Here is a 53,424-nt window from a genome sequence, read left to right as displayed (position 1 = left end):
CAGCAGAACAGCGTAGCCACCGACAGCAGGCAAATTATCTGGACGAACACCTGGCAGCGTATTTCGCCAAACGTGGTCGCCATATCACTCATTTGTCCGGCATACATAGCGCGAGCCCTCATTGTCGGTATAACACCGTGAACGAACTGCAGGTACACACAGCTGCATGATGGAGTATAGGTTCTGATTGAGAATCTACACGGTTGAACGATTTTGAGCTCCTCATCAGGTTGGCTGCGCGACTTTCCCCTTGAGGCCTGGACGCTTTCTCCTGATAGCGCCCGACCGTCGGCGCCATCCCCCCACAAAATTTATTGGTGTGCAGCAACAATTTTTCTTGTTGGACACTCCCGGTCTCCAGACAGCAAAGTTGCCGCCACTGACGCTCGACCTTCCGGGTCAACAATAAAAAAACCGAGCCGACTGCACGCCACTTCCAAGCTGTGAGCCCTTTGCCCACATCCTGCTGTTATGGCGCCGCAGCGCGCACTAAAGGACCTCTGTGCCATGCAAACAGTTGTGAACCTATGGCCGCTGATCGGCGTGCTTGTCATCGTGGTCGGCTTTGTATTGCGCTTCAATCCGCTGTTGGTGGTCACCGCCGCCGCCATCGCCACCGGGCTTGCCGCCCAGTTCCCGCTGGAAAAAATTCTCGCCACCATGGGCGATGGTTTCCTTCAGACTCGTGCCCTGCAATTGATTCTTTTATTGCCGCTGGCGGTGATTGGCCTGTTGGAGCGCCATGGCCTGCGCCTGCACGCGCAGAACTGGATCGCGCGCTTTGAGCGGGCAACGGTCGGGCGCTTGTTGATCATTTATCTGTTTGTGCGTGAGTCCACGGCGGCCATGGGGCTGACCAGCCTGGGTGGGCATCCGCAAATGGTGCGGCCACTGTTGGCGCCGATGGCCGAAGGTGCAGCGGAAAAGCGCTACGGCAAGCTGCCAGACAAGCTGCGCCACAAGGTCTTGGCCATGTGTGCGGCCACCGATAACGTCGGGCTGTTTTTTGGTGAGGATATTTTTGTCGCCTTCGGTGCAATTGCGTTGATGCACACCTTCCTGTTGGGCTCGGGGATTGATGTGGAGCCGCTGCACATCGCGGTGTGGGGCATTCCGACGGCGATTTGTGCGTTCATCATTCATGCGATCCGGCTGCATCGCTTTGATCGACGATTGACCCGCGAAATGAGTCCGGCCAACACTTCCGTGGAGGCTGCTCAATGATCATTTCCATTCAATACCTTTATTGGCTCGCCGGTGTTCTGTTGCTGATCACTGCGGGCATGATCCTGCTCGATCGCACCCATCCCAAACGCTGGTCCAGCGCGCTGTTCTGGTTGTTGTTCGCCATTCCGTTCCTGGTGGGGGAGCGTCTGCCCTCGGTGGCCATCGGCATCGGTGTGGTGGTGATGGCGTTGATCGCCGGCTTGGGTGGCGTTGGTCGCGGCCAGCACGCCGAATTGCACGTCAAGGCGTCCCGCGCCAGCGCCGGGCGCCTGGGCCACAAGTTGTTTATCCCGGCCTTGGCGATTCCGTTGACCACGGTGATTGGCTCGGTATTGCTCAAGCACACCGAAATCAGCGGTGTACCGTTGCTGGACCCGAAGAACACCACCTTCGTCTCCCTCGGCATCGGCTGCCTGATTGCTCTGGGCCTGGCCTGCTGGCTGACTCGCGATACGCCGGTACAAGCCCTGCGCGAATCCCGTCGCCTGACTGAAGCCCTGGGCTGGGCCATGGTGTTGCCGCAGATGCTGGCGATGCTTGGATTGTTGTTCAACGAGGCCGGGGTGGGCACGGCAGTCGCCCACGTCACCACCACCTACATCAACCTGGACTACAAGCTGGTGGCGGTGATGGTCTATGTACTGGGCATGGCCCTGTTTACGGTGATCATGGGCAATGGTTTTGCGGCTTTCCCTGTGATGACTGGCGGCGTCGGCGTGCCGGTGCTGGTAGGGATTTATGGCGGCAACCCTGCGGTGATGGCGGCGATCGGTATGTTTTCCGGTTACTGCGGCACGTTGATGACGCCGATGGCGGCCAACTTCAATATCGTGCCAGCGGCGTTGCTGGAGTTGCCCGACAAGAACGCGGTGATCAAGGCGCAGATCCCCACGGCGCTGATGATGCTGGTGGTCAATATCGTGCTGCTTTACCTGTTGATGTGAGGTCACTATGCAAACTGTACTGCTGACGGGGTTCGAGCCCTTTGATAACGACCTGGTGAACCCGTCATGGGAGGCTGCGCGCCAGTTGGATGGCGTGCAACTGGGCGAGGGTGCACGCATTGTCGCGCATTGCCTGCCCTGTGCATTTGCCACGGCGGGTGAACACCTGGCCCGATTGATCAGTGAGTTGAACCCGGCAATGGTGATTGCCACCGGCCTGGCGCCCGGGCGCAGCGAGATGTCTATCGAGCGTGTAGCGATCAATATCAATGACGCACGCATCCCCGACAACCTCGGGCAGCAACCGGTTGATACGCCAGTGGTAGCCGGTGGCCCGGCTGCATACTTCTCGACATTGCCGATCAAGGCCATGGTCAAGGCGCTGCGTGACGCGGGGGTGGCGGCTGCCGTTTCGCAAACGGCGGGCACGTTCGTGTGCAATCAGGTGTTCTACCTTTTGCAGCACCGGCTGGTCGAGGCCGGGGTGCGCAGTGGGTTTATCCATGTGCCGAGCGCGCCGCCGGCCGACCAGCCGCCTTTGGTTGAGGCCTTGCGACTGGCGGTCTCGACGGCCTGGCTAACCGAAACGGATGTGCGGGAAACAGGCGGGCAGGTGAGCTGACGGTCGGGCTGTGAATGGAGTCATTCGTGGGGCAACTTCGACTATAGTTCACAGGTGTATCCACCTTGGAAAACCATCATGATCAAGTACCCGAAGTTCGTATCTGTCGTGTTGTCCCTCGCGCTGTTTGCGGGTAGCGGTCTTGCCTTGGCCGATCCCGGTAATGGCAAGGGGCAGGGTAATAACCAAGGGGGGCAGGGCCAGGGTAACAAGGGCGGTCAGGGGCAGGGCAATAACAAAGGCAATAACCCCGCAGGGCAGGCCTACGACAAGCCCAAGGGCAAGGGCGGCTCAGGTGGTCCCGGCCCCAGCGTTGACCGAGGGAGCGTATTGAATGTGCTCGGCGGTTATCGCGATTACTGGAGCCCAGGGCCTGCATTGCCGCCGGGGATCCAGAAGAACCTGGCGCGCGGCAAGCCGCTGCCACCCGGTATCGCCAAGAAACTCGATGGTCGCCTGCTGGGGCGGCTGCCTCACTACGACGGTTATGAATGGCAGCAAGTGGGAACCGATTTGATTCTGGTCGCCATCGCCAGCGGCATCATCTACGAAGTACTCAATGGCGCCTTTGATTGAGCGGAAAAACCCTCACGTCTCCTGCGCGGGGAAAAACAATTCAAAGCACGTCACGCCGTCTTCACTGCTGATGCCATACCGACCGTTATGCAGCTGCATGATGGTCGCCACAATCGACAATCCCAGTCCATTGGACTGGGATGAACATTCACGGGATTCATCCACCCGGTAAAAGCGTTCGAACAGCCTGGTCAAATGCTCCGCGGCAATGGTTGCACCCTGGTTGCTGACCTTGATGCAAGTGCCCTCGACCGTCGGGATGGCCTGGATATTCAGTTCGGTGTTCGGCGCGCCATACTTGATGGCATTGGCACACAGGTTCGCCAGGGCACGGCGCAGCAGCATCGGCTCCGCCCAGATCACACCTTTGCCCACGCCAACGATGTGCATACCCACATCACCGGCCAAGCCCTCGAAATAATCGGCGATGCGCTCCACTTCATCCGCTGCGTCCAGCGCCTGGCGCTGACGCAGGGCGCTGGCCGGGCCGGTGCGGGCCAGGAACAGCATGTTGTCGAGCATCCGTGCCAGGCGTTCAAGCTCTTCAACGTTTGAGGCCAGCAGTTGCTGATAGTCTTCAATAGTGCGGCTCTGTTGCAGCGCGACCTGGGTTTCACCGAGCAAGTTATTGATGGGGGTGCGCAGTTCATGGGCCATATCGGTGGACACCTGGCCCAGTTGAATAAAACCTTTGGCCAGCCGTTCAAGCATGGTGTTGAAGGCTTCAATCATCGGCAGCAGTTCCTTGGGCGCGCCTTGGCTGCCCAGGCGCTCGGCCAGGTTGTTCACGCCGATGCCCTGTGCATGTCCGGCCAGGCGCCGCAAGGGCACCAGCCCACGGTGTACCAGCACATAACCAACCAAGGCGAGAATGACCGCCGCGATGCTGGCCAGGATAAAAACACTCAAGCGATAACTGGCAAGCATGGCTGTGCGTTCAGCCATCAGGCGCCCGACGGTGACTTGCAGGCTCCCCAGGTCACCGGTGTCGATGAAAGCCGCCACGGTGGCGAAGGGCACGCCATCTACGCCGGGCAAATGGTGTACGTCGGCGAGTCCAAGGGCGTGGTCTTTTGCCACGGCCGGCACGGCCGGTATTTGAATGTTGCCCGGGTTGACCAGCAATAACGGAGTCTGCCCAGGTGCAGCGATGCTCAGTACCGACTCACTGTTGCCCAGCATGTTCTGGAACAGCTGGGGCTTGGTCTTGATCAGCTCGCGGGTATTGCCGTCATTGAGCACGTTGCGCAGTTGGTTGGCGCGCGAGATCAGCGCGGCGTCGTCACGCTTGATCAGCTCACGCTCCAGCTCGTGGTAGAGCGTCACGCCCAGGGTGGCCAGCAGGGCGAAGGCGAGCAGGGCAAAGATCAATGCCAGGCGCAGGGTCAGGGAATAATGGCGATCGCGCTTCATGGTTGGGTATCGAAGCGGTAGCCAATGCCGCGCACGCTGTGGATCAGTTTGAGCTGGAACGGGTCATCGATCTTCAGGCGCAGGCGGCGTACGGCAACATCGACCACATTGGTGTCGCTGTCGAAGTTCATGTCCCATACGCGTGAAGCGATCAGCGAGCGCGACAGCACCTGGTCCTGGTGGGTGGCAAACAGGTGCAGCAACGCGAATTCCTTGTTGGTCAGGGTAATGCGCGTACCGGCGCGGGTCACGCGGCGCTTGAGCACGTCAATGTGCAGGTCGGCGATGTGCAGCTGTTCTTCTTCGCGGCTCGGGCCACGTCGGTTGAGGGTGCGCAGGCGTGCAACCAGTTCGGCGAAGGAGAAGGGTTTGATCAGGTAGTCGTCGGCACCCAGTTCAAGGCCTTTGATGCGGTCGGCGATGTCATCGCGAGCGGTGAGGAACAGCACCGGTGTATCGGCCTCTTTGCGCAGGCGACGCAGCACTTCCCAACCATCCATTTTCGGCATCATCACGTCCAGCACGATCACGTCGAATGGTGTTTCCAGGGCCAAGTGCAAACCCTCTACGCCGTCGCGCGCCAGGCTCACCGAGTGGCCCAGCTCCTGCAAGCCATTGAGCAGGTAATTGCCGGCCTTGGGTTCGTCTTCGACTACGAGGATGTTCATGGAAAGTGTCCTGCTTCAATAAGTGGCGCAAGTGTAGCCCGATCAATTGTCACTGGCGCAACCGACGCCCTGAACTTGGTAATCGAGTAGGTGTTCGCGGCCCTGATGGTCCAGGTAGCGCAAGTGCGCCGGGACAATCCCGCATTGGCCAGAGATGTCGGTGCTCGATAGCACCTTGTCGACATCCAGGTGTAGGAAGAAGCCGGTTTTGCCGTGGATGACATCGCTGGCAGACGTTACGTCGGCAGCGAAGGCAGTACCGGTGGCGAGCAAGGCGGCAAAGCCCAGGGCGAACAGTTTCATGGCGGTCTCTCTCGTGGCTGGGGGCTGCCGGGTTGGCAGTGAGTTCACAGTAACCAGGCGACCCCAACAGCCAACCAACAGGATCATGACAAGTTCGTCATTCTTGGTTCGAGCCTGGCGCGTGGGCAATGAGTGTCCGGTCGAGCAGGCTCTACGTTTACAAGCGCCGAGGTGATCCGTAGATTGCAGGGGTCCAGCTCATGAGGAAGCCGCGCAGTGTCCATCTCAACTTCATCCGTGTTCAACCGACGTTACCGCGCTTTCCTGTTCGATATGGATGGGACCCTGCTCAACTCCATCGCTGCGGCCGAGCGTGTATGGAGCATCTGGGCCGAGCGCCATGGTCTGGATGTGGAAGCGTTTCTGCCTACCATTCATGGCGCGCGCGCGATTGATACGATCACCCGCCAGGCGTTGCCGGGTGTCGATCCAGAAGTTGAAGCCCAGTGGATTACCGACGCGGAGCTCAACGATGTCGACGGCGTTGTAGCGATTCCCGGCGCAGTGGCGTTTTTGAAAGGCTTGCCCGCGGATCAATGGGCACTGGTCACGTCTGCCCCCAAGGCGCTGGCGTTACGTCGACTGCAAGCGGCAGGCATTCCCGTGCCGGCCGTGTGGGTGACGGCCGAAGATGTGGCCAACGGTAAACCCGACCCTGCGTGCTATTTATTGGGCGCGAAACGCCTGGGGGTGTCGGTTGAGGACAGCCTGGTGTTCGAAGACGCCGCGGTGGGCATTCGAGCGGGTGAAGCAGCGGGGGCGGATGTTGTGGTTGTCACCTCGGCACACTTGGAGCCCATGGTGACTGCACACGCTTGCATCAACGACTACGGCGATTTATGCACCGAGCATGGCGCTGATGGCTTGTTGTCTTTGCGCAAGCTGGCGCCGTGATACGCAGCAGGTCCTCAGCGTGTGGTTTTCTGATGGGCACGAAGCGCTGCGCGCTGGCATAGCTTGCGCAAGATAACTTTTTGGATGGGTTTGAGGCAGAACACCAGCAGGTAGCCGCAGAGAAGGAGCGCCAGGTCCAGCCAGGAATGGGCGTCGGGATCGGCGCCCTCGACTTCGACTCTCACCCCATACCCAAGCGCCAGGAAGGCCACCCCGATCAGCAGGGCGATCATCCAGGATCTGGAAACAAGAGGTGGCGTCGCGACTGGCCTCATCGACGTATTCCTGAATGCACACGGATGGCAGGATAAAGTGTCAGAAATTGGGCTGCGAATACTTCAACAAGTTCCAGATGCCCAGACAGTTTCATCTTGCAGCGAAGGGGCATGCTCAAAGCGCACTGGTCAGGCTGGAAGACGCGAGCAGGCCGATTGGGTTTTCGCCAGCCATTACAGTGAACGAAAGGGCTGGCTACTGGAGGCGTTTCAAGGCGTCTGGTTTTTGTCGGGTGCAGTCAGGCCGGCCTGGATGCGCTGGTAAATCTCCTCGCGATGCACGGCAACGTCCTTGGGTGCGTTGATGCCGATTCGTACTTGCTGGCCGCTAACGCCCAGAATGGTGATCGTAATGTCATCACCGATGTTTATGCTTTCACCAACTTTGCGGGTGAGTATAAGCATGGACTTCTCCTTGATTACTTTTAAGGACACATGTGTCAGACAGGGCAGGTGTCGGATGTGTGTAGCTTACTGCGAAGCGCTTCCCTGTGGCTGCCTCTTTTAGGACGCATAGAGGCGACATTAATTCCCATGGCGGCATCATACAGGTCGCGATACATCATTCGCATTGTTTAAGCCAACGTTTATGACGGCCAGAATAGACAGTGAATGGTAAAGTCGCCTCTTTATCCTCAAAGGAGCAGGGCAGTGCGTAAAGTAGCGATGGCAATTGTGGTGTTGGCGTTGGCCGGATGCGGTGAAGGTAAATCGGTCGATGCGCCCAAGGCCAAGCCTGCCGTGACCGAAAGCCTGCCACAAACTGGCGCGATTGCCGCTCAGGAATGGGATGTGCGCGTCGGCCCGCCAGACCACAAGCTGCAGGCGATCACCGACCTGACCGCCTGGTTGCTGGAGCATGGTTTCAATTTTTATATCGTGAAGGTCGACGGCAAGGATGAGGTGCTGTTGGGTCCGTTCGCAACCAAGGCCGAGGCCGAGGCCAAACAAGCCTTGCTCAACGAAAAGATGGCCCGCGCGAAGAAAACCGACACCGTGTCTGAAATTATCGAACACAACGCCGCGCAGTGACGTGCCAAGTGGGCGGCAACCCCGCCCACGTTCAACCGCAGGCCTTGAGATTCACCGGGCCGACAAACTCGTTGCCCCGTCCCATCACGCAAGCCACGGTCTGGTTGCGCTGGCGCTCCCAGGTTTGCACCGGGTAAGTCTTGTTCCAGGCTTCATACAGCTGTCGATCCTGCTTCGACAGGCGCAGGCCGTATTGCTTGCTCATATAAAAATACGTGCGTGCGATCATGCCGCGAATGGACGGGCGTGGCATGACCTTCTTGGCCTTGAAATCCACTTGGGTCAGGCACGAGCCGTACTGCCCACTTTGCACGGGCAGCCAGCCAAAGCTGAAGTTGTTACGGTCGCCATTCACTTCGCCGATGCTCGGCACCAGATTGTGCAGGTCCGCCTCGGCGCGCTTGAACACATCGTCGTGGCGCGTGCAGTTCTTTCGCCCGCCGTTTTGCCAGCATTGGCGCTGATGCCCGATTTGCCAGGCCGGCACGATGTGTTCCCACTCGATGCGCGCGGCGCGATTGGCGTTTTTGCGCGGGATGTAACCGCAGGCTTTCAAATTCACGCGGTTACCGGTGTATTTGCAGCCGCAATAGAATTCGGTCGATTGGGGTGCGTAAAGCTTCCAGGCGATTTTCTTGGCTTCGCTAAAGGTGCGAGGGGCTTGGGCGTTGGCGGTTACGCTTAAAAACAGACAGCACACAGCAATAAAACGGGCACTCACAATCAATCTTCCTTCGGCACAACCCAAAAAATCTGCACGCCACCGTCATCCCGATAGGCGAGGGTGACGTTGTCGTTTTCTGCAATTTCTTCCAGTAGACGTTGCCACACGTCTTCCGGCTCATCGGGTAAACGGAAGAGCAAGGCTGTCTTGGCTTTCTGTGCGTTGGTCGAATTGATGATCTTTTGCACGCGAATAGCCAGGCGCTGATAGGCGTCAGGCGCTGCAGGTGCTGCGGAAGAGGGCTTTGCCACGGAGCATTCCTTAATTTGCTGTACGCACATACAGTATTTAACTGTAGGCGATTTCGCAACTGCTTAAATTTCAAGAAGTTCGTCTGACAGCGATTCGGGAAGTTTGTTGAGAAGGGGAGCAATTGTGGGAGCGAGCAAGCTCGCTCCCACAGGTCGATCAGCAGTAATCAGTATTCCCAGAACATGCGTTGCAGCTCTTTGCTGTCCTGGGTCTTGGTCAGGGCTACCATGGCCAGGATGCGAGCTTTCTGCGGGTTCAGGTCCAGAGCCGCAACCCAGTCGTATTTGTCGTCTGGTTGTTCAGCGTTACGCAGAACCATACCGCCGGCGTTGACGTGGGAGGAGCGAATGATCTGTACGCCTTGCTTGCGCAATTCGACCAGCGCGGGAACGACTTTCGAGGATACCGAACCGTTACCGGTACCGGCGTGGATGATGGCCTTGGCGCCAGCTTGGGCCAGTGCTTTGTAGGCAGTGTCGCTCACGTTGCCATAGCCGTAGGCAATTTCAACGTCAGGCAGGCTCTTGATGGTCTTGATGTCGAATTCCGAATCCATGGTGTGACGCTTGGCCGGCAGGCGGAACCAGTAGGATTTGCCTTCAACGACCATGCCCAGCGGGCCCCACGGGCTCTTGAATGCCTCGGTCTTGATGTTGATCATCTTGCTGACGTCGCGACCCGATTGGATTTCGTCGTTCATGGTCACCAGCACGCCTTTGCCCCGCGCATCCTTGCTACCTGCGACAGCGACTGCGTTATACAGGTTGAGCATACCGTCAGCCGACATGGCGGTACCTGGACGCATGGAGCCGACCACGACGATAGGCTTGTCGGTTTTTTCTACCAGGTTCAGGAAGTAGGCAGTTTCTTCAAGGGTGTCGGTGCCGTGAGTGATCACGATGCCATCCACGTCTTTGCTGTCAGCCAGTTCTGCGACGCGGCGACCCAGTTGCAGCAGGTTTTCGTTGTTGATGCTTTCCGAAGCAATTTGCATCACTTGTTCGCCGCGTACGTTGGCGATCTGGCTAAGCTCAGGAACGCCGGCGATCAGTTGTTCGATGCCGACTTTGGCTGCCTGGTACGTAGCACTGTTGGCTGCACTGGCGCCGGCGCCAGCAATGGTGCCGCCTGTGGCAAGGATCACTACGTTGGACAGTTTGGTTTTGTTTTCGACTTCTTTTGCCTGTGCGGCAAGGGGGAACAGCAGCAGCAGGGCCATGGCGCCCGGGACAAAGTTCTTCAATGCAGATTTCATTATTTTTCTCTCTGGTTTTTGATGAGTGCTGTAGCCGGTTCATCTAGAACACCCGGGCGGTTCTGAACGCCGCGAGGTGCAGGGGAAAAGCAGGATTTGTACCAGGCCGAGTGTGTGGTTCTTCTTAAATTAACGTATTGATTTAAAACAACTTATGAGATTTTTTAAACTTGTTTTGAGTGAGTGGCGTCCGGCTTTCCGAACGGTTGAGGGGTAGTGTGTTCGGTTGTCCGACAGCCCTGTCACAAAATTCGAGTGCGATTAGCGTCAACACCTGTCGTTTTAGAGAGTGCGAGAAAAAGGTGGCCTTAAACGTTTCAGTCCCCAAGGTTGGTTGGACCAGGCCGAGGGCATGGGATTGAAAGGCCAGTTTCTACCGTTGACAAATCCCGACAAGGTTCTCATAGTTTGCTCAACGCAAACGTTTGCGAGATGTTTCACGAGCGCTCCAGGAGTATCGTGACAGCTCGCATCAGCCGCCCGGGTGGGAGGGCCGCCGAAGAGGTCTTCGGTGCAAGCGTTGCTCACAATAATCATAAGATCGGAGTGAACCCATGAAGCTGCCATTCGCTGGACGTCTTCTTGCTGTCGCTGTGCTTGCCGCATCCGCTGCTTTGCCTCTCTCTTCTGCACTTGCTGATGACGCTGCCAAAACACCTACTGTTGGTTTGGTCATGAAGTCCCTGGCCAATGAGTTCTTCGTCACCATGACCGACGGTGCCAAGGACTACCAGAAAGCGCACCCGGCAGAGTTCAAGCTGATCTCCAACGGGATCAAGAACGAAACAGACACCAGTGCGCAGATCGCCATCGTCAACGAGATGATCAACTCCAAGGTAGACGCGCTTGTCATTGCTCCCGCCGACTCCAAGGCACTCGCCAGTGTGCTGAAGAAGGCTTCTGATGCCGGTATCAAGGTCGTTAACATCGACAATCGCCTGGACCCGGAGGTACTCAAAAGCAAAAACCTCGATATCCCGTTCGTAGGTCCGGACAACCGCAAAGGCTCCAAGCTGGTGGGCGACTACCTGGCCAAGCAACTGGCCGCGGGTGACAAGGTTGGCATCATCGAAGGCGTACCCACCACGACTAACGCCCAGCAGCGCACCGCAGGCTTCAAGGATGCGATGGACGCAGCAGGCATGAAGATTGTTTCCACCCAATCCGGCAACTGGGAAATCGACCAGGGCAACAAGATTGCTGCAGCGATGCTGAGCGAAACGCCGGATATCAAGGCGCTGCTGGCCGGTAACGACAACATGGCCCTGGGCGCTGTCTCCGCCGTGCGTGCGGCAGGCAAGGCGGGCAAGGTATTGGTGGTGGGCTACGACAACATTGATGCGATCAAGCCAATGCTCAAGGATGGTCGTGTGTTGGCCACCGCTGACCAGGCTGCCGCGCAACAAGCGGTATTCGGTATCCAGAACGCACTGAAGCTGGTCAAGGGTGAGAAGGTCGATGCCAAAGATGGCGTGATCGAAACCCCGGTCGAACTCGTCATCAAGCAGTAATCCCGGCAGTACCCAACAGCGCTCGCTCGTCCTGAGCGGGCGCCTGGAGATTTTCCTATGTCATCTTCCGCCCCGAACGCTGTCCTCTCGGTCAGCGGTATCGGCAAGACCTATGCCCAGCCGGTTCTGTCCGACATCACCCTGACGCTCAATCGCGGGGAAGTGCTCGCGCTGACCGGTGAGAACGGCGCAGGCAAAAGTACCTTGTCGAAGATCATCGGCGGCCTGGTCACACCGACTACCGGGCACATGCAGTTCAACGGTCAGGAGTACTGCCCCGCCAGCCGCACCCAGGCCGAAGCCTTGGGCGTGCGCATGGTCATGCAGGAACTCAACCTGCTGCCGACCCTGACGGTGGCTGAAAACCTGTTTCTGGATAACCTGCCGAGCAACTGTGGCTGGATCAGCCGCAAGCAACTGCGCAAAGCCGCGATCGAGGCCATGGCTCAAGTTGGCCTGGATGCGATCGACCCCGACACCTTGGTTGGCAGCCTGGGCATTGGCCACCAGCAAATGGTCGAGATTGCGCGCAACCTGATCGGCGACTGCCACGTACTGATTCTCGACGAACCCACGGCCATGCTCACCGCCCGTGAAGTCGAGATGCTGTTTGAGCAAATTACCCGTCTGCAGGCCCGGGGCGTGGCGATCATTTATATTTCACACCGGCTGGAAGAACTGGCCCGTGTCGCCCAGCGCATTGCGGTACTGCGCGACGGCAAGCTGGTCTGTGTCGAGCCGATGGCCAATTACAACAGTGAGCAACTGGTGACCTTGATGGTCGGTCGCGAGCTGGGCGAACACATCGACCTGGGCCCGCGCACCATCGGCGAACCGGCCCTGACGGTGAAGGGCCTGAGCCGTTCGGACAAGGTTCGCGACGTGTCCTTTGAAGTGCGCGCCGGTGAGATCTACGGTATTTCCGGACTGATCGGCGCCGGCCGTACTGAGTTGCTGCGCCTGATCTTCGGTGCCGACCAGGCCGACAGCGGCACCGTGGCCCTGGGATCGCCGGCCAGGGTGGTCAGTATTCGCTCGCCAGTGGATGCGGTTGGTCATGGTATCGCCCTGATCACCGAGGACCGCAAGGGCGAGGGCCTGCTGCTGACCCAATCGATCAGCGCCAATATCGCCCTGGGCAACATGCCGGAAATTTCCGGTGGTGGCGTCGTCAATAGCCGCAACGAAACCGCCCTGGCCAAACGCCAGATCGACGCCATGCGTATCCGCAGTTCCAGCCCGGGGCAATTGGTGTCCGAGCTGTCGGGTGGCAACCAGCAAAAAGTAGTGATTGGCCGCTGGCTGGAGCGCGATTGCGCGGTGATGCTGTTCGATGAGCCCACCCGAGGCATCGACGTCGGCGCCAAGTTCGACATCTATGCGTTGCTTGGCGAACTGACTCGCCAGGGCAAAGCCTTGGTGGTGGTGTCCAGCGACCTGCGTGAACTGATGCTGATCTGTGATCGCATCGGGGTGTTGTCCGCGGGGCGCCTGATCGAGACCTTCGAGCGTGACAGCTGGACCCAGGACGAATTGCTCGCCGCCGCCTTTGCCGGCTATCAGAAACGTGATGCGCTGCTCAATGAGGCAGCGCCTAGGAATACCCCATGAAAACAAGCATTTCCCCCGGTAAAACTGGCGGCAACTTCTATGGCCTGGGTACTTACCTGGGGCTGGCGGGTGCCTTGCTGGCGATGATTGCGCTGTTCTCGGTACTCAGCGACCACTTCCTGTCCTACGACACCTTCAGCACCCTGGCCAACCAGATTCCGGACCTGATGGTGCTGGCGGTGGGCATGACCTTCATCCTGATCATCGGCGGTATCGACCTGTCGGTAGGTTCGGTGCTGGCATTGGCGGCATCGGCGGTCAGCGTGGCAATCCTGGGCTGGGGCTGGAGCGTGTTACCGGCTGCGCTACTGGGCATGGGCTGCGCTGCATTGGCCGGGACCATCACCGGCTCCATCACCGTGGCCTGGCGTATCCCGTCATTTATCGTGTCTTTGGGTGTGCTGGAGATGGCCCGGGGCGTGGCCTATCAAATGACGGGCTCGCGCACCGCTTATATCGGTGACTCGTTTGCCTGGCTGTCCAACCCGATTGCTTTCGGTATTTCCCCGTCGTTCATCATTGCGCTGCTGGTGATCATTGCGGCTCAGTTGGTGCTGACCCGCACTGTCTTCGGGCGCTACCTGATCGGCATCGGCACTAACGAAGAAGCAGTGCGCCTGGCTGGCATTAATCCCAAGCCATACAAGATTCTGGTGTTCAGCCTGATGGGCCTGTTGGCCGGTGTAGCTGCGCTGTTCCAGATCTCGCGCCTGGAGGCGGCAGACCCGAATGCTGGTTCAGGCCTGGAGCTGCAGGTAATCGCCGCGGTGGTAATCGGCGGCACCAGTCTGATGGGCGGGCGCGGTTCGGTCATCAGTACGTTCTTCGGTGTATTGATCATTTCGGTATTGGCGGCGGGGCTTGCGCAGATCGGCGCTACGGAACCCACCAAACGCATCATTACCGGTGCTGTGATCGTGATCGCCGTGGTCCTCGATACTTACCGCAGCCAGCGCGCCAGTCGGCGGGGCTGAGTCATGGCAACGATCAAGGATGTGGCAGCGCTTGCAGGTATTTCCTACACCACCGTGTCCCATGTGGTGAACAAGACGCGTCCGGTCAGCGAGCCGGTCCGCATCAAGGTCGAGGCGGCGATCAAACAGCTGGACTACGTGCCCAGCGCCGTGGCGCGTTCGCTCAAGGCCAAGACCACGGCCACCATTGGCCTGTTGGTGCCCAATAGCCTCAACCCGTATTTTGCCGAGCTTGCGCGGGGCATCGAGGATTATTGCGAGCGTAATGGCTACTGCGTGATCCTCTGCAACTCCGACGACGACGCGGAAAAACAGCGCAGTTATTTGCGCGTGTTGCTCGAAAAACGCGTCGACGGCTTGATCGTGACGTCGGTGGGCGGCGATGACAGCGGCTTGGCGGCGGGCTTGAGTGCAGTGCGCACGCCCATGGTGATTGTCGACAGGGCCCTGGATGGAATCGATGTCGACCTGGTGCGCATCGACCACGAACAGGGCGCCTACCTCGCGACCCGGCACTTGCTGGAGTTGGGCCATCGGGATATCGCCTGTATCGGCGGCCCGGGGCATACCCGCGTGGCACAAATGCGCCTGGCGGGTTACCAGCGTGCATTGCGCGAGGCGGGTGTCGAGGTGTTGGCCAGCCGGATCCTGGAAAGCGATTTCACCAGCACGGGGGGGCATGCCGCAGCCGTGCAATTGTTAGCGCAAAACCCGCCCAGCGCGATTTTCGCCAGCAACGATATGATTGGTTTCGGCGTGCTGCGCGCAGCCGCAGAACGCAGCATCCGCGTGCCGGCCGAGTTGTCGGTGATCGGTTTCGATGACATTCAGATGGGACGCTACGTCTATCCTGCGCTGACCACGGTTGGGCAGTCGATCCTGCAATTGGGCGAGACGGCGGCCGAATTATTATTGCAACGAATAGCAACACCCCAACGGTCGATCGATCAACGCATCGTGACGCCAAGTATCGTTTTGCGTGAGTCGACGGCGCCATTGGCCGGTGTGTTCGCCCAATACCGCTGAACCGAATTGATGAGTACTGATGTATGCCAGCAAAAGTAGTGGTAGTAGGCAGCTTGAACATGGACCTGGTCACCCGGGCCAGTCGCTTGCCGCGTGCCGGTGAGACCTTGATCGGCCAGAGCTTTTCCACCGTTGCGGGTGGCAAGGGCGCCAACCAGGCGGTGGCATCGGCGCGGCTGGGGGCCAGTGTTGCGATGATCGGATGCGTGGGCACCGATGCCTATGGCAGTCAATTGCGTGATGCACTGCTGGTGGAAGGGATCGATTGCCAGGCGGTCAGCACCGTAGAGGGCTCCAGTGGTGTGGCATTGATCGTGGTGGATGACAGCAGCCAGAATGCGATTGTCATTGTGGCCGGCAGCAACGGTGAGTTGACGCCCGCGTCTCTGCAAGCGTGCGACGCTGTGCTGCAGGCGGCAGACGTGATCATCTGCCAGCTTGAAGTGCCGATGGACACCGTTGGTCATGCGCTCAAGCGCGGCCGCGAACTGGGCAAGACAGTCATCCTCAATCCGGCGCCCGCGAGTGGGCCTTTGCCCGCTCAGTGGTATGCCTCGATCGATTACCTGATCCCCAATGAAAGTGAAGCCACCGCCCTGAGCGGCGTCACCGTCGACTCGCTCGACAGCGCCAAGGTCGCCGCAACAGCGCTGATCAAGGCGGGGGCGGGTAAAGTCATCATTACGCTTGGCGCCCAGGGGGCACTGTTTGCCGACGGTAGCAGCTTCGAGCATCTGTTGGCGCCGAAGGTCAAGGCGGTGGACACCACAGCCGCTGGCGATACCTTCGTCGGTGGCTTTGCCGCTGCACTGGCCGCTGGCAAGAGCGAAGCCGAGGCGATCCGTTTTGGCCAGGTAGCGGCGGCGTTGTCTGTGACCCGCGCCGGCGCTCAGCCTTCCATTCCTACGCTGCACGACGTACAAGGTTTTGTGCCCTCATGAAAAAGACACCTTTGCTCAATATCGCCCTGTCACGCGTGATCGCGTCCCTGGGTCATGGTGACGTGCTGGTCATCGGCGATGCCGGTTTGCCGGTGCCGCCCGGCGTGGAATTGATCGACCTGGCACTGACCCAGGGCATTCCGGATTTCATCAGCACGTTGCGCATTGTGCTCAGTGAGATGCAGGTTGAAAGCCACGTGCTCGCGGAGGAAATCCTGCTCAAGCAACCGCCGGCGCTGAGCGAGCTCAATGCGCTGACAGAGCAGGCAGCGCTGGGTGAGCGGCGGCTGCTCAGCCATGAAGAATTCAAGCAACTGAGCCGCACAGCACGCGCGGTTGTGCGTACCGGCGAGTGCCAGCCTTACTGCAATATCGCGCTGGTATCCGGCGTAACGTTTTAGCGTCCCCCCAATGACAAGGAGTGCTTTATGCAACGTGGTCTACCCATCCTGAAAAACCTGTTCCGGAGTGTTCTGCTTTTGTCCGCACTCACAGCTGCAAGCGCCCAGGCGGCGGAAAAAATCGACCTGATCATCGATACCGACCCTGGGGCCGATGACGTGGTGGCGCTGCTGTTCGCCATGGCCTCGCCGGAGGAGCTGAGCATTCGTGCGCTGACCACCGTCGCCGGTAATGTGCGCCTGGACAAGACCTCCCGCAATGCGCGTCTGGCGCGCGAGTGGGCAGGGCGTGAGGACATTCCGGTGTACGCAGGTGCGCCGGCGCCTCTGTTGCGCAAGCCGATCTACGCCGAGAATATCCATGGCAAAGAGGGCATCTCCGGCGTCACCGTGCACGAGCCGAAAAAAGGCCTGGCCGAAGGTAATGCCGTTGACTACCTGATCAAGACGCTGAGCACCGCCAAACCGCACAGCATCACCATCGCCATGCTCGGTCCGCAGACCAACCTCGCGCTGGCACTGACCCAGGCGCCGGAAATCACCCAGGGCATCAAGGAAGTGGTGGTGATGGGTGGTGCGCACTTCAATGGCGGTAATATCACGCCCGTGGCCGAGTTCAACCTGTTCGCCGATCCGGTGGCCGCTGAGATTGTGCTCAAAAGTGGAGTGAAGTTGACCTACCTGCCGTTGGACGTGACCCATAAAGTCCTCACCAGCGACGCCCGCCTGAAGAAGATTGCGGACCTGAACAACAACGCGAGCAAGGTCGTCAGCAGTATTCTGAATGAGTACGTCAAAGGCGACATGGAGCATTACGGCATTCCGGGCGGCCCGGTCCACGACGCTACCGTGGTTGCCTACCTGCTCAAACCATCGCTGTTCAGCGGTCGTCAGGCCAATATGGTCGTCGACAGCCGCGAAGGCCCGACCTTTGGCCAGACCATCGTCGATTGGTACGACGGCCTCAAGCAGGAGAAGAATGTGTTCTGGGTCGAGAACGGCGACGCCCAGGGCTTCTTCGATCTGCTGACCGAGCGTCTGGCGCGTTTGAAGTAATACGTTTTACCGGTCGGCGTTCGTCGGCCGGTTCTTATTCTTGTGCGCCCATGTAGTCGGCCGGGTATTTCTCGAATACCTGGCCGATGAACGCTTGTGCCGCCTGGGTTCCCAGTTCCTTGACCAACAGGTCGATACCAATGATCGCCAGTTCTTCGGGGCTGCCGGGGCTATAGGAGCTTTGCCCCTGGGGCCACTTGGCTTTGATATCGGCTTGGAGCGTTACGGTGGTCATGGAAATCTCACGGCTGAAAGTACTGGGCAATGCGCTGGAACGCGGTTCCAGCGGCGCAGTTAACCATTTTGCGCGGCTTTTGGCACTGCTACTTAGGCATGAAGGAGGGGGTATGCGACACTGTTGGCTTGTTTAACCGCCGGGAAACACCGCGTGCAGATCGATCTGAACAAGCCTGAGAACCTGACGCTGGATGCCGTGCGCCAACTGCTTGCCCACGCCAGTGACGACGTACATACCCAGCTTCGGGTAACCAGGGCTGGTATTGCCTATATTTCTTCCGGCGTAGTCGGTGGGGCTCAGATAGATGGCCTGCTGTTTCGTCTGGAGACCTGGGCCAAGGGTTCTGGCTATGTCGGTATTGTGGCGGCCAGCGATGAGGTCTGGGTCATGCAGATCTTCAACGCGCTGAAACAGAACTGGCCATACCCACCATCTGACTACATCGACATCTACTGAGTGCGTTCATATCTAGTCACGATTGACTGGGCGATTGCCCCGCGCGAGTCAGGCAGACTTGCGCGCAGGCGATTAACGTCTTGAAACCAATCGTTCATATCGCTGTCGCACGATCTCTGTCCATTTTTAATCATAGGAGGCTTCATGCCTTGGAAGCTCGCTTCATTCGGTACTTTGTTGGCAGCACTCGCATTGGCGGGTTGCAGCACCCCGGGTGCCTCTGAGCCAGGCAAAGACGCCACCGTGACCGATGCCGGTCATAGCCGCTGTGAGTCGAAGGCCGCCGAGTTCGCAATCGGCCAGAAAGCCTCGCCGCAGTTGCTGGAGCAGGCTCGTACCCGTGCTGGCGCGCAGAATGCACGCATCCTCAAGCCCAACGATATGATTACCCTGGAATATCGTTCTGACCGCCTGAACCTCAACACTGACAACAACCTGGTGATCACGCGGGTCAATTGCGGCTGACAGCTTCGGCTTTTGCATCGCCCATAAAAAACCCCGTCACATGGACGGGGTTTTTTTTAGCTCAGCGGAGAATTACTCGCCGCGAACCTGTGCAGCTTGCATACCCTTTTGGCCTTTCTCAGCCACGAAGGAAACGGTTTGGCCTTCTTTCAGGCTTTTGAAACCGTCGCTTTCGATAGCTTTGAAGTGTACGAACAGGTCGTCACCGCCACCTTGAGGAGTGATGAAGCCGAAGCCTTTTTCATCGTTGAACCATTTAACGGTGCCGGTTTGGCGATTAGACATGGTGTATCTCCAAGAAACATATATTTTCAGTAGTGCTGTGCTGCTCAGGCCAACTGGGCACACTGGGCTATCATAGTCGAAATGTTCGACTTGGGAGCCCCCCCAAGGCATTGTTTGCTAATCAATCGCGTTGCATCTGATCCCTGGCTCGGCGCAAAGCCCCGATCTACGGGGCTTTGCGCTGAAATATCAACTGTTAAAAAAAGCCGTAAAACCTGCATAATTTGTGTGAAATGGCAGTTTTCAGGCCATTTTTCCAGCGATATGGTCGTCAGATCAGTGGTCAATCTTACTTTTTCTTCACGACTTTGCAGGACGAAATAGCCGCTACCGCTTTGTTCTTAAGCTCAGGGCTGGCGTTCTGATTGGTCATCAGTTCCTTGATCTCGGCAGTGCTCAATTCGGCATTGATCTTGTCAGCACCACATTCGCAGTGAGCTTTGGCAGTTTTGGCGTCTACGTTCTGACTCGCGGCGGCACTGCAGTCGCTCACAAAGCTGTCACGGGCGCCGGCTGGCCAGTTGGAAGGGGCTGCAGCCTGCGCGCCAAGGGAAAGGAGGCTCAGGGTAGCGGCGACAGCGAGGGTAGAGGTGAAACGCATCATGGGATGCTCCTTTGGGTCGAGGACGAACGGCGATTCTCAGTGGGTTGGAGGCCCGACGTACAGCTCAAGTTCACTTTGCAGCTATAAAGCCTTGAATTGCGCTATACACAAAGCTTCGTCGGCGCGATGACCGTTCATCTGTGCTAGCATCGTGGGCTTGGCTAGTTTCAGGCGCGTCAATTACCGCCTTGCCATGTTTCTTTTTAGCTCAATCCAGTCACTCTGGTTCGATTATCGGTTGGCCGAAAGGCTCCTGCCGCTGTAAGGCAGGCGTTCATCACTGAACGGCCTGGTGTTGGATCTTGTACTGGCTCATCCCAACCCACGTGACCTTTGGTAGGGGTCACCACTAGGAGAGGAGGCGCCATGCCAACTATTACTCTACCCGACGGCAGTCAACGTTCATTCGATCATTCGGTTTCCGTAGCCGAAGTCGCCGCATCCATTGGTGCAGGCTTGGCCAAGGCCACCGTGGCCGGCAAGGTCGACGGCAAACTGGTCGACGCCAGTGACCTGATCACTTGCGATGCCAGCCTGCAAATCATCACGCCCAAGGATCAAGAGGGGCTGGAGATCATTCGCCACTCTTGCGCGCACCTGATTGGCCATGCGGTCAAGCAGCTGTACCCAACCGCCAAGATGGTGATCGGCCCGGTAATCGAAGAAGGCTTCTATTACGACATCGCCTATGAGCGTCCTTTTACACCGGACGACCTGGCGGCCATCGAGCAGCGCATGCACGCGCTGATTGAAAAAGATTACGACGTCATCAAGAAAGTCACCCCGCGTGCCGAAGTGATCGACGTGTTTACCGCGCGTGGTGAAGATTACAAGCTGCGCCTGGTGGAAGACATGCCGGACGAGCAGGCCATGGGCTTGTACTACCACGAAGAATACGTCGACATGTGCCGTGGCCCACACGTGCCGAACACGCGTTTCCTCAAGTCGTTCAAGCTGACCAAGCTGTCCGGTGCCTACTGGCGCGGTGATGCCAAGAACGAACAGCTGCAACGGATCTACGGCACGGCCTGGGCTGACAAGAAACAGCTGGCCGCCTACATCCAGCGCATTGAAGAAGCTGAAAAGCGCGACCACCGCAAGATCGGCAAGCGCCTGAACCTGTTCCACCTTCAGGAAGAAGCGCCGGGCATGGTGTTCTGGCACCCGAATGGCTGGACCCTGTACCAGGTGCTTGAGCAGTACATGCGCAAGGTTCAGCGCGACAACGGTTACCTGGAGATCAAGACCCCGCAGGTCGTTGATCGCAGCCTGTGGGAGAAATCCGGGCACTGGGCCAACTACGCCGACAACATGTTCACCACCCAGTCGGAAAACCGCGACTACGCCATCAAGCCGATGAACTGCCCATGCCACGTGCAGGTGTTCAATCAAGGCCTGAAGAGCTACCGCGAGTTGCCGATGCGCCTGGCCGAGTTCGGTGCCTGCCACCGCAACGAGCCATCCGGTGCACTGCACGGCATTATGCGTGTGCGCGGTTTTACTCAGGACGACGCCCACATCTTCTGCACCGAAGAGCAGATGCAGGCTGAATCCGCCGCGTTCATCAAGCTGACCATGGACGTTTATCGCGATTTCGGGTTTACCGAAGTTGAAATGAAGCTGTCCACTCGTCCGGAAAAACGCGTTGGTTCCGACGAGCTGTGGGATCGCGCCGAAGCGGCACTGGCCGCAGCACTCGACAGTGCGGGCCTTGCGTACGACCTGCAGCCGGGGGAGGGCGCGTTCTACGGTCCGAAGATCGAGTTCTCGCTCAAAGATTGCCTTGGCCGTGTCTGGCAGTGTGGTACCCTGCAGCTCGATTTTAACCTGCCGATCCGTCTGGGAGCCGAATACGTCTCCGAAGACAACAGCCGTAAACACCCGGTTATGCTGCACCGGGCGATCCTCGGTTCGTTCGAGCGGTTCGTCGGTATCCTGATCGAGCACTACGAGGGAGCGTTCCCTGCGTGGCTGGCTCCGACCCAGGCAGTGATCATGAATATCACTGATAAACAGGCAGATTTTGCCGCCGAAGTTGAAAAAACTCTCAACGAAAGCGGATTTCGTGCCAAGTCCGACTTGAGAAATGAAAAGATCGGCTTTAAAATCCGCGAGCATACTTTGCTCAAGGTTCCCTATCTTTTGGTTATCGGAGATCGGGAAGTCGAGATGCAGACTGTCGCTGTGCGTACTCGTGAAGGTGCTGACCTGGGCTCGATGCCCGTCGCCCAGTTCGCTGAGTTCCTCGCGCAAGCGGTTTCCCGGCGTGGTCGCCCAGATTCGGAGTAATTATTATTAAGCGTGAAATGAGACAAGATAAACGAGCTGCACCGAAAGCCCCGATCAACGAGAATATCTCGGCACGCGAGGTTCGGTTAATTGGGGCTGAGGGTGAGCAGCTTGGGATTGTGTCAATTGAAGACGCGCTTCTTAAGGCTGAAGAAGCCAAGCTCGATTTGGTGGAAATTTCCGCCGATGCTGTACCACCTGTCTGCAAGCTGATGGACTACGGCAAATCGATCTTCGAGAAGAAGAAGCAGATTGCCGCAGCCAAGAAAAACCAGAAGCAGATCCAGGTTAAAGAAATCAAGTTTCGTCCAGGGACGGAGGAAGGGGATTACCAGGTAAAACTGCGCAACCTGGTACGTTTCCTGAGTGATGGGGACAGGGCCAAGGTATCCTTGCGATTCCGCGGCCGTGAGATGGCCCACCAGGAGCTGGGGATGGAACTCCTCAAGCGGGTTGAAGCTGACCTGCTCGAGTACGGTTCGGTCGAACAGCATCCTAAGATGGAAGGACGCCAACTGATCATGGTCATCGCCCCGAAAAAGAAGAAGTAATCAACAGGGCACGGCAGGCCTTCTGATTATGTTTATCAACTGAATGCGGAGTATCCGAACATGCCAAAGATGAAGACTAAAAGTGGTGCTGCTAAGCGGTTTCTGAAAACTGCTAACGGTATCAAGCACAAGCACGCTTTCAAGAGCCACATCCTGACCAAAATGTCGACCAAGCGTAAGCGTCAACTGCGCGGTAGCAGCTTGCTGCATCCGTCTGACGTGGCAAAAGTCGAGCGCATGCTGCGCCTTCGTTAATTTTTGGATCAAGACTAGAGGAAGTAACTCATGGCTCGTGTAAAGCGTGGCGTCATTGCCCGTAAACGTCACAAAAAAATTCTGAAACTTGCTAAAGGCTACTACGGCGCGCGTTCACGCGTATTCCGTGTTGCCAAGCAAGCGGTAATCAAGGCAGGCCAGTACGCCTACCGTGACCGTCGTCAGAAAAAACGTCAGTTCCGCGCTCTGTGGATCGCTCGTATCAACGCTGGTGCACGTGTTAACGGTCTGTCCTACAGCCGTTTCATCGCTGGCCTGAAGAAAGCGTCCATCGAAATCGACCGTAAGGTTCTGGCTGAACTGGCTGTGAACGAAAAAGCGGTGTTTGCTGCGATTGTCGAGAAAGCTAAAGCCTCCTTGGCTTAAGTACCCCCGACAGTCATCCTGGGTTACTCCTGTAGCCCAAGGTGGTAAACGTCATAAATAGGGGAAGAGCCTTCAAGCTCTTCCCCTATTTTGTATCTGGAGTCTGTACATGGAAAACCTGGACGCGCTCGTTGCCCAAGCCCTTGAGGCCGTGCAAAGCGCTGAAGATGTAAATGCCCTGGAGCAAATCCGGGTTCACTACCTTGGCAAGAAAGGTGAATTGACTCAGGTGATGAAGACCCTGGGAAATTTGCCCGCTGAAGAACGTCCGCAAGTCGGTGCGTTGATCAACGTTGCCAAGGAACGTGTCACAGAGGTGCTCAATGCGCGCAAGGCGTCGCTCGAGGAGGCCGATCTAGCGGCCAAGCTCGCCGCCGAGTCCATTGACGTGACCTTGCCTGGCCGTGGTCAGGCCTCGGGCGGCCTGCATCCGATTACCCGGACTCTGGAACGTATCGAGCAGTTCTTCACCCACATCGGCTACGGCATTGCCGAAGGCCCTGAGGTAGAAGACGATTATCACAACTTCGAGGCGCTCAACATCCCAGGCCATCACCCGGCCCGGTCGATGCACGACACCTTCTATTTCAACGCGAACATGCTGTTGCGCACCCATACCTCGCCGGTACAGGTCCGCACCATGGAAGCGAACAAGCCGCCGATCCGCATTGTCTGCCCAGGCCGTGTGTACCGTAGCGACTCGGATATCACCCACTCGCCGATGTTCCACCAGGTCGAAGGCCTGCTGGTGGATCGCGATATCAATTTTGCCGACCTCAAGGGCACCATCGAAGAATTCCTGCGGGTGTTCTTCGAGAAAGAGCTGGCGGTGCGTTTCCGTCCATCGTTCTTCCCGTTCACCGAGCCGTCCGCTGAAGTCGACATGGAATGCGTGATGTGTAGCGGTAAAGGTTGCCGCGTCTGCAAGCAGACCGGTTGGCTGGAAGTCATGGGTTGCGGCATGGTCCACCCTAACGTGCTGCGCATGTCCGGGATCGATCCGGAAGAGTTCTCGGGCTTTGCCTTCGGCATGGGCGTTGAGCGCCTGGCCATGCTGCGTTACGGCGTGAACGACTTGCGTCTGTTCTTCGACAACGACTTGCGGTTCCTCGCGCAATTTCGCTAGTCGTAACGAATCTTTAGGAGAGCAGGATGAAATTCAGTGAACAATGGCTGCGTGGCTGGGTAAGCCCGCAGGTAGATCGCGACGCGCTGGTTGCGCGTCTGTCGATGGCCGGTCTTGAGGTCGATAGCGTTACCCCGGCCGCCGGTGTTTTCAGCGGCGTGGTAGTGGGCGAGGTGCTGAGCACCGAGCAACACCCTGATGCCGATAAATTGCGTGTGTGCCAGGTCAGTAACGGTTCGGAAACCTTTCAGGTCGTGTGCGGGGCGCCTAATGTGCGCCCGGGCCTGAAGATCCCGTTTGCCATGATCGGTGCCCAACTGCCTGGCGACTTCAAGATCAAGAAGGCCAAGCTGCGTGGTGTCGAGTCCAACGGCATGTTGTGCTCTCAGGCTGAGTTGCAGGTAGGCGAGGGCAATGATGGCCTGATGGAGCTGCCGGCAGACGCGCCTGTGGGTCAGGACATCCGGGTTTACCTGGAACTGGAAGACGCCAGCATCGAGGTCGACCTGACCCCGAACCGCGGCGACTGCCTGTCCCTGGCCGGTCTGGCCCGTGAAGTGGGCGCGCTGTACAACGCTCCTGTCACCCGTCCGGCGGTTGCTGTTGTGCCGCCGGTGCATGACGAAGTTCGCTCCATCGAAGTGCTCGCGCCGAACGCCTGCCCACGTTACCTGGGGCGTGTGGTCCGTAACGTCGACCTGTCCAAGGCGACCCCGTTGTGGATGGTCGAGCGCCTGCGTCGCGCCGACGTGCGCAGCATCGACGCCGCCGTCGACATCACCAACTATGTGATGTTGGAGCTGGGTCAGCCGCTGCATGCCTTCGATCTCGCCGAAATCAACGGTGGCATCCGCGTGCGCATGGCCGAGGAAGGCGAAAAGCTGGTGCTGCTCGACGGTCAGGAAGTCAGCCTGCGTGCCGACACCCTGGTTATCGCCGACCACTCTCGCGCCCTGGCAATTGCCGGCGTGATGGGGGGCGAGCACAGCGGTGTATCCGCGACCACTCGTGACGTATTCCTTGAAAGCGCGTTCTTTGACCAGATCGCCATCGCAGGCAAGGCCCGTTCCTATGGCCTGCACACCGATGCTTCGCACCGCTATGAGCGTGGCGTGGACTGGAATCTCGCCCGTGAAGCCATGGAGCGCGCCACCGGCCTGCTGCTGGAAATCACCGGTGGCGAAGCCGGCCCGATCACCGAAACCGTCAGCGAACAGTACCTGCCGTCGATTGCGCCGATCACCTTGCGTGCCAAAAGCGTTGAGCAGATGCTCGGCTTAGTCATCGAGCCGGCTGAAATCGAGCAACTGCTGTCCGCCCTCGGCTTGGGTATTTCCTCGAATGGGGAAGGGCAGTGGCAGGTTGCAGTACCTAGCCATCGCTTCGACATCAGCCTGGAAGTTGACCTGATCGAAGAGCTGGCACGTCTGTATGGCTACAACCGCCTGCCGGTTCGCTACCCGCAAGCGCGCCTCGCGCCGCAACCCAAAGCCGAAGCGCGTGCGCACCTGCCTGAGCTGCGCCGCCTGCTGGTTGCTCGTGGTTACCAGGAAGCCGTGACGTATAGCTTCATCGATCCAAAACAATTTGAGCTGTTCAACCCGGGTGTTGAGCCGCTGTTGTTGGCCAACCCGATCTCCAACGACATGGCCGCCATGCGTTCGTCGCTGTGGCCGGGTCTGGTGAAAGCGCTTTCCCACAACCTGAACCGCCAGCAAGACCGCGTGCGCCTGTTCGAAAGCGGCCTGCGTTTCGTGGGTCAGCTCGATGGCCTCAAGCAAGAGCCGATGCTGGCTGGCGTGGTCTGCGGTAGCCGCCTGCCGGAAGGCTGGGCGCAGGGCCGCGACGTCGTAGACTTCTTCGACGTCAAGGCTGACGTGGAAGCGGTACTGGGCTTTGCCGGCGCGCTGGATGCCTTCACCTTTGTGCCAGGCAGCCACCCAGCCTTGCATCCGGGCCAGACTGCGCGTATCGAGCGCGAAGGTCGCCTGGTAGGTTTTGTGGGCGCCATTCACCCGGAACTGTCGAAAACGTTGGGGCTGGACCGTCCAGTCTTCGTGTTTGAGCTAGTCTTGGCTGAAGTTGCGTCGGGCAAGATGCCTAAATTCAGCGAGTTGTCGCGCTTTCCTGAAGTGCGTCGCGACCTGGCGCTGATGGCCGACCGTGACGTCGCCGCCACTGCCGTTCTGGATGTAATCCGTGAAAATGCAGGGGAATGGCTGACAGACCTCAGGCTATTTGACGTCTATCAGGGTAAAGGCATTGATCCGCATAGAAAAAGCCTCGCAGTCGGCTTGACCTGGCAGCATCCATCGCGCACTCTTAATGACGATGAGGTGAATACCACGACACAAAATATCCTCACCTCGCTCGAACAAAGGTTGAACGCCACGTTAAGGAAGTGACGTATGGGGGCTTTGACGAAAGCTGAGATGGCGGAACGTCTGTACGAAGAGTTGGGTCTGAACAAGCGCGAGGCCAAGGAATTGGTCGAGCTGTTTTTTGAAGAGATCCGCCACGCTCTGGAAGACAACGAACAGGTCAAATTGTCCGGTTTCGGCAATTTTGACCTGCGGGACAAACGCCAGCGGCCTGGCCGCAATCCAAAAACGGGAGAAGAAATCCCGATCACGGCTCGCCGTGTGGTCACCTTTCGTCCAGGGCAGAAGTTGAAGGCCCGAGTTGAGGCTTATGCTGGAACCAAGTCATAACGACGAACTACCCGTCATCCCAGGCAAACGCTACTTCACCATTGGTGAAGTCAGCGAGCTGTGTGCGGTAAAACCACACGTGCTGCGCTATTGGGAGCAGGAGTTTCCTCAACTCAACCCCGTCAAACGCACCGGGAACCGTCGGTATTATCAGCGCCAGGACGTGCTGATGATCCGACAGATCCGTGCATTGCTGTACGACCAGGGGTTCACCATCAGCGGCGCACGCCAGCGTATGTCCGGTGATGAAGCCAAAGACGACACCACCCAGTACAAGCAACTGATCCGCCAGATGATCTCCGAACTGGAAGATGTGCTGGTGGTGCTGAAGAAATGATTCAAGCTTTAAAAATACTTCCACATTTCAAAAGCTTGCGGTATATTCCGGTTCGCTTCGTTAAGAAGCGAACCCAGTAACACGCCTAGTCGGGGCGTAGCGCAGTCCGGTAGCGCACTAGCATGGGGTGCTAGGGGTCGAGTGTTCGAATCACTCCGTCCCGACCATATTTTTCAATGACTTAGCCCAACTTTAGCGAGTTGGGCTTTTTCATGCGTAGGGACTTTTGCGGGGGATCATCCAGTTTTCCTCCTCGAAATTGTCAGTGCCGGTCCGGGATCGCCTCGGACCAGATGATTTCCTCGTGGTCTCGCTGGTAGTTTTTGGTCATGCCCTCGCTCGCATGGCCTGCGATTTTCTGCACATCCTTTCCGGCTTTCTTGTACAGGTGCAGCGACAGCGCTCGCACTTCATGGAAGCCTGGCATCTCTTCCTCCTTCCATCCCGCGTAACAGTTCGCCGCCTCTCTGGCCTCCTTGAATGCTCGCGTCAAATACCGCTCCTCAATCTTCGTCCAGTGGTACTTCGTCTGTGCCTGCTTCTGTTTCAGACGATCCGGCTTGCGGTGTACCAGGTATGGTGAAACCACATCATCGCGGCACCGGCTGATTACTGCCTGTAACTCTGGGGTGATCCAAATCAACCAGCTGGCTGTACGCGTTCCATTTGGTGCCCCACTTGTCGCGGGCGAAATCCAGAGTGTGGAGGTGCCCAGTAGCACGCTTGTTTCGCAGTATCTGCACGAACTGTTCGAATTGCTCCTCGCTGCAGCCGGCAATGCTGGCCTTGTTCCCTCTGTCTCGCTGGAGGGCGGCGACCAGCGGGTGATCGTTGAGCGGCGTGCCAGTGATGGCTTCCGCACAAGTCTCGGCCAGGCCGTCGATCCCACACCAATCAAACTTACCGAGGATGGGGATCACGGTGTTGAAGTCGATCTTGCCTTCGGCATTCAGGAGGGCAGCGAGGACTTCTTTCGGTGCTTCGACTTTGTTGGTGATATGGTTTGGTATGTGCATAGCTCCGCCCGCCGCTCACCGGCAGGCATGTAGGGGGATTGGGGTTAGGTTTGTCAGGGGTAGTTCTGTTTCAGACTGGACTTTGTTAGGCTTACTTTTTATAAATGGAGGTCTTAGAAAATGGAAATTGGTGATCTGAAAAAGTTGAATGTCTCATTATCGGCAAATTTGGCGATTTTCTTTTTTTCGTTTGTTGCACCCGGGTTTTTAATTTTTTATAAGTACGAGCCCGAATCGTTTATATCTATCGATGTGTTTAAGTTGATTATTCTAGCTATAGCTATATCTTCTCCTACATTTATTTTTCCTTTAGTTTTAACCGCCCTGTTTGCCAATGTAATCGCAGGAGTAATGCCAGATAAACGCTATTTATGGGGGACGCCCACGGACTGGTATCTTAAGCACGGGGCTGGAAATGCGTTAAACATGTATACGATTATCGGTGTGATTTGGGTTTTTGACTTGGGCGGATCCTGGGTGTTCTGGCTTATCCTGCTAAACATATTTCTGAATCTGATGGTTGAAACTCTTTCCTTTAAGATTTTTCTAAAGTCTCCGTCGAATAAACATTCCGTTTGGTTTGAAAGCTTATCTACAAACAGTCCTGTCGAGGGAAAAGCAGACTAATTCATTTGTTTTTCGCAAGTTTAGGCACCTGGCACCAGTTCCTTGAGTATTGAATCGTTGATCAACGGCGTACTCGTCCTTGCCGCTATAGCGGCTGACTTTGAAGGGGGAGGGGTTCAATTGTTTTTTGACTTAGAATCAGTTTTCCCCGCGCTCAACGATGCTTGGTAAGCGCGACGCGGACAGCTATATCAATCGGTAGAAAGGGCAGAGCCTTATGGAAAGCAACGTCTTGGAATTTTTTAGGCGCTATCGGTACTTGTTGCTGTCGTTGATGGTGGCTGCTTCGTTCGTCAACGCTTTTGTGCGTTTCTCTGGGGATTGGCTTAATTTCTTTGTGGCGTTATTTGTGCATGGATGGTTCATCCAAGCAGTATTTGCTTACTTTCGAGGAGGCTGGGTCGGTATTGGGCCAGGCGGATTACTCAAGGATGCGAACCCCATGGGCAGGGCAGCGTTAGCCGCAACGGCGTTCGCGTTTTACCTATTGATGTTCACCTACGGTGGACACAGTCGCGATGAATCAGTCCATGAAAGTAGAGCTTCTGACTGGACGATGCCCACTCGAGAAGAGTTCAGGCGAGCGCCAGAGCAATAGCCAACTCGTGTGAGCAAAGGTTGCTCACCTCGAAGTTTCGATCGTTGCCAGATCATGGGCATCCACAACCGTCATGCCGAGCTTCTCGGCGATCAGCACTTCCAGGCGGGCGCCTTGCGACTTCTCCCAGTCCGGCAGCAGGGCGATCATTCCGCACAGGCCCAGGCGGGTCAGGTCGTAGGCCATGTAGTCGGCCCACTGAGCACCCTCAACGACGCCATGGTCTGCGGGGTTCTCCACTTCATAGCCCAGGGCGCGCAGCTGGTCGGCGACGGCGTTGAATGCTGGGTTGAAGTCGGCGATTCCGGTCATGGGCCCGGCGACGTAGACGCGGTTGGCGCGTGCGGCCTGGAGAGTTACGCCTGGCTTACCTGCGAGCTGCTTACCTCGATTCAGGCCCATGGCGTAGGCTGTGTCCTGAAACGTCATCAGCTCATCGGAGAAACGCTCGATCTTGCCAACGTAGTTTTGGTGTAGTCGCTCGATGGCTTCGTGGTCCTCCGGGTGGTTTCGGTTATCTGTGGGTATAAAGGAGGGCCTTGTCAGTAATGGCATTCAGCCTGCGAGTGAGGTAGCGTTTGTCTATTTCCGAAGGGGTAGGTATGAATTACGAGAGCTCAGTGGTGTACTTGGCAAGCCTTCCAAAGTTAGAAATTGAGTCGGGAGTGGATTACCCAACCTTGATTGGGTTCGCTGTAACTGTATTTATTTTCGGCTTGGGCACATGGTTATCGGTTCGCACCTCTAACGAAAACTCACGTCAGCAAACAGAGAATTTGAACAAAACACTCGAGCATCAGGAACGCTCGATAAACAAAACCATCAGTAGTCAAGAATCCGTGGCTGAAAAAAACTCGCTAAAGTCGAGCCGGCAAGCCTGGATAAACGATCTCCGTGATACGTGTTCTAGTTTCGTATCTGAGGCTCTCAATGTTCAGCGGCTTAATAATTATTGGGAATCTGCGAAGCCCAGTTACGCGTACAAACAAAAGGCTGAACCTGAACTTGCCCATCAGATGCATCTTGATTGGGTGAACTCTCACATCCAGGCAATGAAGGAGGTTGCTAGGCTCAAATCAAAAATTGAACTGCTGTTAAACCCTGAGGAAATTGATTCGAAGGAGCTATTGAAAGCCGTAACTGAAGCGGCAATCGAATGCGACAAGAATGGCGGGTCTGCTAATAGCTCATGTCAGACGGTTGTTGAATGGTGTCAGCACATCCTTAAACAGGAGTGGGAAAAGGCAAAAGCCGGTAAATAGACTGTAGGTAGGCTTTTGTCCAAGTTCAATTCCCCGACGGCTGGCGTGATTCGTTGATATGGGGTATTACGGGTGACCGGCATGGAGCCGGGAAATGGGGAAAATATGAGGCGAAGCGAAGTCGTTATTTTGGTTGTCTTTGCATTTGGTTTTACAGCTATTGGCGCCGTTTGGCGTCCAGCTTTTGGCAGTTATGAGAGTGTGAAAGCCGGAATTGAATGCACGAGTTACATAGCTACGACTCTTGCTGCAGTCGTAGCCATATACGCCTTAAACGCATGGAAGGCGCAATTCAATCATGCAGAGCGCTTCAAGTCTCTTAAGGAGCTCAAAGATGCAGCCAAAGACCTAACTGCTTTCCGTGGTTATCTTCTCGCCGTCGAGAGGAGATGCGTTAATTTGATGGCTACTGGAGGTATGCCCGATGAGAATTTCGAAGCAGCCGAGCGGGCAGCCCGAGAAAAACTGACATCAGCCATCACTGCGTACAGCAGGGCTTGGAGTACGGCAGTTGTGTTTTTTAGCGATGAGGATGAGCGTACTTTTAGCGGTCCGGCAAATGTGTTTGTTACTCGCGCTATCGAAGACCCTCTGAAAATCATAACGCTGTACGCAAACTCACCAGGTCCGGAAAACTCCGTTCATTTTGCTTTTTCTGTTAGAGAAATAACCGACTCTGCCAAACATCTATATGCAAGCACCGTCTCCGAGCTCGAAGGGATGCTCATACAGAAGTTCAGACAATAACCCTGATCGTGGTTTCAATACGTGCTCCGCTGGTTACCGGATGCAGCGAGTAGGGTGGGTTATGCTGGTGTTTCGATTTCGTCGTCAGGCTCGGGTGGGTCGTCGGCGAGCGACTTCAGGCCCGCCGCCTTGATAATCTTCGACACCTTTTCAGTTACTACAAAAGGTGTCGTGACACACTTGAGCATCTGCGCCTGAGTTTCGAATTCTGCGGCGATCAGGTTTATAAGGAGCCGTTGGTGGATGTCCTGCTGGTTGTTGATGCCGTGGGCCTTCATCACCTTGCGAAGATCGCCCTTGAACACCCCGGCTACTTCAACCGTAAACTTCTCGACGCCCAATGCAGCGTCCTTCGCTGCTGCGTTCTCGCGTTTGCGGCGCTGCTTCACGGCTTCCGCCGTCGGCTGCTGTTCTTCCTCGGCCATGGCCTACCTCTTCAATTTCATCTGCTGGCAAATCAAGCCATGCCTGGCGCCGACGTTTTCGCACCTGGTTGTTGATGCGCTTCATGGGGGGCTCGGCGAACTTGAAGCCGTTCTCCTGGGCGATCAGCGTCACGCGCTTGATGTGCACACCCACGTTCTTCGCTGCCACGCTGGCCACGACGCCCTTAGCTGCTTCGGCGCGTACGGCCAGTGCGAGCTTGTCGAGTTCTTTGCGCAGGCATTCGTGGTGAGCCGTGGTGCCGTTGAAAGGACAATCGACGCCAACACCGTTCGGGATGACCTGAGCTGTCTTGCCTGAACCGAAGAAGGCGTCCAGCTGCTGGTTCAGTTCGTCGATGATCGAGCGCCGTGGATCCAGCATTGGCTCGCCGATCATGGCTGCGCACCCTAATAGGAGAACAACACAAGCAGCGCCGAGACGCCGGCCGTCCAGCGCACCATCCGCCAACCAAAGCGCTTCGACGTGGCCTTGGCTGCAGTTAAGAAGTCAGCGTTGCGCTCGAGCTGGTCGACGTACTGACATGCGCCGTCGTGGCCGGTGCTGGCTCCACCGCCGCCGGCGAACAGGTCTGCCACCAGTTCCTTTTCGAACGGCAGGCCCATGCTCGGCTGGCCATGGATGAACTGAGGCAATTTTTGTTGTGCGGACATAGGGGATCCTCGCCGGGTATATTGCGATTCATTTTTCAAAGGAGAAAAAGGGATGTGGGAGTGGATTTCAGCAAACAATGGATCGCTGGCTTTGTTTCTGTCGCTAATGACTGCTGGTAGTGCGATATATCATTACTTGTCGATTAAAAAATCAGAGGAGAGAGACAGGCGCTTTGCGAATTACCACAAACTGGTAGAGGACTTAAATAGCACAGGGTCTAACGTTGATAAACAACTTGTGATCATTTTCGAGCTTAGGAATTTTCCTGAGTACTACCCTGCAACGATCAGGCTTTTGAACAGGTCTCTAGAAAAATGGCAGCTGATGAAGTCGATGGCGACCTCAATCAATCCACATAGTTTGATTGATGAGGCAAAACTAACTTTGTCATTCATTAGCCGTAAACAGAATGAGCGAAGCTATCTGTGCACACCCGAAGAAGACCGTCTGTAGCCGACATTTATCTATGGATCGATCAGGCTGTTTGATCTTGTTGCTTCGGCGACCATCCGTAAACCAGATTTTGGGTGCCTTCGTCTTCGGGCTGTTGATCGGCTCGCCCTTGCCGTCCTTCACCACGGCCTTGGCCCCGATTTGCATGTCGCGGCATCTCAGGGTCTTGTGGGCCAGATCAATGAACTGCTCGGCGTACTGCGGGGCATCGAAGAGTGGTGAGAGCTGGGCGGACCGTACCCCCCCATAATTTTTTCGGTTCGCTTGGCGACCACCTCCAGCTATTCAGCCTCCGGGATCGGCTCGACGCCTCCGGGTGCCTTGGCGTTCTTTCGGGTGCCAGCCGTCTTCTTGCGGGCCTCGTTCTTGGCGACATCGAGGGTCATTCCAAGCACTGCAAAGGTGCTCATTGCGGAAGCTGGCCTCAAACAAACCTATCCAGGCGTATTGGATAAAGCTGTGGCGCTTGAGTTCAAGGCAATGCTGGAGCAGGAGGTTTCCCCCTGTCCTGTTCAGATCCAGTGGTGGGCAGGGATGGACGATGAGTTCGACAGTTTTCTGATCGGGAATGAGCGCATGGAAGACATAATCCAGTCAGTTCGATCGGCTGAGCGTCCTGGGCATGAGTTCCTGGCGCGTCTTGGCTTTTTCGGCCCATACGAAGGTTATGCGCCACAAAACTTCCAGTACTTCGGCCGGTCCATGCGGAAAACCTGGTTGAATTTTTCCTCCAGACCGGACCAGAAGATCACGCGCTCTGGCTCGGCCTCGATGGCCTTGAACAGCTTGTCTTCGCCCTTTTTCCAGCACAAGTCGCAGTTGCCCAGATCTGAATCCATGCCGAGGTCAAAGTCCTGCGCCTGCCAGAAGGCCGCCACGTCTTCCTTCATAATGCCCGCGGTGTAGGATGGGCAGACGCTGTCCCAGCGGGTACCGCCCTTTGCGTTAGCTGCCATCATGCGGTGGTAGCGACCAGGCTCATCCTTTCGAATGCCAATCACGCAATCCCATTCGTCGTAACCCAGCGAGCGCATGTGCTTCTCGCCGATCTTGATTTTCAAGTAGGCAGTGCACGCGTTGTTAGAGAAGTTGAGAGGCCACATCGGGAGCCCTTTTTCCTGCGCTCGGTACGCGGCAAAGTAGTCCAGCATCATGGTGAAGGGTTCACCGTTGCGGCTGGCGGTTTCGAAGTCCACCAGCTTGTACCAGAGGGCGTCATCCGGCTGCCCGTATAGGCGTTGTCGCGCGCATGTCGATACGCCACTAGCACACCTGCCCTAATTGATCCTTGCACGAACCCAGCAGTAGAGTTTGAAGCGCAAGCCAATGTATTAACGATGGGAAGGGGAGTGAAGATGACTATAAAAAAATACGTCTATATGACGGCTGCAGCCTGCCTGTTAGCGACCTCAAGTGCGCATGCGTCTTTCGCCACCAGTTGCCAGGATTCTCAGCCGTGGTACCACTTCAGCATGATTGAGGCGGCAACCTGTTTGCTCTCTGGTCAATGGTAACCGGGTCGCCCCCGCTGCGGTTCGGCGGGGGAGAGCCCCAGTGATCCCGCTCAAGTCGTGCCTTTCGGGCATTGCCGTCGATTGCGCTGACTTGACTCATCAACATTTGCTTAAAACAGCTCGCTGCCTCACCTGGCCTGACGCTGCGAGCGAACCGTTGCGCCTGTGATCATGTCTGTGCGAATGGCCGACGGTTGCCCGGCGTTGTTGCGTGCATAACTGCATAACGTGACCGGCAGCTCTGCTATATCAAGGAATATGCCGTCCATGGCCAAGGTGTAGCGATCGTCGTCAATATCGCCACAGATGGTGCTGATCGCCGAGTTCACGCTGTAGTAATAATGCTGGCTAAAACCGTCCTGCTGGTTTTCCCAGGCGATGTGATAGCGGTGCTTGAGCTGCGGTGCCGGTGCCGGGTTGGTCAGGAATACCGAATGGGTGAACGCATTGCGCAGCAGCGCTTCGGTCAGCGGCTGTTCGGCCGTTTGCACCCCGAGTATGCATAACACATGCGGCCCCAGCACTGGACCGATGGGCTGGTTGATGTAGGCCTCGTCAGAAGCGGCAGCGACTTGGTAGCCGTGTGTGCGTGCGCAATCGCTGATGTGATTCACGGCTTTGAATCGGTAGAACGGTTCCTGGATCGAGAACCTCAGGTTCCAAGTCGGACGGGTAATTTGGTCGGTGGCGTCACGTTTTAAATGCACATAGGGCTTCAGGTTCCACGGCTCATCCAGCGTGATTTCAACCGCCTTGAGCTGACAGGTTGGGGTGTCGTTACGGAAAACACCGTCTACAAAGCAGTAGTACAAGTCGTTGGCGGGGTAGCTGTAGTTGAATTTGGCGGCTTCGCACGCCGAGTTGTTCTGGCAGCTATTGAGAATGTCTTTCTGAATGGCAGACGCGACCTTGCTGATGATGCTGGTGATTTCATTGGTGTTCCGGTCCAGCATCGGACTGCCGGAGCTGCCTGGGCGCAGACCATTGCAGCGGTTGCGCAAGGCGCTGGGGAACACGCCGGGATGTTCGGCAAAACTGTTGAGGGTCGATTCCACGCAGGCGCTCATGCGTAGGCCCTTTTTCAGAAAGCCAGTCGGCGCTCCCACGTTGATCACCTCTCGATCCGATGTCTGACGCTGGGAGGCCAGCTTGAGTGGCATGATCGCCTTGGCCACCAGCACCGCCAGTGACGTATCCAGTTCGAGCACGGCCAGGTCAGTGCCCGCCATGCTGCTCCAATGCGCCGTCTTGACGGCGTAGGTGATACGCCGTTCGGGTGTGTCATGAAAGTAGTTGAAGGTCACGTCGGCGGTGAGCGCCTGGTGGACGCGCGCTGTACCGTAGCTGTAGAACACACAATGCCCGGCGGTCAGCACATAAGCCGGCCCGATGGCCTTACCTTGGCGATTGCGCGTGTCGAGCAGAACGGCATTGCAGGTCTGGCCTAAGGCGTTTTCCAGTGAACCGATGCCGGTCCATTGCGGATAACGGTGGTTTTTATTTTCAAGGGCCACAGACGGTGACTGCTCGGTAAGGCCCTCGGCCAGATCTCTGGCATGGCTCGGCCAGACAGTGCTGAGCAACAGGAAATGCAGGAAGATGCAGGCGGTGTGAGGAAGTGCCATAAGGGGCCTCGACAAGGAAGTCATTGATTGGCTGAAACTACTCAATCAGGCCAAGGCGGATGACATACAGGGCTACTGCGTGAGCCCTTGGCGGGATCCTCAGTCGCCGTTATGGCTGCTGGTGCTGGCGTCCTTACGCCCAACACCGTCTCGGGATTTTCCGTTCGTCCAAAGTTCGGCACTCCCTGTTACACGCCTGCTCCAATGTTTAAGTGCGTATTTGTCGCGCTTTAGAGCGGAGAGACAGCATGGAAATCAACGAGAACGCCCCAGGCAATATTTCACAGCAGGCAGTAACGCGTGGAACGGACAATGAGGCCGGTCATGATCCAAAGCGCGATGAGGATCATATCCCGCTGCCACCGGACGACGAGGCACCCCTCGAGGAAGATATGTCGGACGTGGACGCTGCCGATTCAGTAGCCAGTGAGCATCCTGACAACTGAGCATCAACGGACCCGGCCAAGCGCCGGGTTTTCATTTAAATGTCAGCGCAAGATAATTACGTTATTGTCGGCGTGATGCCCTTTTCCGAAAGGCCGAGAAGTTAAAGCAACCCAACTGCGGAGACGGATATGCGTGCCGAAGACGTTCTTGCCGACGACACAAACGAAGCAACATTTGAGGGAGTGACCGTACGTAAAGGGACGGTGGGTGCCTTTTTGGCAAACGTACGAGTTTGGAGTAATCCAGGCGCGAGCATGGATGATCAACTGCTGGCTGAGCGAGAAATTATTCAATCTCTGCCCGCTCTTAAGGCGATCGGGCTCCTCGACGTGTTTGAGCCTAAGGATTCCCGATTGTGTGAGTTGATCGCCAAGGCGGGCGCGCTACGGTGAGGGTATCCAGAGGGGGGCCACGCTGAGCAGCAAGAGGCCGGCTTTGTCTTGATGCGCCACTGTTGTTGCTAATTATGGCTTTTTCATGCCGGGAATAAATGCCTTCCCGCGTGAACAATCTTCATCGCGAATCACACCTGCTCATTAGTTACGCGCTAAGGAAATTTCCCACATCCAATGCCCGTACCCTGTTGTTAGGCTCCAACTCTTTGACCTGACTTCAAGGAGTTTCCTGATGACAAAACGTCTCGCCGCCGAGTTCTTCGGCACGTTCTGGCTGGTACTGGGCGGTTGCGGCAGTGCCGTGTTGGCGGCCGCATTCCCTGAGTTGGGCATTGGTTTTGCCGGTGTGGCATTGGCATTTGGCTTGACGGTATTAACCATGGCCTACGCGGTCGGGCATATTTCCGGCGGGCATTTCAATCCGGCGGTCACCATGGGTTTGCTCGCCGCCGGGCGTATCGGCGGCAAGGATGTGGTGCCCTACATCCTCACTCAGGTTCTGGGCGCGATTGCGGCGGCCGGCGTGCTGTACCTGATCGCCAGCGGCAAGGCCGGGTTCGATGTGACTGCGGGATTTGCCACCAATGGTTATGGTGAGCACTCTCCAGGTGGCTTCTCGTTTCTGTCAGTGGTGGTCACCGAGTTTGTGCTCACGGCGTTTTTCCTGTTGATCATCCTGGGCGTTACCGACAAAAAGGCGCCGGACGGTTTTGCGCCGCTGGCCATCGGTTTTGCCCTGGTCTTGATTCACCTGATCAGTATTCCAGTGAGCAATACATCGGTTAACCCGGCGCGCAGTACGGGCGTAGCACTGTTTCAAGGCGATTGGGCGATAGCCCAGTTGTGGGTGTTCTGGGTGGTGCCTTTGCTGGGTGGGCTGTTTGGCGGCCTCGTGCACCGTTTGGTGTTGGCGACGAAACCGTAGACAGTTTCACAACCCGGATCTCAACGGGCTTCGGGTCGCCATATCACCTTGCGCACATCAATGGCCTTGGGCAGCAAGCGGTTCTGATAAAACAGATCCGCCGTGGCCTGTTGTGCGCCAATGATGCTGTCGTCAATCGGCAGCACTGGGCTAGCGTTGCGTACCAGCAACGTTTCGGCGCTGGGCTTGGGCGGTTCGGCGCCGACGTTCAGCGCTTCAAGCATTTGCAGGCCGGCGGGAATTCAAGCCATTTCACCTCGGTTTGTGGGACGCGTTTTTCCAGCAGGCCATGCTCCTTGGCGAGCACCAGGGCGATGGAGCCTTTCTGGTAGTCGATGCGCAAGGTTGATGGATCGGCCGCCCAGGCGGTCTGGGTCAGCAGCAGGGCCAGCAGCAGGGTGGGGATTTTCATGCTCGGGTCTCTTTGAAACGGTTGGCCGGGCGCGCCAGGCCGAGGTTTTCTCGCAGTGTGGTGCCGGTGTATTCGCGCCGAAACAAGCCACGCCGCTGTAACTCGGGAACGACCAGGCGAGCAAAGTCCTCCAGCCCGCCCGGCAGGTGTGGCACCAGAATATTGAAGCCATCCGCCGCGCCCTCTTCAAACCAGCGCTGCAGCTCATCGGCGATCTGCACAGGCGTGCCGATCAAGCTGTAATGACCGCGTCCGCCGGCAATGCGTCGGCCCAGTTGCGCCAGTGTCAGCTGTTCGCGCTGGGCCAGTTCGCTCAGCAGTTGCTGGCGACTGCGTTGACCGCTGTCGGTCAAGGGTAGCTCGGGCAGCGGCCCATCCAGCGGGTAGCCGGACAGGTCGAAATTACCCAACATGCGCCCCAGCAACGCCACGCCTACCTCGGGTTCGACCAACGCTTGGAATCTTTCAAATTTCGCTTGGGCGCAGGCTTCGGTTTGCCCGACCACCACGAACACGCCCGGCATGATTTTCAGCGAATCGGCCTCGCGCCCGTATTGGCCCAGGCGCCCCTTGAGGTCGCGGTAAAACGCTTGGGCGTCGGCCAGCGAAGTCTGCGCGGTAAACACCACCTCGGCAGTCTGTGCCGCCAGTTCCCGGCCGGTTTGCGAAGAACCGGCCTGCACGATCACCGGCTGGCCCTGGGGCGAGCGCGCCACGTTCAGTGGGCCTTTGACCTGGAAATGCTCGCCCACGTGATCCAGTACATGGCGTTTATGCGGGTCGTAATAGCGGCCGCTGGCCTTGTCGCGCACGAAAGCATCGTCGTCCCAGCTGTCCCATAACCCCGTCACCACTTGGTGAAACTCCCGCGCGCGGCTGTAGCGTTCGGCATGACCCAGGTGTGCGTCGCGGCCGAAATTCAGTGCCTCGGCGGCGTTGTCCGAGGTCACCAGGTTCCAGCCTGCACGGCCACCGGACAGGTGATCCAGCGAAGCAAATTTGCGCGCCACATGGTAGGGCTCGTTGTAGCTGGTGGTGGCGGTCGCGATCAGGCCGATATGCTCGGTCACCGCACTGAGCGCCGAGAGCAGGGTGAGCGGCTCGAAATGATCCGAGCGCGCCATCTGGCTGGCGATCTCACCGGTGGCCGCGGCAATGCTGTCGGCCACGAATAGTGCGTCGAATCTGGCCGCTTCTGCTACCTGCGCCAAGTGCTTGTAATGGGCGAAATCCAGCCCGGCATTCGCCGGTACATCGGGGTGGCGCCAGGCGGCCACATGGTGCCCGGTGGCCATCAGGAACGCGCCGAGTTTGAGTTGACGGCTCATGCTAGAAATCCTTGCGCAGTTGCACGCCGAAGTAACGTTCATCGTCACGGGGTACGGCGCGGTAGATGTAGTTGCCGCCACTGGCCAACAGCGGTGAGTAGGATTTGTCGGCGAGGTTCTTCGCCAGCAGCGCCACACGCCAGCCATTGGTGTAGTCGGCCACCGCCACGCTGGCGTTCCAGATGCCGTACGCGCCTTGCTTGGTGTCCAGGTTCTGGCTGATGTCGTACTGCACTTCGCTCTGCCAGCTGTAGTCGGTGCCCAGCTCTACATCCAGGCCGTTGTCCAGGGGGATGCTGTAGTCGGCACGCACGTAGCTTTTCCAGTCCGGGCTGAACGGCAGTGGCTTGCCATTCACATTGCAGGTCGCCGCTGCGCCTGCCGGGCACGCGAACTGATCGATGCGCGCTCGGGTATAGGCCAGGGCGCCGGAGAGCTTGAGCTGCTGGGTGGCTTGCAGCGCGTAATCGAGCTCGACGCCTTCGGTGCTGACGCTGCCGGCATTGATCAGGCGTGTCACGACTTGGCCGGCGACGGTGTCGAAAAAGTTGGCCTGGTAGTTGTCGTAGTCACTGTGGAACACCGCGAGGTTGGTGGTCAGGCGGTTGTTCCAGGTGGTGGCCTTGATCCCGGCTTCCCAGGTGTTGGAAGTCTCCGGCTTGAGCGCCTCGGTGTCGCGCGGCTGCATGTTGAAGAACACGTTGTAGGCCGGGCCTTTGTAGCCACGCGAGTAGGTGAGGTAGCTGGTGACGCTGTCGCTGATGTCGTATTGCACGCCCAGCCGACCGGACCAACCGTCCTCGTCTACGGAGCCGGAACTCGCCGTCGCCGGTTGAATGCCGCTGACCGTGGTGGCAGATGTGGACACGCGGCGATGGTCGTACTTCAAGTCGTCATGGGTATAGCGCAAGCCGGCGATGCCACGAAAGCGCGAGGTGAAGTTGAGCGTGGTCTCGCCGAATGCCGCGTAGCTATCGCTGGTGGTGCTGTAGTCGGCGATGCCACGGTCGACACGCGCAGTCGTCGTGAGGGTGCGTTGATAGGTTTCCTCATCCTTGCCATGCATGTAGAACAGGCCGCCGACATACTCCAGGAACTCACCTTTGGGCGAGGCCAGGCGCAGCTCCTGGGAGTACTGGTCGAACGCCAGGTCGCCTTTGTCGGCGGTGCCGGGGAAGGCGGCGGTGACGGTGCCGAGACGGTCGCCGTCCTGGTATTGGGTGTTGTCCCAGCCGCGCCAGGCGGTGATCGAGGTGAGGGTGTAGTCGCCCAGGTTCCAGTCCAACTGCGCCGACAGGCCCTTGTTGATGTCTTGCACATGGCTGCGGGTATCGGTGTTGATATCGCGGTTGTCACTTGAGGCGCGCACTGGCCTCAAGGCATTGCTGAACGCCGGGCTCAGGGACTTGCTGACCACACCATTGGGCGCGTCATCGTGGGACTGCATGTAGTCGGCGATCAGGGTCAGCTTCACGTCGTCGTTGGGCGTGAACTCCAGCTTGCCGCGAATGCCCTTGTGGTTGTAACCGTTGACCTCCTGACCATTGTGGCGGTTGTCGACGTTGCCGTCGTAGCTGCCGAACAAGGTGCTGATCGAGCCCTTGAGCACCTCCGGTACCAGGCTGCCGCCAATGCCGAACCGCGTGCGGCTTTCATTGCCGCTGTAGAACGACTGATCGATAAACCCGTGTGTCTGGGCAGTCGGCGCCTTGCTGGTGATATTCAGCACGCCGGCTGACGCGTTCTTGCCGAACAGCGTGCCTTGCGGGCCGCGCAGTACCTCGATGCGCTCCAGGTCGAGCAGGTCGAGGGTGGCCTGGCCGGGGCGCGCATAAACCACGCCGTCGATCACCGTCGCCACGGTGGGCTCCACCCCCGGCGAGGTGGAAATGGTGCCCACGCCGCGTACGAACAGGGAGGTGTCCTTGTTCGACGCGCCGGTACGAAAGTTCAGTGACGGCACTTGCTGGGCGATGCTCGCCACACCGTTGCGGTTGTCGCGCTCCAGTTGTTCGCCATCGAGCACCGAGACGGCCACCGGGACTTTTTGCAGCGACTCTTCCCGTCGGGTAGCGGTGACAGTCACGGATTGAAGCGTGGGCTCTTGCTCGTCAGCTGCAACAGCGCCGCAGACGGGCAGGGCGCTGAGGCCGGCCAGAAGCAATAAATGGGTGTGCCGTGGAAAGTTATGCATGCTGTGCCCGCTCGAAAAAATACCCTAGTCCGCTGCGGTTCTGCGACCGCCAGCGCCTGTGAAAATGTCCTGGGCATTCGCTCGAGCGAGTAGCAGACATTGCGCTTTGTTAGCGCTAACATCGGCATTATTGAAGGCGCAGATTAGAGCGTCAAATACTAAAAAATTAGTTTTATATTCTTTTTTTGTAGGGCTATTCCGTGGACGAACACACACCGCGCAAACGCCGGGGCGCCGGACGCGTCACCCTGAGCACCGTGGCACGCCAGGCTGGGGTGTCGGCGATTACCGTGTCGCGTTACTTCAACCAGCCGGAGCAGGTCTCGCCCGAACGCCGTGAGCGTATCGCCGAGGTGGTGGCGCAATTGGGTTATGTGCCGAATCTGGTGGCCGGTGGCTTGGCCTCTGCGCGAGGCAGAATCGTCGCGATGGTGATTCCGAATATCTCAGGGCCGATCTTTGCCAATACCTTGCAGGGCTTCAGCGATACCCTCAGTCGCCACGGCTACCAGCTGTTGCTGGCGTCCAGCTATTTCAGCATCGAGCAAGAGGAAAGCGCGGTGCGCGCCTTTCTCGGTTGGTCGCCGGCGGCGCTGGTGCTGACCAGCCGCTTCCATAGCCCAGGCACCGAAAAGATGATCGCCGAGGTGGACATCCCGGTAGTGGAAACCTGGGACTACGTGCCGGAGCGCGAGCCGTTGCAAGTGGGATTTTCCCATTATCAAGTCGGCGTCACTGCCGCGCGCTATCTGCATGGCAAGGGCTATCGGCGTATCGCCTTCGTGCAGAACAGCGCGGCGGGCGACTTCAGCGCGCTGGAGCGCCGTGATGGTTTTACTGCGACCCTCAGCGAGCTGGGTGTGCAGCCGTGGGTCTTCGTCCCCGACGCCGACCGTGCGCCTTTCGAGGCGGGCAAGCAGGCCATGGAGGCGCTGATGGGGGCGGTGACCAGGCCCGACGCGATTTTCTTTGCCAACGACAACCTGGCTGCCGGTGGTTTGCTCGCCGGTCAACGAGCGGGGCTGAACATCCCGCAGGACTGTGCCGTCTTGGGCTTTGGTGATTACCCCTTCGCACAGATGTTGCTGCCCAGCCTCAGCACGATCCAGCCACCGGCCCTGCAGATTGGTATATTAGCCGCCACCCGCGTTCTGCAAAGTCTGGGTGTATTACCGATCGAGGGTGAAGTTGCACGCTTGAATCTTTTGCACTGTCAGTTAATTGAAAGGGAAAGTACCTAGTCATTGCGGGGTATGGCTAAGTGCAACTAGTGGCTATTGGCTGCTAACGCTCTAAATCAGTGCATTTGGCAATGTTTTGTATTTAATTTTCCGCCAGCCGGAACTAGAGCTATAACTTCCAGTCGATACCCCCGGCTAACTCCTGCATCGGCTGTGGCGAACTAATGGCATTGTTCGGTAGTTCCAAATAGCCATACTTTTCGCAACGTTAGATATTCCTCAATGATGTCTTCAGCCCCCATCGATGCTTGCAAGATGCACATCCCGCACACCGACCAGGTGTGTGCGTGGCTGATGCAGCACGCCGGGCTTAAAACGCTGGATCTGGAACGCGCCCGGCGCTTATCCGATGACCCTCGCGACCTGCTGGGTTTACTCACGCGCCTGGGCCTGGTGTCCGAAATCGAACTGGCCCGCGCCTGGGCCGATCTGCTGGTTGCACCATTGCTGGCGGCCGACGCTGCGCCGCCGTTGCTCGACCCATTACCTGCCGTGACCGAGCGCTTCCTGCGTCATTACCACCTGGTGCCCATGGGCTGGGACGAGGGCGGCCTGCGCGTGCTGGCCGCCAACCCGACGCAGCTGTACCCGTTCCAAGCCCTGGCGTATGCCTGCCAAGTTCCTGTCTGGCTGGCCATCGGTGCACATACCGACGTAGAGGGCCTGATCGAGCGGTACTACGGCCAGGGCCGTTCGGCCATGGGCACGCTGATCGAAAACCTCGATGAGCAGGGTGGTGCCCTCGAAGATATCGAGCATCTCAAGGACATGGCTTCCGAAGCGCCGGTGATTCGCCTGGTCAACCTGATCCTGCAACGCGCCGTGGAACAACGGGCGTCGGATATCCATATCGAACCCTTCGAAAACCAGCTCAAGGTGCGCTACCGCATCGATGGCGTGCTGCACGACGCCGAAGCACCGCCCGCCAGTTCGTCGGCGGCGGTGATCTCGCGGGTCAAGATCATGGCGCGCCTGGACATCGCCGAGCGGCGCCTGCCCCAGGATGGGCGCATCATGCTGCGCATCCAGGGCAAGGCGTTGGATTTGCGCGTGTCCACGGTGCCCACCAGCTTCGGCGAGTCGGTGGTGATGCGCCTGTTGGACCGGCAAACCGTGCAGTTCGACTTTCCAAGCCTGGGTTTTAATGGCCAGCGCCTGGCAGCCTTCCTTGATTTGCTCGAGCGGCCCCACGGCATCCTGCTGGTCACCGGGCCCACAGGCTCGGGTAAAACCACCACGCTGTACACCGCCTTGGCGCGGCTCAACACCGCCGAACGCAAGATCATCACCGTGGAAGACCCGGTGGAGTACCAGCTTGAAGGCATCAACCAGATCCAGGTCAAGCCCGCCATCGGCCTGGACTTTGCCGGAGCGTTGCGCGCCATCGTGCGCCAGGACCCGGACGTGATCATGATCGGTGAAATCCGCGACCTGGAAACGTGCCGCATCGCCGTCCAATCTTCACTCACCGGCCATCTGGTGCTCTCAACCCTGCACACCAACAGCGCCGCCGCCAGCATCACACGCTTGCTGGACATGGGCGTGGAAAGCTACCTGATCGCCTCCACCGTCAGCGGCATTCTCGCCCAACGCCTGGTGCGGCGCCTGGACCCGGCCACACGGGTCGCGTTCCAGGCGCCGCCGGCGTTGATCAAGGAACACGGCCTGGATCGCCTCACCGAGCAGCGCCCGATCCTGCTGTATCACGGCGACTACCACGGCCGCAGCGCCCTCACCGAATTGCTGGTGATGAACGATGAGTTGCGTGGCCTGCTGATGGCCCACGCCGACGCCGCCACCCTTGAGCAAGCCGCCCGTCGCGGCGGTTTGCGCACCTTGTATGAAGACGGCCTGCGTCAGGCGCTGGCGGGCGTCACGTCCCTGGAAGAAGTGTTGCGCGTCACCCGTGGAGAGGATGCGTGAGCCTGTTCAAGTTCCGTGCCCTGGACAGCCAGGGCGCCGCCCAGAGAGGCACGCTGCAAGCTGCCGACCAGGCCGCCGCCGTCGCCATCTTGCACAAGCGTGGCTGGTTGCTGCTGCATATCGAAACGACGGGCAGTGCCTCGTTACGTCGTGTACGCGGGCCGTTGAAGGGGGCTGCGCTGGTGAGTTTCACCCAGCAACTGGCGACGCTGCTCGGCGCCGGTCAGCCCCTTGAACGCTCGTTGAACCTGCTGCTCAAGCAACCCGGCCAACCCCAGGTGCGGGCCTTGATCGAGCGCATCCGTGACCAGGTCAAGGCCGGCAAGCCGCTGTCGGCTGCGCTTGAGGAAGAGGGCGATACGTTTTCTGCGCTGTACCTGAGCATGGTGCGCGCGGGCGAAGCCGGTGGTGCGCTGGAAGACACCCTGCGCCAGCTCAGCGACTACCTGGAGCGCAGCCAGCGACTGCGTGGCGAGGTGATCAACGCGCTGATCTACCCGGCGTTCCTGGTGGTGGGCGTACTGGGTTCCCTGGCGCTGTTGCTGGCCTATGTGGTGCCGCAATTCGTGCCGATTTTTCAGGATCTGGGCGTGCCGATTCCGTTGATCACCCAAGTGATCCTGGGGCTTGGCGAGTTTTTGTCGGCCTATGGCCTGGTGCTGTTGGCCGGGTTGGCGATCAGTGCCGGGCTCCTGGCGACGCGCCTGCGCGACCCCAACCGCCGCGAACGCTACGACCGTCATCTGCTGGGCATCCGTGTGGTCGGCCCGCTGCTGCAACGGGTGCAAGCCGCACGCCTGACTCGCACCCTCGGCACCTTGCTCTGCAATGGCGTGGCATTGCTGCCCGCGCTGGTGATCGCCCGGCAGGTCTGCAGCAACCGTGCATTGCAGGCGCAAGTGGCGCTGGCGGCGCAACAGGTCAAAGGCGGCGGCACCCTGGCCGAGGCGTTTGGCAGTCAACCGCTGTTGCCGCAGTTGGCCCTGCAAATGATCGAGGTGGGCGAACACGCCGGTGAACTGCCCGGCATGTTGCTCAAGGTCGCCGACATCTTCGACGTCGAGGCCAAGCGTGCGATCGACCGTCTGCTCGCTGCGCTGGTGCCCTCGCTGACCGTGATCATGGCGGTGCTGGTGGCGGTAATCATGCTCGCGATCATGCTGCCGCTGATGAGCCTCACCAGCCATATATGAACCTTCATGGAGTGGAATCAATGAGAACCCGGCACCGCCAAAACGGCTTCACCCTGCTGGAAATGCTCGCGGTGATCGTGCTGCTGGGCATCGTCGCAACCATTGTCCTGCGCCAGGTCGGCGGCAATGTGGACAAGGGCAAATACGGCGCAGGCAAGGCGCAGTTGGCGAGCTTGAGCATGAAGATCGACAGCTACGCCCTGGATGTGGGGGCGCCGCCCAACACCCTGCAACAGCTGCTCGACAAGCCCGCCAATGCCTCCAGCTGGGCGGGCCCCTATGCCAAGCCTTCGGAGTTGAAGGACCCGTTCGGCCACGGGTTCGGTTATCGCTTCCCCGGGCAGCATGGCGCCTTCGACCTGATCTTCTACGGCCAGGACGGTAAACCGGGCGGCGAGGGCTACAGTGCCGATTTGGGTAACTGGGAGTAACCCGCCCATGGCCCAGCGCGGCTTTACCTTGCTGGAGATGCTGGTGGTCATTGTATTGATCGGTATCGCCGCCGGGTTGTTGGGGCTGGGTGTGCGCCAGGGGCTGCAAGTGGCTCAGGAGCGGCGGGTGGTGGGGCAGATGGTCGAGGCACTGCGCGCCACGCGGGCGGGGGCGATCGTCAGCGGCCGGGCGGCGCGCACCGAATTCGACCTGCAACGTCTGACGTTCCGGGCTCCAGGGCGTGCCCCGCAACAGTGGCAGGCACCGTTGCAGGTGACGCTGCACAGTGCCGAGCAGGCGGGCGCCGCCGTGGTGTTCTACCCCGATGGCAGTTCCACCGGCGGTAACCTGCTGCTGGCCAGCGGCGCCCGGCGTTGGCGTATCGACATTGGCTGGCTCACCGGCAGCGTGCAGTCCAGGGCGCTGCCATGAAGCATCAGGCCGGTTTTACCCTGCTGGAAATGCTCGCGGCCCTGACGTTGATGGCGGTGTGCAGCAGTGTGTTGCTGGTTGCCTTCGGCCAGAGTGCGCGCTCGTTGGCCCAGGTTGCCCACAGCGACCGGCTAACCCAGGCCGCGCTCACGCTGCTGGACCAGGAAGCGGCCGGCCCGCTGAGCGAGGGCACCTTGCAAGGCGAACTTGATGGCATCCATTGGCACTTGACCAGTACCCGGCAACAGCCCCATCTGTTTCGTCTCGACCTGAACCTGCGCGAAGGCGCGCATCAGGCCCGCTTCAGCACCTTGAAGGCCCGCCTGTGAAGCGCCGCGAGCAGGGCTTCACCTTGCTGGAGATCCTCGTGGTGCTCAGCCTGCTTTCGATATTGTTATTGCTGGTGGGCGCTGCGTTGCTGGGCGCCAATCGGGCGGTGGCCAAGGCCCAAAGTTACACCGTGAGCCTGGATGAAATGCGCACCGCCCAACAGTTTCTACGCACCGCGATCAGCGAGGCGTTGCCCTTGAATATCATTGAAGACGACAGCCAGGCCGACGGTTTTTTTATCGGTACGGCAGAGCGCTTGCAGTTTGTGGCGACCTTGCCCGGCGTGCTCGGCGGGGGCATCCAGCGCTTTACCTTGCAACGGGTAGAACAGGATTTTCAGGTGGCGTTTTCGCAGTTGCAATCCGCTGCCAACGCCCAGCGCGCTGAACCGCAAGTGCTGCTGCATAACGTCGAGGCGCTGCAATTGAGTTATCGCGGCGTATCGCCCTTGGGCCAGCCCACCGGCTGGTTGAGCGCGTGGCCCTGGCCCCGGCGCTTGCCCGTCGCAGTACGCATCGACGCCAGCGTCAACGGGCCGGTGCCGTGGCTGACGCAAGTGATTGCCCTGCGCCTGAACCTCGGCAGCGCGAGCAGTGAACAATGAAGCGCCAACGCGGAGCGGCGTTGCTGCTGGTGCTGTGGGTGCTGGCTTTACTCAGCCTATTGCTCGGCGGTTTGGCTGCCTGGGTGCAACTGCAAAGTCGCCAGGCGCTGTGGTACCGCCAGCACACCCAGACGCTGTTGGCCGCCGAAGCCGGTATTGCCCAGGTCATGGCTGATCGGCACTGGGTGGCGGACGGGCGTGCCATCGCGCTGACCTTCGACGACGCCAGCCTACAGGTCCGCCTGCGCAGTGAGCGCGGCAAGCTGTACCTGGTCAACGCCGACCTCGATGACTTGCTGCACCTGGCCCTGGCTTGCGGCGCTACCCCGGCCCAGGCCCATCAGCTGGTCCAGGCGCTTGAGGCTCGGCGCCATCAGGGCCTGGCGCCGTTTCGGGTGCTGGAAGAAGTGCGGCAACTGCCCGGTATGACCCAGGAGCTGTACAGCCAATTAGTGCCGGAAATTACTTTGTGGAGCGACCTGGATCGACCCGATCCGGCATTTGCCAGCCCCTTGATGCGCAAGGCATTGAACCTGCCACGCCAAAACGCCGAGGGCGCCGACCCCGGCCAGGTGCTGGAAATCGACAGCCGTGCCGAGCGCCCCGGCGGCTATCAGGCACGCCTGCAACTCACCGTCTTATTGAGCCCCGCGGAGGACCGTGCACAACCCTATCGGGTGGTGCGGTGGCAAGAATGAATCGACTTGAACCTATCGCCCGCCAGTGGCGCGGCAGCCTGTTGCAACAAGGCTGGCACCTATGGCTCACCGAGCTGCGCGGCTGTGTGCCGAGCTGGCTGGCCCCGCAAGAGCCGCCTGAACAGGTCCATTACTGGCCGCTGACGGCGCCGGTTATCCCCGGCAGCGCCTGCCAGGTGCTGATGCTCGACCCTGACGTGGTGCTGCAGCAACGCCTGCAATTGCCCCTGGCGGCCGCGCGCAATCTCACGGCGGTGGTCGGCTATGAACTGGACCGCTACACCCCGTTCGACGCCGAGCAGTTGTACTTCGTGGCGCGTCAGGAGCAGCGCACACCCACCCACCTTGAGGTCACGCTGGTGGCGATCCTGCGCGAGCGTCTGGATCGGATTCTCAGCGACTGCGCTGCCCTCGGTCTGCATCCCCATCGCGTCGATGTGGCGGGCCTGGGCATTGACCTGCTGCCGGCACCGTTACGCTCGCGCCAACGCCGAAGGGGCAAGGATTTGCAGCGCAGCCTGCCATGGCTGTGTGGTGCCTTGCTGATCGCCGCCATGTTGCTGTGGCTCAACGACCGCCAGCGTGTACTCGACGCCATGCACGCCACCGTGCAGCAGCAAAAAGCCCAGGTCGCCCAGGTGCACGCCCTGCGCCAGCAACTGCTCAATACCCGCGGCGCGGCGCAGTACCTCACCCAGCGCAAACTGGCGCAACCGCCGCTGGCTGCGCTGCTCAATGACTTGACCACTTGCCTGCCCGCCGACACTTGGCTCGACCAATTGGACGTCAAGGACGCTGAGGTGACCTTCTCCGGGCAAAGTGCCAAGGCCAGTGGCCTGATCACCCGCATCAAAGGCTGCCGGCGGTTGGACAACGCCCAGTTCGAAGGGGTGATTCAACCCGATGCGCGCACCGGTAAGGACCAGTTTGCCTTGCGCGCCCACTTACGCCCGGAGGCCGCCGATGCGCCGACCCCTCACACTCCGTGAACGTCGTGGCGGGGCCTTGTTGCTCCTGGCCGTGGTACTCGGTGCGGCCTATTGGTTGCTGATCGACAGCTGGTTCGCCGGCCCGTTGCGCACCATGGGCGAGCAAGCCCAGCAGTTGCGTGAGCAGCAGCAACGCTACGCCGCCGTGTTGCACCAGGGCGAGGCATTGCGCGAGCAGCTTGAGCTGGCGCGGCAAGACCCGGCCAGCAGCGCCAGCCTGTTGCCAGGCGATGACCCCGATGTGGTCGCCGCCGATCTGATGCAGCGTCTGGCCGACCTGATCAACAGCCACGCCAACCTGTGCGGCGGCTGCAACCTCACCCAGCGCAAACCCATCACCACTGAACAGGACAGCAGCGAGCCCTATCGGCAGGTCAAGGTCAGCCTTACGCTGAACTGCGCCATCGAACCGCTGACCGCGATCCTGCACGCGCTGGAATACCAGCCGCCGTTTCTGTTTGTCGATGAGTTGCGCATTCGCCGCAGCAAACAGGCACCGGCCACTGGCGGGGCGGGCAAGCTGGCGGTGCAACTGCTGGTGCGTGGCTACCTGCAACCGGCGCAGGTGGCGCCATGATCGGTGCACTGCGCCCCCTGGAGTGGGGCTTGCTCGGCTTGGCCGGGCTATTGGGCGTACTGATGGCGGTGATCCTCAGCAGCATCGGTGATCAACCGCGATGGTTGCCGCAGGCGCCTGCACCTGCGCAGCCCTCCGTCACTGTGCAGGCCGCACCGGCGCCGGCGTTGCAAGAGCTCGCGAGCACCTGGCAGACGCCGCTGTTCAGCCCCGATCGCCGCCCGGACAGCGTGGTCGGCAAGACCCAGGTGGCGAGCCTGGCCAACCTGACCCTCAGCGGCATCATGATCACCGGCAACCTGCAAATGGCCATGCTCAAGCAAGCCGGCGGCCCACCCCTGACGGTGCGCCTGGGCCAGACGCTGCCCAACGGCTGGCGCCTGGAACACCTGACCCCGCAATACGCCCGATTCGCCCTCAACGGGCGTACCCAGACCCTGAGCCTGTACGGCAAGCGGTTACCCCTGATTTCCCATCCCCGCGAGCCCCTCCCTTGATCGATATGCGCACTTCGCTGTTTTGCCTGGCCACTGCCGTCTCCCTGGGCGGTTGTGGATCCTTACCCGACCGCCTTGATCCGGACGAACAGCTGCTGAACGAGGCGCTGCAAGGCACCGGTTCGCAACGCCCGCCGAATGCGGCGCCTGCGATGCAAAGCGCTCTGCCCGAGGCGAAGTCGCCGCCGCAGCGCCAGCTGATTCGTGGCAATCAGACGTTCGTGCGTAAACCCACTGCGCCGGTAAAAGCCCAGGAGGAGGGCGGCGACATCGTCTTCAACTTTCAGGGCCAGCCCATCGAGGCGGTGATCAACAGCGTAATGGGCGACTTGCTGCACGAGAACTACAGCATCGCCGAGGGCGTGAAGGGCAATGTCAGCTTCTCCACGTCAAAACCGGTGGACAAGCAGCAGGCTCTGTCGATCCTCGAAACCCTGCTGTCCTGGACCGACAACGCCATGATCAAGCAGGGCAGCCGCTACGTGATCCTGCCGGCCAGCCAGGCGGTGGCGGGCAAGCTGGTGCCGCAGATGCGCGTGACGCAGCCCTCCAGCGGGCTCTCGGCGCGACTCTTCCCGCTGCGCTATATCTCGGCCACCGAGATGCAGAAACTGCTCAAGCCGTTCGCCCGAGAGAATGCGTTTCTGCTGGTCGACCCGGCGCGCAATGTACTGAGCCTGGCCGGCACCCCGGAAGAGCTGGCCAACTACCAGGACACCATCGACACTTTCGATGTGGACTGGCTCAAGGGCATGTCCGTGGCGGTCTTCGGCCTGCAACGCGCCTCGGTGGCCGAACTGATGCCCGAGCTGCAAGCCATGTTCGGCGCCGACAGCGGCACGCCCCTGGCGGGTATGTTGCGATTTTTGCCGGTCGAGCGCACCAACTCGGTGGTGGCGATTTCGTCTCAGCCCGAGTACCTCAGCGAGGTGGGTGACTGGATTCGCACCATCGACGAGGGCGGCGGCAACGAGCCGCAGATGTATGTGTACGACGTACGCAATATGAAGGCCGCCGACCTGGCCAAATACCTGCGGCAGATCTACGGCAATGGCGCGATCAAGGACGACGCACCGGCCAAGGTCGCGCCGGGGTTGCGTACCACCACCTTGTCCTCGTCCACCAGCGCTGGGCTGCAGGCCAATGTCCCAGCGCCTGCACCCGACGAACCCGAATCCGAACCTGCCGAAAATACCCAGGCGCCCCCCACCAGCGACCTTGAAGCCGGCACCCGCATCACCGCGCAAAAGAGCAGCAACCAGCTGCTGGTGCGCACCCGTCCGGCACAATGGAAAGAGATCGAAGCTGCGATCAAGCGCCTGGACAACCCACCGCTGCAAGTGCAGATCGAGACCCGCATCCTGGAGGTCAAACTCACCGGTGAACTGGACCTGGGTGTGCAGTGGTATCTGGGCCGCCTGGCGGGCAATTCCACCAGCACCACGGTGGCCAACGCCTCCGGCAGCCAAGGCGCCCTGGGCGGTGGCGGGGCGGGGCTGGGGGCGGCGGATTCGTTGTTCTACTCCTTTGTCAGCTCCAACCTGCAAGTGGCTTTGCACGCGCTGGAAACCAACGGCCGCACCCAGGTGCTGTCGGCGCCGTCGCTGGTGGTGATGAACAATCAGCCGGCTCAGATTCAGGTGGGCGATAACATTCCCATCAGCCAGACCACCGTCAACACCGGTGACGCCGACACCACCTTGAGCAGTGTCGAATACGTGCAGACCGGGGTGATCCTGGATGTGGTGCCGCGCATCAATCCGGGCGGGCTGGTGTACATGGATATCCAGCAGCAGGTCAGTGATGCCCAGAACCCGGCGGGCAGCAGTGAGACGCCGGTGAACCCGCGCATTTCCACACGCTCGGTGTCGACTCAGGTGGCGGTGCAGAGTGGGCAGACGGTATTGCTTGGTGGGTTGATCAAACAGGACAACGCCGAGAGTGTCAGTGCCGTGCCTTATCTGGGGAAGATACCGGGGTTGCGGTGGTTGTTTGGCAATACTGGCAAGTCCAAGGATCGTACAGAGTTGATAGTGCTCATCACGCCAAGAGTCATTACCAGCAGCAGCCAGGCGCGGCAGGTGACGGATGATTATCGCCAGCAGATGCAGCTGTTGCGGCCGGCTCAATAATCCTGGCTGCTCGGAGTACCAATGTGGGAGGGGCTTGCTCCTGATGGCGGCTTGACTGCCAGCGACTACCTAAATGATGCGACGCGATCCAAATGTGGGAGCTGGCTTGCCTGCGATGACGGCCTGACAGCCAACACAGTTATACCGAGTACATATCCATTCCTGTGGTAACGGCTGATATTGGTTCCGCTTTTACAGCGGGTCACTTTTGGAAAAGAGCCCCAAAAGTAACCAAAAGGGCTCTTGCCCCACCACTCGGCACCTCGCTTAGGCTCGGTGTGCCCGTAATCCGACAGTGATTTGGGGGGCCGCCGCCACGCGCCATT

64 protein-coding genes, 1 tRNA gene and 2 pseudogenes are annotated in these 53,424 nt (G+C 58.8%); 44 read left to right on the top strand and 23 right to left on the bottom strand.

The genetic code is table 11. The features are described 5' to 3' along the window. Nucleotides 1–507 precede the first annotated feature (507 nt). The 4 genes from E4O98_RS12720 to E4O98_RS12705 all read left to right on the top strand — a co-directional run bounded on the left by E4O98_RS12720 (nt 508) and on the right by E4O98_RS12705 (nt 3,369). A complete protein-coding gene (locus E4O98_RS12720) occupies nt 508–1,224 on the top strand; it encodes a DUF969 domain-containing protein (protein ID WP_032880264.1) in 717 nt (238 codons plus the stop codon). Beyond that, a complete protein-coding gene (locus E4O98_RS12715; protein WP_148854412.1) occupies nt 1,221–2,171 on the top strand; it encodes a DUF979 domain-containing protein in 951 nt (316 codons plus the stop codon). Before E4O98_RS12720 ends, E4O98_RS12715 begins: the two co-directional genes overlap by 4 nt. Before the next feature lie 7 nt (nt 2,172–2,178). Then, nucleotides 2,179–2,793 carry a pyroglutamyl-peptidase I gene (gene pcp / locus E4O98_RS12710; protein WP_223018993.1) on the top strand — a complete coding sequence of 205 codons (615 nt, stop codon included), beginning with the start codon at nt 2,179–2,181 and terminating at the stop codon, nt 2,791–2,793. Between the two features lie 78 nt (nt 2,794–2,871). After that, nucleotides 2,872–3,369 (top strand): anti-virulence regulator CigR family protein, encoded by a 498-nt coding sequence (locus E4O98_RS12705; RefSeq protein ID WP_223018992.1) that lies wholly within the window; start codon nt 2,872–2,874, stop codon nt 3,367–3,369. 12 nt (nt 3,370–3,381) lie between these two features. Here E4O98_RS12705 and E4O98_RS12700 read toward each other — a convergent pair whose 3' ends face one another. Genes E4O98_RS12700 through E4O98_RS12690 form a run of 3 tightly spaced genes read right to left on the bottom strand, consistent with a single transcriptional unit; the run spans nt 3,382 to nt 5,753 of the window. After that, nucleotides 3,382–4,782 (bottom strand): heavy metal sensor histidine kinase, encoded by a 1,401-nt coding sequence (locus E4O98_RS12700; RefSeq protein ID WP_248135319.1) that lies wholly within the window; start codon nt 4,780–4,782, stop codon nt 3,382–3,384. Next, entirely contained in the window at nt 4,779–5,450 is a 672-nt protein-coding gene (locus E4O98_RS12695; protein WP_032880272.1) for a heavy metal response regulator transcription factor, read from the bottom strand. The genes E4O98_RS12700 and E4O98_RS12695 overlap by 4 nt, the downstream gene beginning before the upstream one ends. A 42-nt stretch (nt 5,451–5,492) precedes the next feature. Beyond that, a complete protein-coding gene (locus tag E4O98_RS12690; RefSeq protein ID WP_248135317.1) occupies nt 5,493–5,753 on the bottom strand; it encodes a DUF2790 domain-containing protein in 261 nt (86 codons plus the stop codon). A gap of 216 nt (nt 5,754–5,969) precedes the next feature. Here E4O98_RS12690 and E4O98_RS12685 point away from each other — a divergent pair, with 216 nt between their 5' ends. Continuing rightward, the gene (locus E4O98_RS12685) at nt 5,970–6,647 is read left to right on the top strand and encodes an HAD-IA family hydrolase (RefSeq protein WP_248090324.1); all 678 of its coding nucleotides are present in this window, start codon (nt 5,970–5,972) and stop codon (nt 6,645–6,647) included. A 14-nt stretch (nt 6,648–6,661) separates the two neighbouring features. On the opposite strand, the gene E4O98_RS12680 is transcribed toward E4O98_RS12685, so the two are convergent. Both E4O98_RS12680 and csrA read right to left on the bottom strand, forming a co-directional pair. Continuing rightward, nucleotides 6,662–6,922 (bottom strand): hypothetical protein, encoded by a 261-nt coding sequence (locus E4O98_RS12680; RefSeq protein WP_248135313.1) that lies wholly within the window; start codon nt 6,920–6,922, stop codon nt 6,662–6,664. 210 nt (nt 6,923–7,132) lie between these two features. Further along, complete coding sequence (gene csrA / locus E4O98_RS12675; RefSeq protein WP_003192511.1) at nt 7,133–7,327, bottom strand: carbon storage regulator CsrA; 195 nt, start codon at nt 7,325–7,327, stop codon at nt 7,133–7,135. Between the two features lie 261 nt (nt 7,328–7,588). On the opposite strand from csrA, the gene E4O98_RS12670 reads away from it, so the two are divergent. Next, complete coding sequence (locus E4O98_RS12670) at nt 7,589–7,954, top strand: hypothetical protein (protein WP_032880279.1); 366 nt, start codon at nt 7,589–7,591, stop codon at nt 7,952–7,954. 31 nt (nt 7,955–7,985) lie between these two features. Here the strand turns inward: E4O98_RS12670 and E4O98_RS12665 are convergent, their stop codons facing one another. From E4O98_RS12665 to E4O98_RS12655, 3 genes are all read right to left on the bottom strand, one after another. Further along, entirely contained in the window at nt 7,986–8,675 is a 690-nt protein-coding gene (locus E4O98_RS12665) for an endonuclease I family protein (protein WP_005789706.1), read from the bottom strand. A 2-nt stretch (nt 8,676–8,677) separates the two neighbouring features. Further along, nucleotides 8,678–8,929, bottom strand: a complete 252-nt coding sequence (locus E4O98_RS12660) for a DUF1654 domain-containing protein (RefSeq protein ID WP_248135310.1) — start codon at nt 8,927–8,929, stop codon at nt 8,678–8,680. A 167-nt stretch (nt 8,930–9,096) separates the two neighbouring features. Continuing rightward, nucleotides 9,097–10,185: an asparaginase gene (locus tag E4O98_RS12655; RefSeq protein WP_005789702.1), complete on the bottom strand. Its 1,089-nt coding sequence runs from the start codon at nt 10,183–10,185 to the stop codon at nt 9,097–9,099. A 554-nt stretch (nt 10,186–10,739) separates the two neighbouring features. On the opposite strand from E4O98_RS12655, the gene E4O98_RS12650 reads away from it, so the two are divergent. Genes E4O98_RS12650 through E4O98_RS12620 form a run of 7 tightly spaced genes read left to right on the top strand, consistent with a single transcriptional unit; the run spans nt 10,740 to nt 17,705 of the window. Continuing rightward, nucleotides 10,740–11,696: a sugar ABC transporter substrate-binding protein gene (locus E4O98_RS12650; RefSeq protein ID WP_005789700.1), complete on the top strand. Its 957-nt coding sequence runs from the start codon at nt 10,740–10,742 to the stop codon at nt 11,694–11,696. Nucleotides 11,697–11,753: 57 nt separating this feature from the next. Beyond that, entirely contained in the window at nt 11,754–13,307 is a 1,554-nt protein-coding gene (locus E4O98_RS12645; RefSeq protein ID WP_005789698.1) for a sugar ABC transporter ATP-binding protein, read from the top strand. Continuing rightward, nucleotides 13,304–14,281, top strand: coding sequence for an ABC transporter permease (locus E4O98_RS12640; protein WP_003192502.1), 978 nt, complete (start codon nt 13,304–13,306; stop codon nt 14,279–14,281). The genes E4O98_RS12645 and E4O98_RS12640 overlap by 4 nt, the downstream gene beginning before the upstream one ends. Before the next feature lie 3 nt (nt 14,282–14,284). After that, complete coding sequence (locus E4O98_RS12635) at nt 14,285–15,307, top strand: LacI family DNA-binding transcriptional regulator (RefSeq protein ID WP_032880284.1); 1,023 nt, start codon at nt 14,285–14,287, stop codon at nt 15,305–15,307. Between the two features lie 23 nt (nt 15,308–15,330). Then, the gene (gene rbsK / locus E4O98_RS12630; protein ID WP_005789694.1) at nt 15,331–16,248 is read left to right on the top strand and encodes a ribokinase; all 918 of its coding nucleotides are present in this window, start codon (nt 15,331–15,333) and stop codon (nt 16,246–16,248) included. Next, a complete protein-coding gene (gene rbsD / locus E4O98_RS12625) occupies nt 16,245–16,649 on the top strand; it encodes a D-ribose pyranase (protein WP_032880285.1) in 405 nt (134 codons plus the stop codon). The genes rbsK and rbsD overlap by 4 nt, the downstream gene beginning before the upstream one ends. Nucleotides 16,650–16,676: 27 nt before the next feature. Beyond that, nucleotides 16,677–17,705 carry a nucleoside hydrolase gene (locus tag E4O98_RS12620; RefSeq protein WP_032880287.1) on the top strand — a complete coding sequence of 343 codons (1,029 nt, stop codon included), beginning with the start codon at nt 16,677–16,679 and terminating at the stop codon, nt 17,703–17,705. A gap of 34 nt (nt 17,706–17,739) precedes the next feature. Here E4O98_RS12620 and E4O98_RS12615 read toward each other — a convergent pair whose 3' ends face one another. Beyond that, nucleotides 17,740–17,940: a hypothetical protein gene (locus tag E4O98_RS12615; protein WP_032880288.1), complete on the bottom strand. Its 201-nt coding sequence runs from the start codon at nt 17,938–17,940 to the stop codon at nt 17,740–17,742. A 153-nt stretch (nt 17,941–18,093) separates the two neighbouring features. On the opposite strand from E4O98_RS12615, the gene E4O98_RS12610 reads away from it, so the two are divergent. Both E4O98_RS12610 and E4O98_RS12605 read left to right on the top strand, forming a co-directional pair. Then, nucleotides 18,094–18,399 (top strand): hypothetical protein, encoded by a 306-nt coding sequence (locus E4O98_RS12610; protein WP_032880289.1) that lies wholly within the window; start codon nt 18,094–18,096, stop codon nt 18,397–18,399. Between the two features lie 144 nt (nt 18,400–18,543). Next, entirely contained in the window at nt 18,544–18,864 is a 321-nt protein-coding gene (locus E4O98_RS12605) for an I78 family peptidase inhibitor (RefSeq protein WP_032880290.1), read from the top strand. Between the two features lie 72 nt (nt 18,865–18,936). On the opposite strand, the gene E4O98_RS12600 is transcribed toward E4O98_RS12605, so the two are convergent. Together E4O98_RS12600 and E4O98_RS12595 are read right to left on the bottom strand one after the other, a co-directional pair. Then, a complete protein-coding gene (locus E4O98_RS12600) occupies nt 18,937–19,149 on the bottom strand; it encodes a cold-shock protein (protein WP_003234260.1) in 213 nt (70 codons plus the stop codon). A 289-nt stretch (nt 19,150–19,438) separates the two neighbouring features. Further along, entirely contained in the window at nt 19,439–19,753 is a 315-nt protein-coding gene (locus E4O98_RS12595) for a hypothetical protein (protein ID WP_078821838.1), read from the bottom strand. Nucleotides 19,754–20,119: 366 nt separating this feature from the next. Between E4O98_RS12595 and thrS the strand changes: the two genes are divergently transcribed. The 9 genes from thrS (at nt 20,120) to E4O98_RS12550 (ending at nt 27,576) form a co-directional block, all read left to right on the top strand. Continuing rightward, the gene (thrS, locus tag E4O98_RS12590; RefSeq protein WP_005789682.1) at nt 20,120–22,042 is read left to right on the top strand and encodes a threonine--tRNA ligase; all 1,923 of its coding nucleotides are present in this window, start codon (nt 20,120–20,122) and stop codon (nt 22,040–22,042) included. Beyond that, complete coding sequence (gene infC / locus E4O98_RS12585; RefSeq protein ID WP_169851780.1) at nt 22,042–22,593, top strand: translation initiation factor IF-3; 552 nt, start codon at nt 22,042–22,044, stop codon at nt 22,591–22,593. Before thrS ends, infC begins: the two co-directional genes overlap by 1 nt. Before the next feature lie 60 nt (nt 22,594–22,653). Continuing rightward, the gene (gene rpmI / locus E4O98_RS12580; protein WP_002553160.1) at nt 22,654–22,848 is read left to right on the top strand and encodes a 50S ribosomal protein L35; all 195 of its coding nucleotides are present in this window, start codon (nt 22,654–22,656) and stop codon (nt 22,846–22,848) included. 30 nt (nt 22,849–22,878) lie between these two features. Further along, nucleotides 22,879–23,235: a 50S ribosomal protein L20 gene (gene rplT / locus E4O98_RS12575; RefSeq protein ID WP_005789679.1), complete on the top strand. Its 357-nt coding sequence runs from the start codon at nt 22,879–22,881 to the stop codon at nt 23,233–23,235. A gap of 109 nt (nt 23,236–23,344) precedes the next feature. Next, nucleotides 23,345–24,361, top strand: a complete 1,017-nt coding sequence (gene pheS / locus E4O98_RS12570) for a phenylalanine--tRNA ligase subunit alpha (protein ID WP_003192486.1) — start codon at nt 23,345–23,347, stop codon at nt 24,359–24,361. 26 nt (nt 24,362–24,387) lie between these two features. Further along, complete coding sequence (gene pheT / locus E4O98_RS12565) at nt 24,388–26,766, top strand: phenylalanine--tRNA ligase subunit beta (protein ID WP_248135307.1); 2,379 nt, start codon at nt 24,388–24,390, stop codon at nt 26,764–26,766. 3 nt (nt 26,767–26,769) lie between these two features. Continuing rightward, nucleotides 26,770–27,072, top strand: a complete 303-nt coding sequence (gene ihfA, locus E4O98_RS12560; protein ID WP_002553164.1) for an integration host factor subunit alpha — start codon at nt 26,770–26,772, stop codon at nt 27,070–27,072. Continuing rightward, nucleotides 27,053–27,409, top strand: coding sequence for a MerR family transcriptional regulator (locus tag E4O98_RS12555; protein ID WP_003174972.1), 357 nt, complete (start codon nt 27,053–27,055; stop codon nt 27,407–27,409). Before ihfA ends, E4O98_RS12555 begins: the two co-directional genes overlap by 20 nt. A gap of 90 nt (nt 27,410–27,499) precedes the next feature. Next, nucleotides 27,500–27,576: transfer RNA gene (locus tag E4O98_RS12550), tRNA-Pro, on the top strand. A gap of 95 nt (nt 27,577–27,671) precedes the next feature. Here the strand turns inward: E4O98_RS12550 and E4O98_RS12545 are convergent. Then, nucleotides 27,672–28,061: pseudogene (locus E4O98_RS12545) on the bottom strand (tyrosine-type recombinase/integrase); the annotation flags it as partial. Beyond that, a complete protein-coding gene (locus E4O98_RS12540; RefSeq protein WP_248135512.1) occupies nt 28,000–28,425 on the bottom strand; it encodes a hypothetical protein in 426 nt (141 codons plus the stop codon). The gene E4O98_RS12540 and the pseudogene E4O98_RS12545, both read right to left, overlap by 62 nt. A gap of 120 nt (nt 28,426–28,545) precedes the next feature. Between E4O98_RS12540 and E4O98_RS12535 the strand changes: the two genes are divergently transcribed. Together E4O98_RS12535 and E4O98_RS12530 are read left to right on the top strand one after the other, a co-directional pair. Continuing rightward, nucleotides 28,546–29,052, top strand: a complete 507-nt coding sequence (locus E4O98_RS12535) for a hypothetical protein (RefSeq protein WP_248135305.1) — start codon at nt 28,546–28,548, stop codon at nt 29,050–29,052. A gap of 217 nt (nt 29,053–29,269) precedes the next feature. Next, nucleotides 29,270–29,650: a hypothetical protein gene (locus E4O98_RS12530; protein ID WP_248135302.1), complete on the top strand. Its 381-nt coding sequence runs from the start codon at nt 29,270–29,272 to the stop codon at nt 29,648–29,650. Between the two features lie 24 nt (nt 29,651–29,674). Here the strand turns inward: E4O98_RS12530 and E4O98_RS12525 are convergent, their stop codons facing one another. Further along, complete coding sequence (locus E4O98_RS12525) at nt 29,675–30,052, bottom strand: DUF4406 domain-containing protein (protein ID WP_248135300.1); 378 nt, start codon at nt 30,050–30,052, stop codon at nt 29,675–29,677. Nucleotides 30,053–30,252: 200 nt separating this feature from the next. Here E4O98_RS12525 and E4O98_RS12520 point away from each other — a divergent pair, with 200 nt between their 5' ends. Continuing rightward, on the top strand, nt 30,253–30,912 hold the full coding sequence (locus tag E4O98_RS12520) for a hypothetical protein (RefSeq protein WP_248135298.1): 660 nt from the start codon (nt 30,253–30,255) through the stop codon (nt 30,910–30,912). A gap of 72 nt (nt 30,913–30,984) precedes the next feature. Beyond that, nucleotides 30,985–31,659 carry a hypothetical protein gene (locus tag E4O98_RS12515; protein ID WP_248135296.1) on the top strand — a complete coding sequence of 225 codons (675 nt, stop codon included), beginning with the start codon at nt 30,985–30,987 and terminating at the stop codon, nt 31,657–31,659. Between the two features lie 59 nt (nt 31,660–31,718). Here the strand turns inward: E4O98_RS12515 and E4O98_RS12510 are convergent, their stop codons facing one another. Genes E4O98_RS12510 through E4O98_RS12500 form a run of 3 tightly spaced genes read right to left on the bottom strand, consistent with a single transcriptional unit; the run spans nt 31,719 to nt 32,756 of the window. After that, complete coding sequence (locus E4O98_RS12510) at nt 31,719–32,084, bottom strand: hypothetical protein (protein ID WP_248135294.1); 366 nt, start codon at nt 32,082–32,084, stop codon at nt 31,719–31,721. Continuing rightward, nucleotides 31,975–32,481 (bottom strand): hypothetical protein, encoded by a 507-nt coding sequence (locus E4O98_RS12505; RefSeq protein WP_248135293.1) that lies wholly within the window; start codon nt 32,479–32,481, stop codon nt 31,975–31,977. The genes E4O98_RS12510 and E4O98_RS12505 overlap by 110 nt, the downstream gene beginning before the upstream one ends. Before the next feature lie 11 nt (nt 32,482–32,492). Beyond that, nucleotides 32,493–32,756 carry a hypothetical protein gene (locus E4O98_RS12500; RefSeq protein WP_248135291.1) on the bottom strand — a complete coding sequence of 88 codons (264 nt, stop codon included), beginning with the start codon at nt 32,754–32,756 and terminating at the stop codon, nt 32,493–32,495. 52 nt (nt 32,757–32,808) lie between these two features. On the opposite strand from E4O98_RS12500, the gene E4O98_RS12495 reads away from it, so the two are divergent. Continuing rightward, entirely contained in the window at nt 32,809–33,210 is a 402-nt protein-coding gene (locus E4O98_RS12495; RefSeq protein WP_248135289.1) for a hypothetical protein, read from the top strand. A gap of 281 nt (nt 33,211–33,491) precedes the next feature. Here the strand turns inward: E4O98_RS12495 and E4O98_RS27655 are convergent, their stop codons facing one another. The 3 genes from E4O98_RS27655 to E4O98_RS12485 form a co-directional block, all read right to left on the bottom strand. Next, complete coding sequence (locus tag E4O98_RS27655) at nt 33,492–33,620, bottom strand: hypothetical protein (protein ID WP_282445114.1); 129 nt, start codon at nt 33,618–33,620, stop codon at nt 33,492–33,494. 255 nt (nt 33,621–33,875) lie between these two features. Beyond that, the gene (locus E4O98_RS12490; RefSeq protein WP_248135288.1) at nt 33,876–34,406 is read right to left on the bottom strand and encodes a hypothetical protein; all 531 of its coding nucleotides are present in this window, start codon (nt 34,404–34,406) and stop codon (nt 33,876–33,878) included. Nucleotides 34,407–34,852: 446 nt separating this feature from the next. Then, the gene (locus E4O98_RS12485) at nt 34,853–36,349 is read right to left on the bottom strand and encodes a trypsin-like peptidase domain-containing protein (RefSeq protein ID WP_248135285.1); all 1,497 of its coding nucleotides are present in this window, start codon (nt 36,347–36,349) and stop codon (nt 34,853–34,855) included. Between the two features lie 248 nt (nt 36,350–36,597). Between E4O98_RS12485 and E4O98_RS12480 the strand changes: the two genes are divergently transcribed. The 3 genes from E4O98_RS12480 to aqpZ all read left to right on the top strand — a co-directional run bounded on the left by E4O98_RS12480 (nt 36,598) and on the right by aqpZ (nt 38,116). Beyond that, a complete protein-coding gene (locus E4O98_RS12480; RefSeq protein ID WP_032880294.1) occupies nt 36,598–36,795 on the top strand; it encodes a hypothetical protein in 198 nt (65 codons plus the stop codon). Nucleotides 36,796–36,924: 129 nt separating this feature from the next. Next, entirely contained in the window at nt 36,925–37,188 is a 264-nt protein-coding gene (locus E4O98_RS12475) for a hypothetical protein (protein WP_248135282.1), read from the top strand. A 235-nt stretch (nt 37,189–37,423) separates the two neighbouring features. After that, complete coding sequence (aqpZ, locus tag E4O98_RS12470) at nt 37,424–38,116, top strand: aquaporin Z (protein ID WP_248135280.1); 693 nt, start codon at nt 37,424–37,426, stop codon at nt 38,114–38,116. Between the two features lie 143 nt (nt 38,117–38,259). On the opposite strand, the pseudogene E4O98_RS12465 reads toward aqpZ, so the two are convergent. The 3 genes and pseudogenes from E4O98_RS12465 to E4O98_RS12455 all read right to left on the bottom strand — a co-directional run. Then, a pseudogene (locus E4O98_RS12465) lies at nt 38,260–38,528 on the bottom strand (aliphatic sulfonate ABC transporter substrate-binding protein); the annotation flags it as partial. Beyond that, nucleotides 38,525–39,856, bottom strand: a complete 1,332-nt coding sequence (locus E4O98_RS12460) for an LLM class flavin-dependent oxidoreductase (protein WP_248135278.1) — start codon at nt 39,854–39,856, stop codon at nt 38,525–38,527. The gene E4O98_RS12460 and the pseudogene E4O98_RS12465, both read right to left, overlap by 4 nt. A gap of 1 nt (nt 39,857) precedes the next feature. Next, nucleotides 39,858–42,050 (bottom strand): TonB-dependent receptor, encoded by a 2,193-nt coding sequence (locus E4O98_RS12455; protein ID WP_248090312.1) that lies wholly within the window; start codon nt 42,048–42,050, stop codon nt 39,858–39,860. A 200-nt stretch (nt 42,051–42,250) separates the two neighbouring features. Here E4O98_RS12455 and E4O98_RS12450 point away from each other — a divergent pair, with 200 nt between their 5' ends. From E4O98_RS12450 to gspD, 12 genes are all read left to right on the top strand, one after another. Continuing rightward, on the top strand, nt 42,251–43,291 hold the full coding sequence (locus tag E4O98_RS12450) for a LacI family DNA-binding transcriptional regulator (RefSeq protein WP_248135276.1): 1,041 nt from the start codon (nt 42,251–42,253) through the stop codon (nt 43,289–43,291). 225 nt (nt 43,292–43,516) lie between these two features. Next, nucleotides 43,517–45,214 carry an ATPase, T2SS/T4P/T4SS family gene (locus E4O98_RS12445; RefSeq protein ID WP_248135510.1) on the top strand — a complete coding sequence of 566 codons (1,698 nt, stop codon included), beginning with the start codon at nt 43,517–43,519 and terminating at the stop codon, nt 45,212–45,214. Next, nucleotides 45,211–46,407, top strand: a complete 1,197-nt coding sequence (gene gspF / locus E4O98_RS12440) for a type II secretion system inner membrane protein GspF (protein ID WP_248128629.1) — start codon at nt 45,211–45,213, stop codon at nt 46,405–46,407. Before E4O98_RS12445 ends, gspF begins: the two co-directional genes overlap by 4 nt. A 20-nt stretch (nt 46,408–46,427) precedes the next feature. Further along, nucleotides 46,428–46,838, top strand: coding sequence for a type II secretion system major pseudopilin GspG (gene gspG / locus E4O98_RS12435; RefSeq protein ID WP_248135274.1), 411 nt, complete (start codon nt 46,428–46,430; stop codon nt 46,836–46,838). 7 nt (nt 46,839–46,845) lie between these two features. Continuing rightward, complete coding sequence (locus tag E4O98_RS12430; RefSeq protein ID WP_103733805.1) at nt 46,846–47,271, top strand: GspH/FimT family pseudopilin; 426 nt, start codon at nt 46,846–46,848, stop codon at nt 47,269–47,271. Next, a complete protein-coding gene (locus tag E4O98_RS12425; RefSeq protein WP_032880303.1) occupies nt 47,268–47,600 on the top strand; it encodes a prepilin-type N-terminal cleavage/methylation domain-containing protein in 333 nt (110 codons plus the stop codon). The genes E4O98_RS12430 and E4O98_RS12425 overlap by 4 nt, the downstream gene beginning before the upstream one ends. After that, entirely contained in the window at nt 47,597–48,205 is a 609-nt protein-coding gene (locus tag E4O98_RS12420; RefSeq protein ID WP_078821832.1) for a prepilin-type N-terminal cleavage/methylation domain-containing protein, read from the top strand. The genes E4O98_RS12425 and E4O98_RS12420 overlap by 4 nt, the downstream gene beginning before the upstream one ends. Further along, nucleotides 48,202–48,903: a general secretion pathway protein GspK gene (locus tag E4O98_RS12415; protein ID WP_248135272.1), complete on the top strand. Its 702-nt coding sequence runs from the start codon at nt 48,202–48,204 to the stop codon at nt 48,901–48,903. Before E4O98_RS12420 ends, E4O98_RS12415 begins: the two co-directional genes overlap by 4 nt. Next, nucleotides 48,900–49,892 (top strand): PilN domain-containing protein, encoded by a 993-nt coding sequence (locus E4O98_RS12410; RefSeq protein ID WP_248135270.1) that lies wholly within the window; start codon nt 48,900–48,902, stop codon nt 49,890–49,892. The genes E4O98_RS12415 and E4O98_RS12410 overlap by 4 nt, the downstream gene beginning before the upstream one ends. Further along, on the top strand, nt 49,867–50,469 hold the full coding sequence (gene gspM, locus E4O98_RS12405) for a type II secretion system protein GspM (RefSeq protein WP_248135267.1): 603 nt from the start codon (nt 49,867–49,869) through the stop codon (nt 50,467–50,469). The genes E4O98_RS12410 and gspM overlap by 26 nt, the downstream gene beginning before the upstream one ends. Beyond that, a complete protein-coding gene (locus E4O98_RS12400; protein ID WP_032880312.1) occupies nt 50,466–50,966 on the top strand; it encodes a general secretion pathway protein GspN in 501 nt (166 codons plus the stop codon). The genes gspM and E4O98_RS12400 overlap by 4 nt, the downstream gene beginning before the upstream one ends. Before the next feature lie 5 nt (nt 50,967–50,971). After that, a complete protein-coding gene (gene gspD, locus E4O98_RS12395; protein ID WP_078821827.1) occupies nt 50,972–53,098 on the top strand; it encodes a type II secretion system secretin GspD in 2,127 nt (708 codons plus the stop codon). Nucleotides 53,099–53,424 lie beyond the last annotated feature (326 nt).

The organism is Pseudomonas sp. W2Jun17 (assembly GCF_023127795.1).
Taxonomy (GTDB): Bacteria; Pseudomonadota; Gammaproteobacteria; order Pseudomonadales; family Pseudomonadaceae; genus Aquipseudomonas; species Aquipseudomonas synxantha_A.
This window is presented reverse-complemented; position numbering and strand designations above follow the sequence as displayed.

Coding starts and splice junctions, on each gene's coding strand:
- E4O98_RS12720 (WP_032880264.1), top strand. CDS start 508: ATGCAAACAGTTGTGAACCTATGGCCGCTGATCGGCGTGCTTGTCATC.
- E4O98_RS12715 (WP_148854412.1), top strand. CDS start 1,221: ATGATCATTTCCATTCAATACCTTTATTGGCTCGCCGGTGTTCTGTTG.
- pcp (WP_223018993.1), top strand. CDS start 2,179: ATGCAAACTGTACTGCTGACGGGGTTCGAGCCCTTTGATAACGACCTG.
- E4O98_RS12705 (WP_223018992.1), top strand. CDS start 2,872: ATGATCAAGTACCCGAAGTTCGTATCTGTCGTGTTGTCCCTCGCGCTG.
- E4O98_RS12700 (WP_248135319.1), bottom strand. CDS start 4,782: ATGAAGCGCGATCGCCATTATTCCCTGACCCTGCGCCTGGCATTGATC.
- E4O98_RS12695 (WP_032880272.1), bottom strand. CDS start 5,450: ATGAACATCCTCGTAGTCGAAGACGAACCCAAGGCCGGCAATTACCTG.
- E4O98_RS12690 (WP_248135317.1), bottom strand. CDS start 5,753: ATGAAACTGTTCGCCCTGGGCTTTGCCGCCTTGCTCGCCACCGGTACT.
- E4O98_RS12680 (WP_248135313.1), bottom strand. CDS start 6,922: ATGAGGCCAGTCGCGACGCCACCTCTTGTTTCCAGATCCTGGATGATC.
- csrA (WP_003192511.1), bottom strand. CDS start 7,327: ATGCTTATACTCACCCGCAAAGTTGGTGAAAGCATAAACATCGGTGAT.
- E4O98_RS12670 (WP_032880279.1), top strand. CDS start 7,589: ATGGCAATTGTGGTGTTGGCGTTGGCCGGATGCGGTGAAGGTAAATCG.
- E4O98_RS12655 (WP_005789702.1), bottom strand. CDS start 10,185: ATGAAATCTGCATTGAAGAACTTTGTCCCGGGCGCCATGGCCCTGCTG.
- E4O98_RS12650 (WP_005789700.1), top strand. CDS start 10,740: ATGAAGCTGCCATTCGCTGGACGTCTTCTTGCTGTCGCTGTGCTTGCC.
- E4O98_RS12645 (WP_005789698.1), top strand. CDS start 11,754: ATGTCATCTTCCGCCCCGAACGCTGTCCTCTCGGTCAGCGGTATCGGC.
- E4O98_RS12640 (WP_003192502.1), top strand. CDS start 13,304: ATGAAAACAAGCATTTCCCCCGGTAAAACTGGCGGCAACTTCTATGGC.
- E4O98_RS12635 (WP_032880284.1), top strand. CDS start 14,285: ATGGCAACGATCAAGGATGTGGCAGCGCTTGCAGGTATTTCCTACACC.
- rbsK (WP_005789694.1), top strand. CDS start 15,331: ATGCCAGCAAAAGTAGTGGTAGTAGGCAGCTTGAACATGGACCTGGTC.
- rbsD (WP_032880285.1), top strand. CDS start 16,245: ATGAAAAAGACACCTTTGCTCAATATCGCCCTGTCACGCGTGATCGCG.
- E4O98_RS12620 (WP_032880287.1), top strand. CDS start 16,677: ATGCAACGTGGTCTACCCATCCTGAAAAACCTGTTCCGGAGTGTTCTG.
- E4O98_RS12615 (WP_032880288.1), bottom strand. CDS start 17,940: ATGACCACCGTAACGCTCCAAGCCGATATCAAAGCCAAGTGGCCCCAG.
- E4O98_RS12605 (WP_032880290.1), top strand. CDS start 18,544: ATGCCTTGGAAGCTCGCTTCATTCGGTACTTTGTTGGCAGCACTCGCA.
- E4O98_RS12600 (WP_003234260.1), bottom strand. CDS start 19,149: ATGTCTAATCGCCAAACCGGCACCGTTAAATGGTTCAACGATGAAAAA.
- E4O98_RS12595 (WP_078821838.1), bottom strand. CDS start 19,753: ATGATGCGTTTCACCTCTACCCTCGCTGTCGCCGCTACCCTGAGCCTC.
- thrS (WP_005789682.1), top strand. CDS start 20,120: ATGCCAACTATTACTCTACCCGACGGCAGTCAACGTTCATTCGATCAT.
- rpmI (WP_002553160.1), top strand. CDS start 22,654: ATGCCAAAGATGAAGACTAAAAGTGGTGCTGCTAAGCGGTTTCTGAAA.
- rplT (WP_005789679.1), top strand. CDS start 22,879: ATGGCTCGTGTAAAGCGTGGCGTCATTGCCCGTAAACGTCACAAAAAA.
- pheS (WP_003192486.1), top strand. CDS start 23,345: ATGGAAAACCTGGACGCGCTCGTTGCCCAAGCCCTTGAGGCCGTGCAA.
- pheT (WP_248135307.1), top strand. CDS start 24,388: ATGAAATTCAGTGAACAATGGCTGCGTGGCTGGGTAAGCCCGCAGGTA.
- ihfA (WP_002553164.1), top strand. CDS start 26,770: ATGGGGGCTTTGACGAAAGCTGAGATGGCGGAACGTCTGTACGAAGAG.
- E4O98_RS12555 (WP_003174972.1), top strand. CDS start 27,053: ATGCTGGAACCAAGTCATAACGACGAACTACCCGTCATCCCAGGCAAA.
- E4O98_RS12540 (WP_248135512.1), bottom strand. CDS start 28,425: ATGCACATACCAAACCATATCACCAACAAAGTCGAAGCACCGAAAGAA.
- E4O98_RS12535 (WP_248135305.1), top strand. CDS start 28,546: ATGGAAATTGGTGATCTGAAAAAGTTGAATGTCTCATTATCGGCAAAT.
- E4O98_RS12530 (WP_248135302.1), top strand. CDS start 29,270: ATGGAAAGCAACGTCTTGGAATTTTTTAGGCGCTATCGGTACTTGTTG.
- E4O98_RS12525 (WP_248135300.1), bottom strand. CDS start 30,052: ATGGGCCTGAATCGAGGTAAGCAGCTCGCAGGTAAGCCAGGCGTAACT.
- E4O98_RS12520 (WP_248135298.1), top strand. CDS start 30,253: ATGAATTACGAGAGCTCAGTGGTGTACTTGGCAAGCCTTCCAAAGTTA.
- E4O98_RS12510 (WP_248135294.1), bottom strand. CDS start 32,084: ATGGCCGAGGAAGAACAGCAGCCGACGGCGGAAGCCGTGAAGCAGCGC.
- E4O98_RS12505 (WP_248135293.1), bottom strand. CDS start 32,481: ATGATCGGCGAGCCAATGCTGGATCCACGGCGCTCGATCATCGACGAA.
- E4O98_RS12500 (WP_248135291.1), bottom strand. CDS start 32,756: ATGTCCGCACAACAAAAATTGCCTCAGTTCATCCATGGCCAGCCGAGC.
- E4O98_RS12495 (WP_248135289.1), top strand. CDS start 32,809: ATGTGGGAGTGGATTTCAGCAAACAATGGATCGCTGGCTTTGTTTCTG.
- E4O98_RS27655 (WP_282445114.1), bottom strand. CDS start 33,620: ATGAGCACCTTTGCAGTGCTTGGAATGACCCTCGATGTCGCCAAGAAC.
- E4O98_RS12485 (WP_248135285.1), bottom strand. CDS start 36,349: ATGGCACTTCCTCACACCGCCTGCATCTTCCTGCATTTCCTGTTGCTC.
- E4O98_RS12480 (WP_032880294.1), top strand. CDS start 36,598: ATGGAAATCAACGAGAACGCCCCAGGCAATATTTCACAGCAGGCAGTA.
- E4O98_RS12475 (WP_248135282.1), top strand. CDS start 36,925: ATGCGTGCCGAAGACGTTCTTGCCGACGACACAAACGAAGCAACATTT.
- aqpZ (WP_248135280.1), top strand. CDS start 37,424: ATGACAAAACGTCTCGCCGCCGAGTTCTTCGGCACGTTCTGGCTGGTA.
- E4O98_RS12460 (WP_248135278.1), bottom strand. CDS start 39,856: ATGAGCCGTCAACTCAAACTCGGCGCGTTCCTGATGGCCACCGGGCAC.
- E4O98_RS12455 (WP_248090312.1), bottom strand. CDS start 42,050: ATGCATAACTTTCCACGGCACACCCATTTATTGCTTCTGGCCGGCCTC.
- E4O98_RS12445 (WP_248135510.1), top strand. CDS start 43,517: ATGTCTTCAGCCCCCATCGATGCTTGCAAGATGCACATCCCGCACACC.
- gspG (WP_248135274.1), top strand. CDS start 46,428: ATGAGAACCCGGCACCGCCAAAACGGCTTCACCCTGCTGGAAATGCTC.
- E4O98_RS12430 (WP_103733805.1), top strand. CDS start 46,846: ATGGCCCAGCGCGGCTTTACCTTGCTGGAGATGCTGGTGGTCATTGTA.
- E4O98_RS12425 (WP_032880303.1), top strand. CDS start 47,268: ATGAAGCATCAGGCCGGTTTTACCCTGCTGGAAATGCTCGCGGCCCTG.
- E4O98_RS12415 (WP_248135272.1), top strand. CDS start 48,202: ATGAAGCGCCAACGCGGAGCGGCGTTGCTGCTGGTGCTGTGGGTGCTG.
- E4O98_RS12410 (WP_248135270.1), top strand. CDS start 48,900: ATGAATCGACTTGAACCTATCGCCCGCCAGTGGCGCGGCAGCCTGTTG.
- gspM (WP_248135267.1), top strand. CDS start 49,867: ATGCGCCGACCCCTCACACTCCGTGAACGTCGTGGCGGGGCCTTGTTG.
- E4O98_RS12400 (WP_032880312.1), top strand. CDS start 50,466: ATGATCGGTGCACTGCGCCCCCTGGAGTGGGGCTTGCTCGGCTTGGCC.
- gspD (WP_078821827.1), top strand. CDS start 50,972: ATGCGCACTTCGCTGTTTTGCCTGGCCACTGCCGTCTCCCTGGGCGGT.